Origin of the sequence: Campylobacter coli LMG 9860 (assembly GCF_000254135.1) — a bacterium.
Taxonomy (GTDB): domain Bacteria; phylum Campylobacterota; class Campylobacteria; order Campylobacterales; family Campylobacteraceae; genus Campylobacter_D; species Campylobacter_D coli.
This window is the reverse complement of the sequence record NZ_AINS01000036.1, coordinates 1-55,414: the sequence shown is the minus strand read 5'-3', so window position 1 is coordinate 55,414 and position 55,414 is coordinate 1. Positions and strand designations below refer to the sequence as shown.

The following is a 55,414-nucleotide window of genomic DNA, read 5'->3' as shown; positions in this document are numbered from 1 at the left end:
ATTTGTAAATTTTTACTTAAATATATAATTTAAAAGTATAAATAAAATTCACTCTTTGTAATGAATTTTTTTCTCGTTAATGCGGATAGGCTTGATGAATAGATTAGATTTATGCTAATTTTTTTCATCTTTTCTATCTACAGTAGAATAATTAAAAAAGAATTTTTATACATTAGAAAATATCTTTGGAGCAGAAGTTATTTTTTGGTAACTTAAGAAAAAATATACAATCAAAAGAATGAAAACTCAAATGGGGCTAGTAAATCCAAAAATAACCAAAGGTTTTTAATGTAAAATCTATCCCAACCAAGAATAAAGAAAACTACTAAACTATCAATGTTTTACTTATTCATAATATTTACTTTAATTTATAGTAAGAATAATGGAATAAAAACAAAGACTTAGGCAAGAAAGATGAGCCAATTAAATTCTAAAGTACTAAAAATCAGCGACTATATGACAACAAGAATAAATATCTTTAGAGCTTTAGAACAAGCACTAAACAAAGGTTAAAAGTTTAAATTAGCTAAGCAAAGCTTTAAATGGAGTTTTTTATCCGAGTAAAATAGTTAAAGAAATGAAAAATAATCTTTAGAGAATGACATATGAAAAAAAGTATTTCTTGATACAAATATTTTTATTGATTTTTTGACGAAGCTAAGGTAAATAATAACAAGCTAAGTAACTAATATATTTTAATATCAAACGAAATAAATAGTATTTTCAGAAGATCTGATTTTAATCATTGCTTATTTAGTAGACAAAAACAAGTTACTAGAGTTCTTATGTCTTTTTTTAAAGCACGATAACAAATTCATATTTTGAAATAGTATCGTTTAGTCCAAATATTATTAATATAGCTTGTGATTTTCATTTGTAGAATAAAGGCGATTTTGAAATTATTTGCAATATTTTTGCGCAGAAAAAGAAAATTGCTGTGCAGTTTACATTATGGATAAAAATTCTAATGATGAATATATTAAAAAAATAAAGATAAAATTAAAAAGAGAAGAAACTATAATATTGATTTTTCTCATTATCAATACGAGTTTTTTGAGTTATCGCCTATGCTTATTAAAAAGAATAAATTGCAAAATTTTATATTAAGTCACAATAAAGAGTAATTTTATTATTTATAATAAATGAATTCTAAAAATTATTTTCAAATATTTTTAAAACAAAAAGCAAAGCAATTTATCTTTTGCTTTGCTTTTCAAGATTTTAAATCTTTCTTGGTTAAATTTAGTTTAGCATATTAAAGAATTAGAGTCTCTTAAAAATTAATTAGAATTTATATTTAAAACCTAATTGACCACTTACATAAGTTTCATTCTTACCATCTGTTTTACCGGCTAATATTTGTTTAGCTCCAATGCCTGCATTTAAGCTAAATTGCTCGCTAATATCAATATTGCCACCTATAATGATTTGTCCATAAGTTTTTTTCTTGTCATCACTTTTTACGCTAGGTAATGCTACTCCGTTTAAACTCGCTACAAAATCATCTCCGTTATTCATTACATATTGTTCTATTTTTGGAGTGATAAATAAATATGATTCTTCGCTCATATATTTTCTAATTTCAGTACCTAGCTCCAACGAAAGAGAGTTGTTGCTAGCACTATCAACATTTTTTCCTGCAATTCCATTTTCTTTGTAGCTTGGAGTGTATGCATAGTAGTAATTTGCTCCGGCAAAAGGTTTGACAAATAAGGTATTATCGCTAAAATCAAAAACATACCCCATGTTGGCACTTAAACCAAGAAATTTTCTATTAAAATCAGCACTATTTGTAGTGTTAAATCCTCTATTTGTAATATCTTGATCTGTTGTTGAAATTTGAGCATAAGCTTTAACATTAACTTCTACTTTAGGACTTATATAGATGTTAGAATAAGCACCAAATTGGAAATTATCTGATTTTTGTGTTAAAAGATTATCTTTTATTTCAGCATTTACATAAGTAAAATAAGCACCTATAATAGCATCATCGTTAATTTTTCTATCCATACCTATAGTAGCTCCATATAAAGCACTGCTATCTCCATCTATGATGTTTGTACCACCTATTACATTACCCCAAATGCTGTTTTCATAATTATCTACATAATTTCCTCTATAATCGTTAGCAGCAAATCTCATTTGAGATAATTTTGTAGCATAATTTCCATAAGGATTATTCAACATAGCTACACGAGAACCTATGGATACATCATTTGAAATATTAATAGTTGAGTTTATACCTGATGAAGCTTGATTTATATTTGATATAGATTTAGCTGAATCTTTTATGTCATTTGCTATTTGTTCTCCAGCTTTGTCAAATTTAATACTACCTATTGCATTAAAGTCTTTACCGAGTGCAAGTCCATCTAAAATTTTAGAAACAAAATCTTTATTAGAAGCTGAAACGCTAGAATCGTTTTTAATGTAATCATCGTTAGAGATTATTTGATCTCCAGCATTACTAATCATATCTTGAATTTGTTTTATTTGCTCATCAATTTTTGCGATAGCTTCATCAATTTTTTCTTTATTAGTACCTTCTTCATTTTTGGCACCTTCTAAATCAGTTTTAATTAATTCTAGATATTTTTTATCATTTTCTAGAATCATTTTGTTGTTATCTACATTTTTATTTGCACCACCGCTAATTAAAAGCTTATTATCTTTAGTAGAAAGTTTATATTCAATAAAATCTTTTATATCCATAGCTCTTACAACTTCATAATCAAGCCCTAAGTCTTTGTTGCTCATACCAACAATACTTTCAAAATTTTTACTTATATTTGCACTAGCTTTATTTGAATTTGTTATGTCTTCATTAAATCCTTCGCTTGCACTCATGAAAACATAATTATTTAAAGCTAAGTCTCCAAAACTTGTTGCTCCTATGGAAAAGTTTGAATTTGTGATATTTGCTTTACCATTTATTTGTATGTGGTTTTGACTTTTGTTGCCACCTACGGTAAATAGAGTAGATTGATCTGCTGTAAAATTTCCATTTACTTCAAGAGATCCTTGTAAGCCATATCCATCACCGATTAAAATGGCTGAAGATTTTATATCATCTAAAACACCCTCTGTGGGAGCAGATGAACCTTTTATGTTAAAATCTCCATTTACGATAGATCTTCCATTTGTACTTTGAAATATAACATCTATAGCTTCGGTTTTTTTAGCATTGATAGTATAATTTGTTACATAGGTAGAAATATCTCCATGTGAAATATTTTTAATAGCAAGATCATTAGAGCCTAAATTAATATTTACTGTTGCAAGATCTTCATAGCCTTCTTTTGCTATACTATTAGGTATATCTGTATTGTTGATATTTATGGTTAGATTACCATTGGTATAATCATTTTTTAAAGTAAAATGTTGTCCATCGTTTGTTTCAAAATGATTCTCCATGCTACCATCGCCATCAGCAATAGTAATTTCTTGAGCTAAAGCAGCACTGCTTAATAAAGCACTAATGCTAACACTCATTAAAACTTTACTTGTATGATAAGAAAGTTTCATTTGATTACTCCTTATAAATTTAAATTTAGAAAAGACATTATACCCCCCCCCTCTATAAATTTAGGTTTAAAGTAAATGAGATTTTAAAAATAAAGAAGTATTAAATTTTGTGATATAATATTTGTAATTTTATAATTACAAAAGAGATGACAATGGAACCCTTATTTACAACTCAAATTTTAAAATATAAAGGCAAAGATTTATTTACTTGTGATGATACTTTAGTGCGTGAAATCAAGCTTGAAATTTTTATCAATGATGAAAAAGTAGGCGCTTTAATGGCAACTCCTGTAGATGAGCAAGCTTTGGCGGTGGGGTATTTGATGAGTGAAAATATCATTGCTAAGGTGTCTGATATAGAAAGCATAGAAACTAAAGATGATGGCATGAGTGTGCATATCAAAGCCAAGATTGATAAAGAAAATTTAGCTAAACTCAATGCTGAAGGTGTGGTGATAAGTGGTTGTGGTAGAGCTCATACAGCCAATATTGACCCACAAAGTATAGAAGCAAGTAAAATTACAAGTGAGGCAAAATTTAATAAAGATGAAATTTTAAAACAAATGAGTGAATTTTATACTCAATGCGATCTTTATGAAAAAACAGGTTGCGTGCACACAGCCAAACTTTTTGTCGATAAAGATACCTTTTTTATAGGTGAGGATATAGCCCAGCACAATACCATAGACAAAGCTCTAGGAAAGGCAAGACTTGCGGGAGTAGAGCTTAGCAAATGCTTTTTAATGGTCAGCGGAAGACTAAGTTCTGAAATGGTGGCTAAGGCAGTGATGCACAAAATTCCTGTTCTTGTTTCACGCACAGCTCCTACTTGTTTAGGTGTCATGATAGCAAGAAAATTTGATTTAACACTTTGTGGCTTTGCAAGGGGTGAAAATATCAATATTTATAGTGGAGAAAATAGAATTAATGGATAAAAATAAAAAAATACTAGCTTATATGAAAGAGCTTTTAAATAGCAATGAAAAGCTTGATTGCGGAACGGCTTTTAAAATCGCTAAAAAATTTGATGTAGCTATAGAAGAGATAGGTAAAATAGCAGATATCAATGGAATTCGCATTGATAATTGTGAGCTTGGGCAATTTGGCCATCTTGATTTTGAAAAAGCAAAAATAGAAGTTTTAAGAAAGGTAGAGCCTAGCTTAGATGAAAAGCGTAGAATTTTTTGTAAAGATGCAAGAAATATTGCCAAAGAGGGTTGCGGATTAAAATCAATGCGTTCTGCTTTAAAAGCATATAAAATCGATGTAAAATATTGCCAACTTGGTTGTTTTAAAGAAAAAAAAGGCAAGCAGTTTGTAGTTAGGACTAAGACTTGGATAGAAAATGCAGACGGAGATTTGCTTTTTGGAAAAGGAAAAACCGAGCTTTTAGAACTCATAGGGCAAACAGGAAGTTTGCTTCATGCTTCAAAACTTATGGGGATAAATTATAAAAAAGCTTGGATGCATTTACAAGTTTTACAAAAAAATTCTCAAGAAATTTTAGTAAGTTCAAGACAGGGTCGCTCTAAAGAGTCAGGCACCAAACTTACACCAAGGGCTATGGAACTTATGGAAAATTACGCTACTTTGCAAAAAGATATCGAAGAATATGCCAATAAGCGTTTTAAAGAATTATTTTTTAAGCATAAAAAATAATTGCTAGGTTTGGTTTTGTAATTTTAAATGCAAGTAATTTTAATAAACTTGCATATTTCCTTGATTTAAAGACAAAAAAAGCAAGAAAGTATTATTATTTTGTTTATTAAATGAAGGAGAAATAATGAGAATTGATTGTAGAAATCTCGAGTGTCCTAAGCCTATTGTTGAGACAAAAAAAGCACTCCAAAATCTTCAAAATAATGAAATTTTAGAAATTGTGTTAAATTCTGTTATTTCTAAAAATAATGTTTTGAAATTTTTAACTTCTTTGAATTTGCATGCTGATATTGAAGAAAATAATAATGAATTTTATATAAGAGTAAAAAAACAAGAACTTGATTTTTCCAAAGCTAGTACAGATGAATACAATGTTTTATTTTTAAAGACAGACAAAGTAGGCGATGGCAAATTAGGAGAAAATTTACTTGTAGGTTTTTTAAGTACTTTAAAAAATGTAGAAAATATCCCGAGTAAAATTCTTTGTGTCAATGAAAGTGTTTTTATCAATGTAGATGAGAACCATAGGGCTCATTTAGTAATGAAAGAACTTGAAAAATTAGGTGTTGAGATTATAAGCTGTGGAGCTTGTTTAGAATTTTTTGGAAAGAGCAAGGAGCTTAAGATAGGAAGCATTGGCAATGCTTATGAGATTTTAAATGAGCTTTGTGGCAAGGCAAAAATCATCACTTTATAAGGAAAATATGGAATACAAAAACCAGAATCTAACACACTTTGTAAAAGCAGCAGGTTGAGCAGCGAAATTAAGCCCGGGTGGTCTTAAAACAATTTTAAATTTCATGCAAACAAGCCCAGCTTTACTCAGTGATATCGGCAATAATGAAGACGCAAGTGTTTTTCAAATTAGTCCTGAATTAGCCTTAGTGCAAACGCTTGATTTCATCACACCTATAGTAGATAGTGCTTATCATTTTGGTGCTATTGCTGCAGCCAATGCCTTAAGTGATGTGTTTGCTATGGGTGCAGAGGTGATTAATGCTTTAAATATAGTGGGTTTTGATACTTGCCATCATGAATTAAATGTCTTGCAAGAATTATTACAAGGTGCAAATGACAAGGTTCAAGAATGTGGTGGCATTATCGTGGGTGGACATACTATAGAAAGTGGTGAGCTTTTCTTTGGACTTAGTGTAACAGGAAAGGTACACCCTAAAAAATTTATTGCTAATAATACCGCTAAAAAAGGGGATTTGATTCTTTTAACCAAGCCTCTAGGGACGGGTATTTTAAGTACAGCTTTAAAAGCTCAAATGTTAGAAGAAAAACATTTAGATCGTATGCTTGAAAGCATGATGGGTTTAAATTATAAATCCAGCCAAATTGCACTTCGTTTTGGGGTTAATGCGATGAGTGATGTTACGGGCTTTGGTTTCTTAGGACATTTAAGAGAAATGTTAAATGATAGCATTTCATTTATGATTTTTAAAGATAAACTTCCTTATTTAGAGGGCGTAAAAGAATATTTTGATATGGGTTTGATTCCTGGTGGAGCTTATAAAAATTTAGATTTCATGCAAGAGCTTTATTCTAGTTTAAATGAGGAAGATTTACTGCTTTGTGATCCTCAAACTTCAGGAGGGCTTTTAATTTCTATAGAAGAGAAAAAGGCTTTAGAATGTCTTAAGGCTTTAGAAGATGAAAATATTAAAGCCAAAATTGTTGCCAAAGCAGTAGCTAAACAAGACGATAGATTTTTATTTTCTTAATTTTTGTTACTCATATACTCATAAAAACTTTTTTTAATTCTTTTTTATACATTTTTTTAAATTTAAAATGTTATTTTTACCTTATTTATAATATCATTTCTATTTTAAATATTATTTTATCCTTAGGAGATGTAAAAATGATACAAAAATCCTTAGCTTTAGCTGAAGAATTGCAAGGAAAAATAGAAGCAAACATTTCAAATTCTGAAAAAGAATTCCATGCTAAAATGCAAAAGCTTCTTAATAATCCTGAAAATAAAGTCATGCTGATCGAATTGCTTGACCGTTCTTTTAGATGTAAAGATAAAAGAGCAAGTTTTGAGCTTATCGAACATACTTTAAATAAGTATGGTATAGCAGATTTTTTTAGTGCCTTTGAGAAATTCTTACTCTTTAGCTTTTTAAATTTTGGTAAATTCGCACCTAATTTAAGTGTGCCATTTTTTGTAAAACATTTAAGAGAAGATACTAAAGCTATGGTTTTGGATGCAAATCCTAGTGTTTTAGAACCTCATATGCGCAAAAGAAAAGATCAAGATAATATCACTTTAAATGTGAATTTAATTGGCGAAGAGGTTTTAGGCGAAGCAGAAAGCAAATACCGCATTCAAAAATATGAAGAAGCTTTAAAATCAAGCTATATTACTTATATTTCGATTAAAATCACTACTATTTTTTCACAAATTAATATTATTGACTTTGAATACTCCAAGGATGAAGTGGTTAAAAGACTTGATCATCTTTATGCTTTAGCCTTAGAAGAAGAAAAAAAGCAGGGTGTGAGTAAATTTATCAATCTTGACATGGAAGAATTTAGAGATTTGGAACTAACCGTTGCTGCCTTTATGGAAAGTGTGTCTAAATTTGATATTAAAGCAGGTATTGTTTTACAAGCTTACATACCTGATTCTTATGAGTACCTTAAAAAACTTTTTGCCTTTTCAAAAGAAAGAGTTTTAAAAGGAATGAAGCCCATTAAAATTCGCTTTGTAAAAGGTGCAAACATGGAAAGCGAAGAGACGATTGCAAGTCAAAGAGGATGGGAGCTTCCTACTTTTTATAAAAAAATAGACACAGATAGCAATTATAACAAAATGCTTGATTTTGTTTTAGAGGGAGATAATTATAAATATATCAATGTGGGTATCGCAAGCCACAATATCTTTGAAATCGCTTATGCTTACACACGCATCAGTGAGACGGGAGCTCTTGATTCTTTCACTTTTGAAATGCTTGAAGGTATGAGTTTGCAATGTTCTTATGAATTGTCTAAAATGCATGATTTAATTCTTTATGCACCTGTTTGTGATGAAGCGCATTTTAATAATGCTATTGCTTATCTTGTAAGACGCCTTGATGAAAATACAAGCGAAGATAATTTCATGAGATATTTTTTCAATCTCAAAGTTGGGGATAATAACTGGAATGTGCAAAAAGAACTTTTCTTAAAATCTTTAGAAGGAATTAAAACGCTTGATAATAGCACACACCGCACCCAAGATAGAAACAAAGCTCCAAATATAGTAAGTGCTTATGAAAGTGGAATGTTTAATAACGAAAGCGATACGGATTTTATTTTGCCACAAAATAGAGCATGGGCTAAAGTCATAAGAGCTAAATATGAAAATTTAGAAAATTATGATGTAATGCCTGTAATCGGAGATTTGGAATTTGATAAAAATACTTTAAATATTTTAGAAGTTAAAGATAAAATCAAAGATAGAATGATAGGAAAAGCTTATTTAGCAGGCGAAAATGAAATCAAAAAAGCTCTTGAAGTAGCTAAAAATTCTAATTTTAAAAATACAAGTTTTGATGAAATTCATGCTATTTTAGCTAAGGCTGCAAATTTGATGAGAGAGCGTCGTGGGGATTTGATAGGTTTGGCTGCACTTGAAGTAGGAAAAACTTTCTTAGAAATTGATCCTGAAGTAAGTGAGGCTATTGATTTTACTGAATTTTATCCACATTCTTTAAAGGTTTTAAGAGAGCAAAATAAAAATACTCAATTTAGCCCTAAAGGTATAGGAGTAACCATAGCTCCTTGGAATTTCCCTATAGGTATTTCAGTTGGAACCATAGCAGCACCATTAGCAGCAGGCAATGTCGTAATTTATAAGCCTTCTTCGCTTTCAACTTTAACAGGCTATATGCTTTGTAAATGTTTTTGGGATGCAGGAATTAGCAAAGATGCTTTGATTTTCTTGCCTTCAAAAGGAAGCGATATTTCTAAATATTTACTTGTTGATGAAGCAGTGAAATTCTCTATACTTACAGGTGGAGAAGATACGGCTTATGCTATGCTTAAAGCAAATCCTACCTTACTTTTAAGTGCTGAAACGGGTGGTAAAAATGCTACGATTGTTTCTAAATTTGCAGATCGTGACAGCGCGATTAAAAATATTATCCATTCTGCTTTTAGCAACAGCGGTCAAAAATGCTCGGCTACTTCTTTGCTTGTTTTAGAGGAAGAAGTTTATGAAGATGAAGAATTTAAAAAGACTTTAGTAGATGCAGCTGCTTCTATGGCTGTAGGAAATCCTTTTGAATTTAAAAATAAATTAGGCACATTAGCAGATAAGCCTAGTGCTAAAGTAGAAAAAGCCTTAAATGAACTAGCGCCTTATGAAGAATGGGCTTTAAAACCTCAATTTTTAGAAAACAATCCTTATTTGATGACTCCAGGGATAAAATACGGCACCAAAAAAGGTGATTTCACTCATATGAATGAGCTTTTTGTACCGATTTTAAGTGTAATGAAAGCAAAAGATTTAAAAGAAGCTATAGAGATAGTCAATTCAACAGGCTATGGTCTTACTGCAGGATTTGAGAGCTTAGATGAAAGAGAATGGGAGTATTTTCACACTCATATAGAAGCAGGAAATATCTATATCAATAAACCTACAACAGGAGCTATAGTACTTCGTCAGCCTTTTGGTGGGGTGAAAAAATCTGCTATAGGTTTTGGTAGAAAAGTGGGAATTTATAATTACATAACCCAGTTTTTAGATATAAGCACAAGTGAAGCTGATGAGAATTTGCTCAATAACGAACTTGTTAAAACTTTAGAAAAAATAGATCTTGGCACAAATGAAGAAAATAAAAAAGCTTTAAACAATGCTATTTTGATGGCAAAATCTTATGCGTATCATTACAGAAATGAATTTAGTGTTTCAAAAGATTATGTCAATATACGCGGCGAGGATAATCTCTTTTCTTATACTAAGATTAAAAATTTAGCTTTTAGAGTGTGTGAGAATGATAATTTGCAAGATATTTTAGGAGTTATCATTGCAGCCAATATCTTAAATATCCCATTGAGCGTGAGCTATGAAGAAAACGATAAAATTTCTTTAGTAAAAGAACTTTGCAAAGCTATAAATCTAAACCTTGAAATCACAAATGAAAGCAAAGCTCAATTTGTTTCAAGATTGAAGAATTTTGAGAGAATTCGCTATCATGGAAAAGTGAGTGTGGAAGATGAAATTTATCAAGAAGCGGCAAAAGAAGCTAAGATTATTATCAGAGAAAAACCATTATTAAATGGTCGTTTTGAGCTTTTATTTTATCACAACGAAAAAGCTTTAAGTGTATCTTTCCATCGCTATGGAAATTTAGGCATTAGAGCGTTAAATCATTAAATCAAGGAGTAAAAATGGAAACAGTTCAAATTAATACCCCCATAGCGATAATGTTTGTGGCATATGCTGCTTTAATGCTTTATATAGGTTTTTATTTTTATAGGCAAAATAAAAATACAGAGGATTATTTCCTAGGTGGGCGTTCTTTAGGTCCTGTAGTTTCTGCACTAAGCGCAGGGGCTTCTGATATGAGCGGTTGGCTTTTGATGGGTTTGCCAGGGGCTTTGTATGCAAGTGGACTTATAGAGAGTTATATTGCTATAGGACTTAGTATCGGAGCTTTATTGAATTGGAGTTTTGTAGCAAAAAGACTTAGAATTTATACAAGTGTGATTGCAAATTCTATTACAATACCTGATTATTTCGAAACAAGATTTGATGATGATAAGCATATTTTGCGTATAGTTTGTGCGATTGTCATTTTGATATTTTTTACCTTTTATGTTTCATCAGGACTTGTGGGTGGAGCAAAATTATTTGAAGCAACTTTTGGTATAAGATATGAATATGCGCTTACTACTGGGACGCTTATTATCGTTGCTTATACTTTTTTAGGCGGATATAAAGCAGTTTGTTGGACGGATTTGCTTCAAGGACTTTTAATGATGGGTGCATTGATCGTTGTTCCTGCTGTTATGCTTTATCATTTAGGTGGTTTTGGTGAGGCTATGGCTGTTATAGAAGAAATTAAGCCTAATGCTTTATCCATGGGTGAGGGTATAGGAGCATTAAGCATTGTTTCTGCACTTGCTTGGGGCTTGGGATATTTTGGACAACCTCACATTTTGGTGCGCTTTATGTCTATTCGTTCTACTAAGGATATTCCTGCGGCTACCTTTGTAGGAATTTCTTGGATGGTGATTTCTTTGATAGGTGCTTGCTTTATAGGTCTTTTAGGGATAGCTTATGTGCATAAATTTGAGCTTACTCTTCAAGATCCTGAAAAAATCTTTATTGTAATGTCGCAACTTTTATTTAATCCATGGATAGCAGGTATTTTACTCAGTGCTATTTTGGCTGCTATTATGAGTACTGCAAGTTCACAACTTCTTGTATCAAGCTCTACCATAGCAGAGGATTTTTATAAAAGAATTTTCAACAAAGAAGCATCTAATAAAACTGTGATGAATTTGGGAAGAATAGGCGTTTTACTGGTAGCATTGGTTGCTTTTGTGATTTCAACAGATAAAGAATCAAGTGTTTTAAGTATTGTAGCTTATGCATGGGCAGGATTTGGAGCAAGTTTTGGTTCTGTAATGCTTTTCTCTTTATTTTGGAGCAGAATGACAAGAATAGGAGCGATTTTAGGTATGATAACAGGAGCTGTTATGGTTGTTCTTTGGAAAAATTATTTAGCAGAACTCTTTAATTTCCCTATTTATGAAATAGTTCCAGGCTTTGTAGCTGCTTCAGCAGTGATAATCATTGCAAGCTTACTTACTCAAGTACGCCCAGGAACTAAAGCTGCATATGAAAGAATGTTAAAAGAACTTTAAGATTTTTTAGAAAATGAGGATATTTGTTTAAATATCCTCCAAATTTCCTACTTTTTTATCTCAAAATGAAATTTTTTGCCCCAGCTTTTAAAATTAAAACTAGAGCAAAAGTTTATCAACTCTTTAAATTTGGAGCCAAATTTAAGGCTTTTGGATTAAAAACCGAAGTGTGGGACCATTTTGATCGATTTCAAGAATTTTAAAACCACGATTTTTTGCATCTTGAGGTATAGAATTGATACTTTGTGGACAATCGCAAAGCACTTCTAGGATTTCTCCGCTTTTAAGTTGCGGCAAGGCATCTAGCGTAGCAATAGCAGGATAAGGACAAGCTTCACCTTCTAAATTTAAAGTATAAGTAATTTTCATTTTTTATCCTTTTTGATTTAGTTTTTGAAAGAAGTGTTTTTTATAAAATAAAACACAAGCAAACATTAAAATAAAAAGAGCTAGATTTATGAAAAACCCACCCAAATTTCCAAATTCATTGAGCAAGTTAATTTTTACGCCCTCTTTGAAAGCGCTAGGTAAAAAGTCATAAGTTAGAGCCAAAATCATCGTTCCTACGATGTTTGCAATACCCACTATCATAAAATGACTTTGTCCCTCGCAAGCACGATAAGTCCATCCGCATTCACAACCCCCTGCGAAAACTATACCAAAACCAAATAAAAATGCCCCAATAGCCACAGCAGGAGAGAGTTCGATGAGTTTGCTATTGTGTCCATGTAAGATGAAAGCAAAAGCGATCAAAGAAGCGATTATCATACCGATTAAAGCGCCTTTTATAGCATTTTCCCTACCAAATAAGAATAAATCTCTAAAACAAGCAGTAAAACAAATTTGTCCTCTGGAGATGATAAAACCAAACGCAAAGCCAAAAATGAGTGCTAAAGCTAAAAGACTTTGTTTGCTTTGTGTGCTTATATTGCCATTAACAAGCACAAGATAAAACACCCATATTAAAAATGCTACAAAAAGAATACTACCTAAAACAAAATGAAATTTCGCACGCGAGTTTTGTTTGAGCAAAGGAATGTTTTCTTTATTTGCACATTGTAATTTTGCTTTAGGTTTAAAAAAGGAAGTGTTACAAAGTTTTACACCAAGATAAATTCCCAAAACCATAAAAACACCAAAAAACCAAGTATGCAGTGAAAAATAAGGCAAGCCTGTAAAAAAGTTTGCCAAGTTACACCCAAAGGCAAGTCTTGCGCCATAGCCTGAAAGAATTCCACCTACTATAGCTTGAAAGATTCTTATATTGCTAGCGGGTAAGCGAAATTTGACTTTGTTGGCTAAAAGTGCGGCTACTAAACAACCTATAAACATGCCTATAAGCATGATTCCATCGGTTCTCGTTAAAGGAGTACCATTTAAATTTTGCTTTTGATAATAAGAATATCCATTCAAATCCATACCTAAAAGCTCTAAAAATTCTCCACCCCAACGCGTCATTTCTCCCGTAACAGCCCAAACACCACTAAAAATTCCAAAGTATACTGCACTTAAAATTCCAAGTGTTATCATAGCACGGGAATTATCCCAAAAATTGATTAAATATTTTTGTTTAAAAGAATTCAAAGAAAGATCCTAAAAATGTAATCATCAAACCTTGATGCTAAAAAAAGAGTGAGATTATAACCTAATTTTAAACTAAAGTCAAAAATCAGTGATGCTTTGATAAAATTTGAAAATTTATTTTGTTTTTCATTTAAAAATAGCTATAATTATAACTTTGGAAGATTAGCGTATCTGGTGATCGTCACTGACTTCAAATCAGATGAAAGGGTAGTTGACTATTCTTTGGGGAGTTCGATTCTCTCATCTTCTCGCCGTAAAATTTAAGGAAAATAATGAGTAAAGCAGATATTATTGTTGGAATTCAATGGGGTGATGAAGGTAAAGGCAAAGTAGTAGATAAATTATGTGAAAATTATGACTATGTGTGTCGCAGTGCAGGGGGGCATAATGCAGGACATACCATTTGGGTAAATGGTGTAAGATACGCACTTCATCTTATGCCAAGTGGTGTTTTGCATTCAAGGTGTATTAATGTGATTGGCAATGGAGTTGTGGTATCTCCTGAAGTTTTAATCGCTGAAATGGCTCAATTTGAAAATTTAAAAGGCAGATTGTATATTAGCGATAGAGCACATTTAAATTTAAAGCACCATTCTTTGATAGATATTGCTAAAGAAAAACTCAAAGGTAAAGATGCTATAGGTACGACAGGTAAAGGTATAGGACCTTCTTATGCAGATAAAATTAACCGCACCGGACATAGAGTAGGAGAGCTTTTAGATCCTCAAAGACTTCACAATGCTTTAATGAAAGATTTTGAAGCAAATAAAAATTATTTAGAATTTTTAGGGATTGAAATTCCTGATTCAGATGAATTACTTAGTGATTTAAAACGCTTCAATGAGATTTTAACTCCGTTTATAACCGATACTACAAGAATGCTTTGGAAAGCTTTGGATGAGGATAAAAAAGTGCTTTTAGAAGGCGCTCAGGGCTCTATGCTTGATATTGATCATGGAATTTATCCTTATGTTACAAGCTCAAGTACTATTTCAGCAGGCGCTTTAACAGGACTTGGGTTAAATCCTAAAGAAGCGGGAAATATTATAGGTATTGTAAAAGCTTATACAACGCGTGTGGGAAATGGAGCTTTTCCTACTGAGGATAAGGGTGAAGATGGAGAAAAAATTGCGCAAATTGGAAAAGAAATTGGCGTAAGCACGGGACGTAAAAGACGCTGTGGATGGTTTGATGCAGTTGCTGTAAGATATACAGCAAGACTTAATGGTCTTGATGCTTTATCTTTGATGAAGCTTGATGTTTTAGATGGTTTTGAAAAGATAAAAATTTGTCGTGCTTATGAATATAAGGGCATGGAAATCGACTATATACCAAGCGATTTAGAAAATGTTCAACCTATTTATGAAGAAATAGATGGTTGGGATAAAGTTTTTGGTATAAAAGATTATGATTTATTGCCAGAAAATGCTAAAAAATATATAGCAAGACTTGAAGAGCTTGCAGGGGTTAAGGTAAAGTATATTTCTACTAGCCCTGAAAGAGATGATACTATCATCTTATGAAAAGTAAATATAATTCTGTTGTAAAGGTAAGAAAACAACAACTTGATAAAGCAGAATCAAATCTTAATCAAGCCAAACAAAGACAGCTTGAACATGAAAAAGCTTATGAACTTTCACGCCAAGAGTGTGAAAGTTTAGGCGTATTGCCAAAATCAGGATCTATAGCAGAGTTAAGATCGAATTTAAGTATGGCGCAAGTAGGACGCGAGGCTTTGGCAAGAGCTAGGGAGAAAGTAGAACTTTCTAAAAAAGAAATGAATCATTATCAGTTTTTATATCAAAAAGCACATTTAGATTATGAAAAAATGAAGGTTTTAGAAGCCGAGGAAATTAAACAAAAGCAAAAAGAACTTGCCAAGGCTGAAGAAAAATTTTTAGATGAAATTGCAATCAGTCGTTTTTTCAAAGGAGAAAAAGATGATTAAAAAATTTATATTGTTAGTTTTTATTTCAAGTGTAGTTTTTGGAGCTGAACAAGATTGTGAGCAGTATTTTGAAGCTAGAAAAGCTCAAATTGAATTGCAAACTAGAGAATTTGATGAAGCAAGGCAAGCTTTAGAAGCTTATAAAGCTTCTTTTGAAGCTTTGCAAAAAGAAAGGCTTGAAGTCTTAAATCAAAGAGAAGCTGAAGTAAATGCGACTTTAGCACAGATTGAAAGTTTAAAAGAACAAAATACAAAACTTTTAGAAGAGCAGCAAAAAATTTTAAATTCTATCAATGAAAAAACAGAAGGTAGGATTAAAGAAATTTATTCGCAAATGAAAGATACTGCAATAGCTGATGTTTTAACCCAAATGGATGCTGAAGATGCGAGTAAAATCATGCTATCTTTAGAGTCTAGAAAAATTTCAGGAGTGCTTTCTAAAATGGATCCTGCAAAAGCGAGCGAATTGACCTTATTGCTAAAAAATATGGATAATAATAAAAGCAATTAAAAATTTAATTTTTTAACATTCTTTTACCAAAAATATATTATTATTTCAAAATTATTAGTGAAAAGGCTTGAAAATGCGTATAAAATTGCCACATATACCTTATATTACAAATAAAATAATGTTAGATATTGCACATTCCTCTTTTGTTGAAATTAAAGATAATATTGAAAAGTTAAACCCTTGCATTAAACAAATTTTAGAAGATGATCTTATGAATGAAAGAAAGCTAGATGAAAGAGTTAAAGAGCTTTTAGAACAACAAGAAGATGAAATGGAGCTTATGCAAGTAGATCGTAAAAATATGTTTTGGCTTGTTAAGAAAAAATTAGCTCCTGAATTTGGTGTGATTTTAAATTCTGAAGATAGACACAATCATTTAGCGCATAGAATTTTAGAAGAACTTATAGAAAATGATTATATTAATTTTGTGGTAAGCGAAAATAGAGTGAAAAATTTAATTTTTTCTAGCATAGATGACTATCTTAAAATTTATGAAAAATTAGAAGATGAGGTTTATGAAAAAATAAGTAATTATAAAACAAAACCTATTCCAGGTAGCGAAGAATATGAGCTTATTTTTGAAAAACTTTACCAAGAAGAGCTTAGAAAAAAAGGAATGTTTTAAATTATGAAAGCTTATATTTATATAGAAAATGATATTTTTTTAACTGCTAAGGCTTTTGGCAAGGGTGGAACTTTTTTTGGCGAGCTTGTATTTAATACTTCTTTAACAGGTTATCAAGAGATAATATCTGATCCTTCATATGCAGGACAATTTATCATTTTTTCTATGCCTGAAATAGGCATTGTAGGAACCAATGAAAATGACAACGAAAGTAAAGAAATTTTTGCAAGTGGCGTTTTGATGAGAGAATTAAGCTCTACTTTTTCTAATTTTCGTGCTCAAAAAAGCTTACAAGAATACTTAGAAGAACATGGAAAAATAGGAGTTTATGGACTAGACACTCGCTATTTGGTAAAAATATTAAGAGACAGCGGAAATTTAAGAGCAGTTATCTCAACTGAAATCTCTAGCAAAGAAGAATTAAAAGCAGCTTTGGAAAAATCTGCAAAAATAGATGAGATTAATTTTGTAAAAGAAGTAAGTACTAAAAAATCCTACGCTCACAAACATGGAGTTTGGAATAATGCTACCCAAAGTTACAATAAGGCTAAAAAAAATACAAAAAAAGTTGCTGTTATTGATTATGGTGTGAAAGCAAACATTCTCAATGAGCTTGTGGAAGTGGGTTTAGAAGTAGAAGTTTTTCCTTATAATACCAAAGCAGAAGAACTTATCAAGCTTTATCAAAAAGGTCAAATTCAAGGTGTATTTCTTTCAAATGGACCAGGAGAGCCAAAAATTTTAAAACAAGAAATTGCTGAAATTAAAAAATTAGCCGAGGCTAAAATTCCTATGCTTGGAATTTGTTTAGGGCATCAGCTTTTAAGTAATGCTTTTGGATATGAAACTTATAAAATGAAATTTGGACAACACGGAGCTAATCATCCTGTGATCAACTTAGAAAACAAAAGTGTTGAAATCACTGCTCAAAACCATAATTATAATGTTCCTGAAGAGCTTTGCGAAGTAGCAATTATAACGCATAGAAATCTTTTTGGAGATAATGTCGAGGGTGTAAGGTATAAAGACTATCCTATTATTTCGGTGCAGCACCATCCTGAAAGTTCATCAGGTCCGCACGAAAGTAAATATATTTTTAAAGAATTTATGAATTTAATGTGAATTTCCTTCCTCTAAATTTTGACTTTTTGGCTATATTTAGTGTAGCCTTTTTATCGAGCTTTGGGCATTGCTATTCTATGTGTGGGGGATTTATTTTAGCTTTTATGAATTTAAATTCAACCCACAAAAATTTGTTTTTATTAACTTTTATTTATCAATTATTTAGAATTTTTTCTTATATTTTATTGGGAATAATCTTTGGGATATTTGGAAATTTATTAGCTATAAATGCCAAAATTCAAAGCTTATCCTTTTTTATACTCGGTGTGTTTATGGTAATTTTAGGTTTTTCTTTAATTTTTAGAGGTAAAATCCTTGCTTTTATCGAAAATCGCGCTTTTTTTGAGTATTTTATAAAAAAGATTATTAAAAAATCTATGGGTTTTAAGGGTGTAAAATCGGCAATGATTTTAGGTTTTGCTAATGGGTTTGTTCCTTGTGGTTTGGTGTATTTTTTTCTAGCGAATGCAATGAGTAGGCAAAATGTTACAGAAAGCATTTTGGTTATGCTAGTTTTTGGTCTTTCAACCCTTCCAGCAATGCTTTTTTTTGTCAAAATATCACAATATTTGGGTGTATTTTTGAAAAAAGTATTTAATTATTTATCTTATTTCATTATTGTAGCTTATGGAATAGGTTTAGCTTATATGGGTTTTAAGGCTTTTTAAATGGCAAATTCAGTTGCCGAGCAAGTTTTAAAAGTAATAGAAAAAAAGACAATTTTCTTTAAGATCAATTTGCAAGGTATAATTATCGATGCAAGTGAAAAATTTTGCAAGATAAGTGGTTATAGTAAAAAAGAGTTGATTGGAAAGCATCATTTTATTTTAAAACATCCTGATGTTAAAGAAAGTTATATCAATCAACTTTTAGGAAAACTTTGGCAAAAAGAAGCTTATTCGGTGGTTTTTAAAAATGTCGATAAGCTAGGCAAAACTTTTTATCTTGACGCATTTTTAATTCCTATTGTAGATAATAAGGGTGATTTAAATGAAATTATTGCTTTATCTTATGATATTAGCAATTCTTTTAAATTAAATGAAGAACTTGTATTAAATCATGCGAAATTGCGTGAAATTAGTGTAAATCTTGAAAAGACAGCTAAAGAGCGCAAGGAAGAATTTGCAAAACTAAGCAAAGATTTTGAGTATAAGCTTAAAGTTGCTTTAGAAAAAAATGAGAAAGATACAAAAAAGATTTATAAAGAAATTTTAAATTCTTCTATAGAGCAGATGATTAGCGATATTGCGCATCAGTGGAGACAACCTCTAAATGAGCTTGGTATTGCTATGTTTCAAATGAAACAAAATGTTCAAGATGAGAAGGGTTTTACCGAAATTTATCTACAATCTAAAAGTACGATAAAAAATATGTCAGAAACAATTGATATTTTTAGAACTTTATTTAAAAATAATGAAAACGAAAAAAATCATGTTTCTTTAAGAGAAATTTTAAATAAGGTAATTGGCATTGCTTTTGAAACCATAGAAAAACATCAAGTTAATACTCGAATAATCTCAAAAACAGATTATAGAGTTATAGCGCATGAGAATGGCCTAATGAGAGTTTTTTTAAATTTAATTATAAATTCCATAGAGGCATTTAAGACTCAAAAAGTAAAAAATATTATATTTAGTTTTTCCAAATTTGGAAAAAATTATATTAAAGTCAAGGTTAAGGATAATGCAGGCGGGGTTGATGAAGATATTTTAGACAAAATTTTTCAACCCTATATTACAACTAAACATCCTAGTCAAGGTATAGGAGCGGGACTTTACATCAGCAAGCAAATCGTAGAGAGTTTTGGTGGAAAAATTCAAGTTAAAAATATAAAAGATGGTGCTTGTTTTGAGATATATTTAAAGTTGCAAGAGGGGAATTAAATTATGAAAGAATTGGTTATATTGGTTGTAGAAGATGAAGTAAAAATTAGAGAATCGCTTGTTAATGTTTTATCTTCTTGTTACAGCAAGGTAATAGGTGCACAAAATGGTGATGAGGGTTTAAAGAAATTTAAAAAATTTAAGCCCGATTTGATTATTACAGATATTGCTATGCCTATCATGGATGGGCTTGATATGGCAAAAGAAATTAAAGAAATAGCAAATGATGTTCCTATTGTAGTGCTCAGTGCTTATTCGGAAAAAGAAAGATTGTTGCGTTCTATTGATATAGGTATAGATAAATATTTAATCAAACCTGTAGATGTAGATGAACTTTTTAAAGTTTTGGATTATTTAGTGGGTGAAAAGATAGAAACTAACGCGCTTGTTGATATTTCTAAAGAGTATCAATTCAATAAGACTAAAAGAATATTAATTCATAAAGGACAAGAAATTGTTTTAACCAAAAAAGAGCTTGCTTTTATTTCATTGCTTTTAAAGCAGCCTGGGGTTTTGGTATTGCATGAAGATATTAAGAAGAATGTTTGGATAGGTGAGCATGTTAGCGATACTGCGGTTAGAACTTTTATAAAAAGAGTAAGAGATAAAGTTGGAGAAAAATTTATTAAAAATGTTCCAGGTTTGGGATATAAAATCAATATAGAAAATTAGGACAAAAAATTCTTTAAAATATAAAAAATAACAAATGATTAACAAAAATATTGGCTTTAAGAAAAAATGTATAATTAATAGTCTATAATATAAACTTGTTATCTTAAAAATTTTAAGGAGAAAGTCGATGCACCCAGGTAATGCATTAAATTACGACTATACAGTTGCAAAATACTTTATGTTTGCGACTATATTGTTCGGGATTGTAGGTATGGCTATAGGAACTCTTATAGCTTTTCAAATGGCATATCCTAATCTAAACTATTTAGCAGGCGAATATGCTACTTTTTCAAGACTTAGACCGCTTCATACTTCTGGTGTGATTTTTGGTTTTATGCTTTCAGGGATTTGGGCAACTTGGTATTATATAGGACAGCGCGTTCTTAAAGTAAGTATGGCTGAATCCAAATTTCTAATGGCTATAGGCAAGCTTCATTTTTGGCTTTATATGATTACCATGATTGTAGCTGTAATTTCTTTATTTGCAGGTGTAAGTACCTCTAAAGAGTATGCTGAACTTGAGTGGCCTTTAGATATTCTTGTTGTGCTTATTTGGGTTTTATGGGGTGTAAGCATTTTTGGACTTATTGGAATTCGCCGTGAAAAAACCCTTTATATTTCTCTTTGGTATTACATAGCTACATTTTTAGGTATTGCTATGCTTTATCTTTTTAACAATATGGCAGTTCCAACTTATTTTGTTGCAGAAATGGGTAAATGGTGGCATAGTGTATCTATGTATGCAGGGACAAATGATGCTTTAGTTCAATGGTGGTATGGGCACAATGCGGTTGCTTTTGTATTTACTGTGGGTATTATTGCTCAAATTTATTATTTCTTACCAAAAGAAAGCGGTCAACCGATTTTCTCTTATAAACTTTCTTTATTTGCGTTTTGGGGCTTGATGTTTGTTTATCTTTGGGCAGGTGGACATCACTTGATTTATTCAACTGTGCCTGATTGGATGCAAACTATGGGTTCGGTTTTCTCTATCGTGCTTATCTTACCTTCTTGGGGTTCAGCGATAAATATCTTACTTACTATGAAGGGTGAATGGAGTCAACTTCGTGAAAGTCCTTTGATTAAATTTATGATTTTAGCATCAACTTTCTATATGTTCTCAACACTTGAAGGCCCAATTCTTTCAATTAAATCAGTAAATGCTCTAGCTCACTTTACAGATTGGATTCCAGGACATGTTCATGATGGAACTTTAGGTTGGGTTGGTTTTATGACTATGGCAGCACTTTATCATATGACTCCTAGAATATTTAGAAGAGAGCTTTATAGCAAATCTTTAATGGAAGCACAATTTTGGATTCAAACTACAGGTATAGTGCTTTATTTTGCTTCTATGTGGATAGCAGGTATCACTCAAGGTATGATGTGGAGAGCTACAGATGAATACGGCAACTTGCTTTACAGCTTTATTGACACTGTTGTAGCTATTATACCTTATTATTGGATTAGGGCAATTGGTGGTTTATTATATCTTATAGGATTTTTCATGTTTACTTATAATATTTATAAATCAATTGCTTGTGGAAAAGTGCTTGATAAAGAGCCAAAAAGCGCTTCGCCTATGGCTGCATAAAAAGGAGAGAAAATGTTTAGTTGGTTAGAAAAAAATCCATTCTTTTTTGCTGTCGCTGTTTTTATTGTGATTGCTTATGCTGGGATTATTGAAGTGCTGCCAAATTTTGCAGAAAATGCAAGACCTATAGAAGGAAAGAAGCCTTATACGGTTTTACAGCTTGCAGGACGCCAAATTTATATCAAAGATAGCTGTAATGCTTGTCATTCACAGCTTATTCGTCCTTTTAAATCTGAAACTGATCGTTATGGTATGTATTCTGTCAGTGGCGAATTTGCTTATGATAGACCTTTTCTTTGGGGTTCAAAAAGAACAGGTCCTGATTTAATGCGTGTTGGAAATTATAGAACTACAGACTGGCATGAAAACCATATGTGGGATCCTGTTTCAGTTGTTCCAAATTCTATTATGCCTGCTTATAAGCATATGTTTAAAAACAATGCCGACATGGAAACTGCTTATGCAGAAGCTTTAACTGTTAAAAAAGTGTTTAATGTCCCTTATGATACTGAAAATGGAACCAAGTTAGGTACTTGGGAAGAAGCACAAGCTGAAATAAAAGCCGAAGCACAAGCTATAGTTGATCAAATGAAAAACCAAGAGGTAAAAGATGCTTTTGCTAGGGGCGAGATTAAAGAAATCGTTGCTTTAATCGCTTATTTAAATAGCTTAAAGTAAAAATATGGAACATTTAGTGATTATTTGGAATGTGATTAAAAATTTGGTCACTTTGAATTTATCAGCAGTGCAAAAACATGAATGGGAAATTTTTCAAGGTTATGGATTTTTTCTATTTGTAATGTTTTTATCAATAGTATTGTATTCTTATTGGTATCATCTTTATAGGGCAGAAAAAAAAGGCGAGAGAAATTATGAAAAATATGCAAATCTCGCTTTGAGCGATGATATCGATGATAGTGTTTTAGAAAGTAAAAGGAGTGCTTGATGCAATGGTTAAATTTGCAAGATAATGTTAATTTATTATCTTTCATTGGAGCGATTCTTATTATATTGATTACTCTTGTAGTCGTTGGTAGAATGTTTAAATATATGAAAGAGAAAAAAGGTGAGGCAGAATTAAGTGAGCATAGCTGGGATGGCATAGGAGAATATAAAAATGCGATTCCAATAGGCTGGGCTGTTATATTCTTTCTTACCATAGTATGGGCAGTTTGGTATTTTTTATGGGGATATCCTTTAAATTCTTACTCAAGTATAGGTGAGTACAACGAAGAAGTTAAGGCTTACAATACTAAATTTGAAGAAAAATTCCAAAACTTATCTACTGAAGATAAGGTAGCTATGGGACAAAATATCTTTTTGGTTCAATGCTCTGCTTGTCATGGAATTACTGGTGATGGTATCAATGGAAAAGCTCAAAATTTAAATATTTGGGGTAGCGAAGAGGGTTTAATCGATGCGATTAAACATGGTGCAAAAGGTATGAATTTCCCAGGTGGAGAAATGCCTGCTGCTGCGGATTTGGGAATTGCTGAAGAAGATATTCCTGCGATTGCTGCTTATGTAGCAAAAGAGCTTTCTGCTATCAAGAAAACTTCTAATGAAAATTTGGTTGCTAAAGGAAAAGAGGCTTATGCAACTTGTGCAGCTTGCCATGGTGAAGATGGAAAAGGTCAAGATGGAATTTTCCCTGATCTTACAAAATACGGCTCAGCAGCATTTGTTGTAGATGTTTTACATAGTGGTAAAACAGGCTTTATTGGAGCTATGCCAGCATTTTCTATATTGAATGATACTCAAAAAGAAGCTGTTGGTGAGTATGTAATTTCTCTTTCAAGGGGTGAATAATGGAAAACACTAATAGATGCGTATTTTCTCTTTCAGGTGTTACGGGTATGCTGATTGCTACCGTTTTATTGCTTGCAATTTTAGTAGGTTTAACCATTTGGGGTCTTAAAGCTCAACAAGAAGTAATGCAACAGCCCTACAGCCTTAAAGATATCCAAAATGTTAAAATGCTTGGTTCAAAAGAACAAGATCATAAAAGCATAGGAGGGACAGCGCAATGAGTAAAGTTTTAGAATATTTGATTGTTATTGGCTTAGTTGTGACTGCTGCGATTACTGCATGGTCGGTTTTAACTGCAAACCATCTTCATATAGGATGAGAAAAATACTACAGGATGGCTTATTAGCCATCTTTTTATTTTTTATACCTGTGCAAATTCTTGCCCTTGAGCCTGTAGTTTTTAATGAAAATGTACTTAACCAAAAAGTTGTTGATGAGATTAATCTTATCGGTAAAGAACTTCAAGAAAAAAGCGGAATTTTTGCCGGCGTAGCAATTGGCGATAAGAGCGATTTTCAAACTTTATTAGACTTACATAAGCAACTCCCACAATCTTATGTTTTGCTTGTTTTATCTAAAAATTCTCATAAAGTCGATATCATAGGTTCTAAAGGAGCTTTAACTTTAATCGATAAAGAAGCTGTGCTTAGTCCTTATCCAGGAACAGGATCTATTTTGCCTATTTTAGCGACCAATAAAGGCGATATTTATAATGCGGCTATTTTAAATGGCTATGGAGATATGGTTGATCGTTTAGCACAAGCTAGAGGGATTGAATTGCAACACTCTATGGGCAATGCAAACCGCGATACTATCAATATTTTAAGAATTTTAATCTATGGCTTTATTTGCTTTGCGTTGTTATACTACGCTCAAAGAAGAATGAAAAGGAAGAAAAATGCTTGAAAGTAAAAAAACCTTTTGGCCTTATGGAATTTTAATTTCGATTTTTGCTATTGTGGTTGCTTGTGTGGCAACTATTATAGTGGCAAGCAATTATCCTGTATATGAGGATGATTTTTATTTTGACTCTTACCAAAATGTTGAAAATAATTATAATATTATCCAAAAACAACAAGAGCAATTTGATACCTTGTTTAAGGTTGAATTTCAAAATGATAAGATTGATTTGATTGGTAAAAGAAAGATTGCAAGTTATACAATCAGTGCAGATTCTTATCTAGCGCAATTTAAAATAACAGCCTTAAACGATCAAGCAAATATACAAAATTTAAAGAGTGAAATTTTACTTACAAGACCCCACACAAGAGAATTTGATCAAAAACTTTTAGGGCAAATTCAAGATGGAGTTTTAAGTGTATCCTTGCCTCAGCTTGAAAAAGGTAGATGGCAACTCAAAATCAAACTTAGCACAGATGATGAAATAACAGGCTTTTTTAGCTATGAATTAAATGCTCAATGATACTAAGAATATTTAGTTCCTCAAGAAAGATTAAAGAATATCAAGAAAAAGCAAAGGCCAAAAACGCTTTACTTGATTCTGCTTTTCTTGTATCAGATTTTTTAGATCGAGTATGCGTGGTAAATTCTTTTAAAGCAAGCTCTTATGAGAGCTTGCTTTTAATGCAAGAAGCTTGTTTAAAAAGTAAAGATTTAGAAAAAAAACTAGGTATTTCAGCTGAATTTTTTGCTTTTTTGAAAAATAACGAATACCTTTTTTCTTTTTTTAAAGAATTAAGTTTAGAAAAAAAAAGTATACAAGATCTTAAAAACAATGACTATTACGCAACTTATAATGAGCATTTAGAAATTTTAGACGAGGTTTATACAAATTATCTTCTTTTGCTTAAGCAACACAATTTATACGATGATTTATCCTTAGCTCAAGAATATAAACTTAATTTAGATTTTTTAAACGAATACGAAAGTATATATTATGATTTACAAGGTTTTTTAAGCAAATTTGAAGAGGATTTGTTGTGTGAGATTTCTAAAATCAAAAGCACAATCATAAGCTTTAAAACAAGCAAATTTAATCTTGAATACCTACTAGAACTTGACTTTTTAAAAGATATACACTTGGAACTTGATATGTTTTATGAAGTCAATCTTTCACAAAAAAAGATTTTAAAACAAGAAAAACTTTCAAATCCTAACACTTTAGTCAAGCTAAAGGCTTTTGAGCTTAGGTCTTTACAATGTGCTTTTGTTATGGATGAAATTTCTAATTTTGTCCGAGCAGGAATAGATCCTGAAAAGATAGCTGTTATCACTCCTGATGAAAGTTTTTGTGAGCTTTTAAAACTTTTTGATAAAAACAATATGTTAAATTTTGCTAGTGGAGTAAGCATTAAAGAAAGTTTGTTTTATCAAAAGATCAAAGCCTTATATAATGGAGCAAATTCAGACGCTTTTATCTATAAGATAGATGAGAATTATTTCGAACAAGAAAAAATGATTTTTGATTATCATAATACTTTGTTGCATTATTTAGAACTTCAATTTGAAGATTTTAGAACTCGCTTTGATCAAATTTGTGATTTGCAGTATTTTGAAAATTTAATCCACAGTTTTTTAAAAGATGAAAGTCAAGAGCTTATGAATTTGGTGCAAAAAGAGCTTTGTTTTATAAAGGACTTGCTCAAAAACAAATCCTTAAAGCTTAAAGAACTCATGCAACTTTTTTTCATGCAATTAGATCAAATAAAGCTAAGTTATGTGGGTGGTGGAAAAGTCACTGTTATGGGACTTTTAGAAAGCAGGGGACTTAGTTTTGATGGTGTTGTCATACTTGATTTTAATGAAGATTTTGTTCCTAAAAGAAGTATTAATGAGTTGTTTTTAAACAATGAAGTGCGTAAAAAAGCAGGGCTTATAAGCTATGAAAGAAGAGAGAATTTACAAAGACTTTATTATGAAAATTTGATGAAAAATGCTAAAAAACTTAGCATTAGTTTTGTGGAGAATGAAGAGCAAACTCGATCGCGTTTTTTAGATGAGCTTGATTTTAATTTTTTTGAAGAAAAAACCACACCTTCTAAAGCCTATTTAAATGCTTTAAAACTCGACTATCAAGGCGTAGAGTTAAATTTAAATCCTATAAAAGTACCTGTTTTAAAACACGATATTTTCGAAAAAGAATTATCGTTTAGTCGTTTGAATTTATTTTTATATCAAAAAAGAACTTATTTTTATCGCTATATTTTAGAATTACCTGAAGCTAGAGCCTTAAGCGATGAAAGCAAGGCTAAAAATCAAGGAAATTTTATCCATAAAATGCTCGAGCTTTATTATAAGAATTATTCTAAAAATAATTTTAACCTAAAAATTTTCAATGATTTGTTAGAGCAAGAATATCCAAAATACAGCATTAGCGAACTTGAGCTTGAAATTTTTAAATTAAAATTTATACAATTTGCCGAAAATGAAAAAGAGCATTTTAAATTAGGTTATAAGGTGATTGAGCAAGAAGAGGAACATCATAAAGCTTTAAATATCCAAAATCATACGATCAGGCTTAAGGGTATTGTTGATCGTATTGATAAGCTTGAGGATAAACATTTTATCATTGATTATAAAAGTGGAAAAGTCCCTGAAAAATCCTTTCAGCTAGCTTTTTATAAGGCTTTATGCGATGAAAATGCGGAAGCAAAATTTTATGATTTAAATCAAATGCAATTTGTTGAAGAAAAGGCCAAAAGCTTGGATGAGCTTAAAGAATGTCTAAAAGATTTGCTTGAGCAAAGAGAAGAAGAGATTGAATTTGAAAACGATAAGGATGAGTATTGCCCTTATAAAATCATCTACAAAAAGGATTTTAGATGAAATTTAAGCCTTTTTTAGCCTTAGAAGCAAGCGCAGGAAGCGGTAAAACTTTTGCCTTAAGTGTGCGTTTTGTGGCTCTTATTTTACAAGGAGCAAAAATAAATGAAATTTTAGCTCTAACTTTTACCAAAAAAGCAAGCAACGAAATGAAAAAAAGGATTATCGAAACTTTTTTAAATTTGGAAAAAGAAAGTAAAAAAAGCGAGTGTAAAGAGCTTTGTGAGCTTTTAGGGTGCGAAGAAGACGAGCTGATATTTTTAAGAGATAAGAAAAAACAAGAGTTTTTAAGACAAGAGCTTAAGATAAGCACATTTGATTCTTTTTTTAGTCGAATTTTAAGAGCCTTTGCTTTAAATTTGGGATTAAGTAGTGATTTTGATACAAGTGAAGAAAAGCTCGATGTTAGGGCTGTTTTTTTAAAATTACTCAACCGCCAAGAATTAAAAGATTTAGCTTATTATAAGGTGAGTTTAGAAGATAATCATGATTTTTTTGAAGAGCTTGAGAATTTCTATGAAAATGCGTATTTTAAAGAATGCGTAAGGATTCCTAATCCTTCAAAAGCTTCTATCAATCAAGCCTATGATGATTTAAGGGTTTATTGTTTAAGCTTAGATCATGTCAAAGGATATAAATATTTATGCACGCATTTTAAAGATGAAGTGCTTCAATTAAGCCAATTTGCAAAGTCAGATCTTTTGAATTTAACAGGTGCTCCAAAATACTTGCAAGAATTAGAAGATAGCGATGCTAAATTCAGCCAAAAAAGAAAAGCATTCATCAAAGCTTTAGATGCTTATGCTAAAGAGCTTGAAGAATATAAGATCGCAAATTTAATGAATCTTTTAAGCCATTTTAGCAAGGCTAAAGATATCATCCAAAAAGATAAAAATACTTTAAGCTTTAGCGATATTAGCCGAAGGGTGCTAGATCTTATCAGAAGTGATTTTAAAGATATGATTTATTTTCGCTTGGATGGCTATATTTCTCATTTATTAATCGATGAATTTCAAGATACTAGCGTGGTGCAGTATCAAATTTTAAGACCTTTGATCGCCGAGCTTGTTTCGGGCGAGGGCGTGAAGAAAAATAGAACCTTTTTTTATGTGGGCGATAAAAAACAAAGTATCTATCGTTTTAGAAAAGGCAAAAAAGAACTTTTTGATTTGTTGCAAACTGAATTTAAACAAATTCAAAAAGATCAACTCACGATCAATTACCGCTCTAAACAAATTTTGGTTGATTTTGTCAATAAAACCTTTCAAAGCAAGATTAAAGACTACACCCCTCAACTTTCTTTAGAAAGCAAAAAAGGTGGCTTTGTGCGTGTGATCGAGTCGCAAGAAACAAAGGTGGATAAAGATCAAGCTAAAGAAATTCAAGATAAAACCCTAGAAGCTTTGCTAGAGCAGCTTAAATTTTTAAAAAGTAAAAATATCATTTATGATGATATTTGCATTTTGTGTTGGAAAAATAACGATGCGGATATGATTTTGGATTTTTTACACGAGCAAGATATCCCAGCCTTTACTCAAAGTAATATTTTACTCGAAAATAAAGCCTGCATAAGAGTGCTTTTAGAATACGCTAAATACTGCATTTTTGGCGATAAGTTTTACTTGCATTTTTTAAAAGAAATGTTAGGTTTTGAGCCTTTGAAATTAAAGCTTGATTTGGCAAAAAGTGCTGTGCAAAATGTGCTTTATTTGATCAAAGAATTAAAACTTGATCTTAATGATATGGCTTTGATTCAGTTTATAGAATACGCTAAAAGCAAGGATGATTTTTTAAAGCTTTTGTTTGAGCCTTGCACTTTAAAAATTATGAGTGAGCAAAATAGAGGTATAAATATCATGACTGTGCACAAATCCAAGGGCTTGGAATTTGATCATGTGATTTTACTTGATAGTCTTTCAAAAAACAATCCCAACAATAAAACCATAATGCTTGAGTACGATATCGATCAAGGTTGGGAGCTTCACATAAAAGATAGCTACCGAAAAGCGACTCAAGAGAGCGAATATAAAGCTTTTATAGATAAAATCACAAAAGCAGATTACGAAGATGATATCAATAAGCTTTATGTTGCTTTTACAAGAGCAAAAGACAATCTTATCATCATCAAAAGAAATGCCTCGTTTCAAAGTGGAAATTATCCAAGTTATTTAAACACTATGCTTGATATTGAAATTCAAGAATTAGGCGAGATAGAAATTCAAACCAATGACACCCACTTACCTCAAAAAGAAAGCTTTCAAGCCTTAATGGAATTTGAAAAAATTCCTTTGCAGGATATAGAAAGAAAAGAAAATACAAGCTCGGATGAAATTTATTTTGGAAATGCTTTTCACTTTTTTATGCAGAATTTAAAGCTTCCACAAGGAGAAAATTTTGACATTCTTTGTCAGAAGGTGAGTGGTAAATTTAGACATTTTTTAAATCACGATGATTTTGAAAGGCTTTTTAAAAGGATAAAAAATTTACTTGCTAATGCCCAATTTCAAAAACTCATCGAAAATAAAAAATTGCTCAAAGAGCAAGCTTTGAGTTTTCAAGGTGAGATTAAACAGCTTGATTTGCTTGCTTTAGGCGAGGATGAAGCTATCATTATAGACTATAAAACGGGTTTGAATTTCAACAAGCATAAAGAGCAGGTTTTGCTTTATAAAGAAGCTATAGAGAAGATTTTGGCTAAGAAATCAACTCAAGCTTTTTTAGTTTATGTTTTAGAAGATAAGGTGGAGATAATAGAGATTTAATAGCCTATATCATCAAATTTAGGCTCGATTACAATTTTTCCACTTTTATCTATAAAACCGTATTTTCCATTTAACCCAACTCCTGCCAATCCTTCCCAAAAGCTCCAAATATCATCAAATTCAGGCTTTGCTATAATTTCCCCGTTTTTATCTAAGAAGCTCCACTGTCCATCGATTTTTACCCTTATTAAATCACCGCTTACAAAGATACCAGCAAAACAAGCTTTACCATCTCCATCATCGCATTTTTCTTTATAGATAGTTTGGAGCATTTTACAGTTACTTTCATCATCGTAGTGGCATTTTTCCTCAAGTTTGCTTATATAGACTCTGCTGTATTTTCCACCATAAAAATACTGATATATGCTTAGCGAAGCTATCAAAAAGAAACTCACCATGCTAATTATGATTTTGCTTTTGTGTTTTGCGATAAATTCTTTTCTTTGTTTGAGACTTTTTTCTCTTTCTTCTTGAGCTATTTTTCTTTTCTCTTCTTCTAGTCTTCTTAATTCTTCTTGTTTCCTTCTTTCTTGTTCTAGTTTTTCTTCTGCTTGCGGATCGTATAAATCACTATTTCCACACTCTTTGCAGAATTTAGCTATATCTAAATTTTTTGTATTGCAATGATTATAAATAAGCATTATGCACCCCTTGTTTCTTTGATGATTTCATAAGCTAAATTGATCTTTTTCATCATCTCTTGAGCTATTTTAAAAGTTCAGGTGGAAGTTCTTTGGAGTAGAGATTGTCATAGTGGTACTCTTTGGCTAATTTTCTATAATTTTTCTTGATAGTTTCAAAATCATCCTTAGGATGAGAATTTAAAATTTCATAAGCTTGTTCGAGAGTGATTGTAAATTTGTCTTCTTTTGGTTGTTCTTGCTGTGCTTTTTCATGAGTAAAATTATAAATTTGTTCATATTTTAGCTTTACTTCTCTAAATTTTATAAGGTTTAATCCAAGTCCTACGATGATATTTTCCATAAGAGCATTTTCATTTGCGCTCATTTTTGCATCATAATATATCAAATCAAGCAGTAAACATATGAGAAAATCGATTTCTTTCTCGTAAAATCTTGCACTAGTGCAAAGTTCATGGATGCTTCTGCCTTGATTTTTTTCATACTCAAAAATGCTTGCATAAGTATTTCTAAATCCACTGTATTCTTTAGAATAAAACATCTCTATCTTATCGAGTAAAGAAGATATAAATTTGGATAAATCTTTTGTGATGATTTTATCATCTGCTTTTGCAACTTTTGCCAAAAGCGCTACTATGATAGCGGGATTTTTACTGTAAATATAATCAAGCCTTTGTCTTGCGGGATGATTTAACCCTTTTCCACAAAATATACAAAATTTAGCATCTTCTTCAGGGTTTATCTTAAGACAATTTTTACACTGAAGATACTCTTGAACTTTAAATTTTTAAAGAAAGCAAAATAAAACCTTATTTTTAATATAATAAAAAGTAATTTTAACAAGGATATGCTTAAAATGTAATATTTTATCTGTACTAGCGAGATAAAAATAAAAAGGCTACTAAACTTTAAATATTCTTAAATTAAGTATTATTTAAGTAAAAATAATTATAATCTCATTTTCAAAAAATTTTTGGCAAAGGTAAAAATTATGACAAAGATAACAAAGCCAAACGAAGTTAAACGAGAATGGATTGTTTTAGACGCAGAAGGCAAACGCTTTGGTCGTCTTTTAACTGAAGTAGCAACGATTTTAAGAGGTAAAAATAAACCTTGCTTTACTCCTAATGTTGATTGTGGTGATTATGTGATTATCATCAATGCTTCAAAAGCTGTATTTACAGGTGCAAATAAAGCAGAAGATAAGCTTTATCACAGACATTCAGGATATTTTGGAAGCGTAAAAAGCGAAAAATTCGGACATTTACTTGAAAAAAATCCTGCAAAATTATACAAATTAGCAGTTAGAGGTATGCTTCCTAAAACAAATTTGGGTAGAGCGATGCTTAAAAAATTAAAAATTTATGCGGGTAGTGAGCACCCACACACTGCGCAAATTGCTAAAGAAGGAAAATAATCATGGCAACAACATATGCAACAGGTAAAAGAAAAACTGCTATAGCAAAAGTATGGGTAAAACCAGGTAGCGGTAAAATCAGCGTTAATGGTATCGATTTAAATACTTGGCTTGGTGGACATGAAGCGATCAAGCTTAAAGTAGTTCAGCCTTTACTTGTAACTAAGCAAGAAACTTCAATGGATATCAAAGCAACGACTTTAGGTGGTGGTTATAGTGCTCAAGCAGAAGCTTTAAGACACGGAATTTCAAGAGCTTTAGCGGCTATGGATGCTGATTTTAGAGCTTTATTGAAACCTAAAGGACTTCTTACTAGAGATAGCAGAACTGTTGAGCGTAAAAAATATGGACGCCGCAAAGCAAGAAGAAGCCCACAATTCTCTAAACGTTAATCTTTGGCGGGATTTTCCCGCTTTTTATATTTTATCTCTATTTACTATTTATTTTTTTTATATTTTATGATATAATTGAACTTCGTACTACTTAAGTGAATTTATCTATGAAAGGCTTTTGATGAGAAAGTTATTGCTATGTTTAGGGTTGTCAAGCGTTTTATTTGGTGCAGATAACAATGTAAAATTTGAAATCACTCCTACTTTGAATTACAATTATTTTGAAGGTAATTTAGATATGGATAATCGCTATGCACCAGGGATTAGACTAGGGTATCATTTTGATGATTTTTGGCTTGATCAATTAGAACTAGGTTTAGAACATTACTCGGATGTAAAATATACAAATTCTACTCTTACCACCGATATTACTAGAACTTATTTGAGTGCTATTAAAGGCATTGATTTAGGTGAGAAATTTTATTTTTATGGTTTAGCTGGTGGGGGATATGAGGATTTTTCTAAAGGCGCTTTTGATAATAAAAGTGGAGGATTTGGCCATTATGGAGCAGGTTTAAAATTTCGCCTTAGTGATTCTTTAGCTTTAAGACTTGAAACAAGAGATCAAATTTCTTTCCATGATGCAGATCATAGTTGGGTTTCAACTTTGGGCATTAGTTTTGGTTTTGGCGCTAAGCAAGAAAAAGTTGTAGTGGAGCAAACAAAAGAAGTAGTTAATAAACCTCAAGTTGTAACCCCTGCTCCAGCTCCTGTAGTCTCACAATCAAAATGTCCTGAAGAACCAAGAGAGGGTGCTTTGTTGGATGAGAATGGTTGCGAAAAAACAATTTATTTAGAGGGACATTTTGATTTTGATAAAGTAAATATCAACCCAGCCTTTGAAGAACAAATCAAAGAAATTGCTCAAATTTTAGATGAAAATGTAAGATATGATACTATTTTAGAGGGTCATACTGATAATATAGGTTCTAGATCATACAATCAAAAACTTTCAGAAAGACGCGCTAACAGCGTTGCAAAAGAGCTTGAAAAATTCGGTGTAGATAAAAGTCGTATCCAGACAGTTGGTTATGGTCAAGATAAGCCACGCTCAAGCAATGACACTAAAGAGGGTAGAGCAGATAATAGAAGAGTAGAGGCTAAATTTATTTTAAATTAATGAAAAAGACTATTTTATTTGACTTAGATGGCACTTTGATTGATTCTATTGATGCCATCTTAAATTCTTTCCAAGGAGCTTTTAAAATCCTTGGATTAACTCCAAAAAATAACGAAGAGATTAAAAATCTTATAGGCTATCCTTTAGAGCATATGTTTAAAATTCTTTACCATGAAAAAGCGCATTTGAGTCAAGAATTTGTTCTAGCTTATCGTGAAATTTATTCACAGATTTATTTAGAGCAGACTACTCTTTTGCCTAAAGCAAAAGAAGCTTTAGAATTAGCTTTTGAAATTGCGGACTTAGGTATAGTGACAACTAAGGGTGGAAAATTTACTCCCTTGTTGTTAGAGCATTTAGGAGTGAAAAAATTCTTTAAAACTTTAATAACACTTGAAGATATAACAAATCCAAAACCTCATGCAGAACCCATACTTTTAGCCTTAGAAAAAATGCAAAAAACTAAAGAAAATGCCTATATGATAGGCGATACGATCTTAGATATCCAAGCAGCAATGGCAGCAAATATTACCCCCTTAGCTTTAAGTTGTGGTTATGGAGATGAAGATGAGTTAAAACGCTATTCTATGGTATTTCCAAGTGCCTATAAATCGGTTTTATATATAAAAAATGATTAAACTAACTTCAAGTTTTTGTTAAACGCCTTTTAAGAGAATTTATAGTAAATTGGTGGCCGAAAAATTATAAAAATTATCAATTAATAATAAAAGGAAGGTTTCTATGGGTAAAATTATGAAAACTATGGATGGAAATGAGGCCGCTGCATATGCTGCATACGCCTTTACTGAAGTAGCCGGTATTTATCCTATTACACCCAGCTCTCCTATGGCTGATTATACTGATATGTGGGCAGCTGCGGGTAAAAAAAATCTTTTTGGCGTTCCAGTAAAAATCGTTGAAATGCAAAGTGAGGCAGGTGCAGCAGGTACTGTGCATGGATCACTGCAAACAGGAGCTTTAACCACAACTTATACAGCTTCTCAAGGTTTATTACTAAAAATTCCAAATATGTATAAAATTGCAGGGCAATTACTCCCCTGTGTAATCCATGTGGCAGCGCGTTCTTTAGCAGCGCAAGCTTTATCTATCTTTGGTGATCATCAAGATATTTATGCTGCAAGACAAATTGGTTTTGCTATGCTTTGTTCGCATTCTGTACAAGAAACTATGGATTTAGCTGGAGTTGCACATTTATGTGCGATTAAAGGAAGAGTGCCATTTTTGCATTTCTTTGATGGTTTTAGAACTTCGCATGAAATTCAAAAAGTTGAAGTAATGGATTATGAGCATTTTGATAGATTGTTAGATCGCAAAGCTTTGCTTGAATTTAGAAATAGTGCTTTAAATCCTGAAAACCCTAAAACACGCGGTACAGCACAAAATGATGATATTTATTTTCAAACAAGAGAAGTAAGCAATCGTTTTTATGATGCTTTACCAGATGTTGTAAATGAATATATGCGAGAAATTTCAAAAATCACAGGTAGAGAATATAAGCCATTTACTTATTATGGACACAAAGAACCTGAAAGAATTGTTATAGCTATGGGTTCTGTGACTCAAACCCTTGAAGAGGTTGTTGATCATCTTAATTCTAAGGGTGAAAAAGTAGGGATTGTAAAGGTTTATTTATATCGTCCTTTTAGTTTAAAATATTTCTTTGATGTTATGCCAAAATCTGTGAAAAAAATAGCTGTTTTAGATAGAACTAAAGAGCCAGGAAGTCTTGGAGAGCCTTTATATCTTGATATTAAATCAGCTTTCTATGGCAAAGAAAATGCTCCTATTATCGTAGGAGGAAGATATGGACTTTCTTCTAAAGATGTTGATCCTGCACAAATGATAGCGGTATTTGAAAATCTTAAACTTGATAATCCAAAAGATGGTTTTACAGTGGGTATTATCGATGATGTTACTCATACTTCTTTGCAAACAGGTGGAAAAATTTCACTAGGAGATGAAAGCGCTATAGAATGTTTATTTTATGGGTTAGGTGCAGATGGTACTGTGGGTGCTAATAAAAATTCTATTAAAATCATCGGAGATAAAACAGACTTTTATGCACAAGCGTATTTTGCTTATGATTCTAAAAAATCAGGGGGCTATACAAGAAGCCATTTAAGATTTTCTAAAAAACCAATCCGCTCAACCTATCTTGTTTCAACTCCACATTTCATCGCTTGTTCGGTAGCGGCTTATCTTGAAATTTATGATGTTTTAGCAGGAATCCGAAAAGGAGGAACTTTCCTTTTAAATAGTATTTGGAATGCTGAAGAAACTATAAGACAACTTCCAGATGCAGTTAAGAAGACTTTGGCTGAAAAAGAAGTGAATTTTTATATTATCAATGCTACAAAACTTGCTCGTGATATAGGACTTGGAAATCGCACAAATACTATTATGCAATCTGCCTTTTTCAAACTTGCAAAAATCATTCCTTATGAAGATGCTCAAAAATATATGAAAGAATTAGCTTATAAGTCTTATAGCAAAAAAGGCGATGCTATTGTAGAGATGAATTACAAAGCTATTGATGTAGGAGCAGATGGACTTGTAAAAGTAGAAGTTGATCCAAGTTGGAAAAATTTAGAAATCAAAGAAAAAGAACAAATCAATGCTTACAAGGGTACTGAATTTGTTGAAAAGATCGTTAAACCTATGAATGCAGCAAAAGGAGATGAATTACCTGTATCTACTTTCTTAGGTTATGAAGATGGAAGCTTTGAGCATGGAACGACCGAATACGAAAAACGCGGCGTTGGGGTAATGGTACCAAGATGGATAGAGGCTAATTGTATCCAATGTAATCAATGTGCTTCTGTATGTCCGCACGCGGTTATTAGACCATTTTTAATCAATGATGAAGAAATGGCTAAGGCTCCAAGAGGAGTAAAAGATCACGCTTTAGAAGCTAAGGGTACTAAAGGTGAAAAATTGAGCTTCAAAATTCAGGTTTCTCCACTTGATTGTACGGGCTGTGAGCTTTGTGTGCATGAGTGTCCTACTAAGGAAAAATCTTTGGTTATGGTTCCTCTTCAAGAAGAAATGGATTTTGGTGAGCAAGAAAATGCAGATTATTTATTTAAAGAAATTACTTACAAAGATGATATTTTAAATAAAGAAAGCACCAAAGGGGCTCAGTTTGCTCAACCTTTATTTGAATTCCATGGAGCATGTCCAGGTTGTGGTGAAACTCCTTATATTACTTTGATTACTAGATTATTTGGTGAAAGAATGATTATCGCTAATGCTACGGGATGTAGTTCGATTTATGGAGGTTCAGCTCCTTCTACTCCTTATAGAAAAAGCGTGAAAAATGGACATGGCCCTGCTTGGGGAAATTCACTTTTTGAAGACAATGCTGAGTTTGGTTTGGGCATGAAAATTGCAACTGAAAACACAAGACACCGCATTGAACATATCATGAATGAAAGCATGCAAGAAGTTCCAAATGCTTTATCAGCCCTTTTTAAAGATTGGATTGCAAATAAAGACAATGGTGCAGAATCGGTAGAAATCAAAGATAAGATGATACCTATTTTAGAGCAAAATACTGATATTAAAGCTGTTCAGGATATTTTAAATTTAAAACATTTTTTAAGTAAAAAATCTCATTGGATTTTTGGTGGTGATGGCTGGGCTTATGATATAGGTTATGGCGGGCTTGATCATGTTTTAGCAAGCGGTGAAAATGTAAATATTTTAGTGCTTGATACAGAAGTGTATTCTAATACAGGGGGCCAAAGTTCAAAATCTTCAAGAACAGGTGCAGTTGCGCAATTTGCCGCAGCAGGAAAACCTATACAGAAAAAAGATTTGGGTCAGATTGCTATGACTTATGGTTATATTTTTGTAGCACAAGTTAATTCTACGGCAAATTATAGCCATTTAATCAAAGCTATTATGGCAGCTGAAGCTTATGATGGTCCTTCTTTGATTATATGCTATTCTCCTTGTATCGCTCATGGTATCAAGGGTGGGCTTGGATATTCAGGCGAGCAAGGCGAACTTGCTACAAAATGCGGTTATTGGCCTCTTTATACTTTTGATCCAAGACTAGAAGAACAAGGCAAAAATCCTTTAACTATGGTAGGAAAAGAGCCTGATTGGGATCTTTATGAAAGCTTTTTAATGAATGAGGTGCGTTATAATTCTTTGAAAAAATCAAATCCAGAGCATGCAAAAGAATTATTTGAGCGCAATAAAAAAGATGCACAACGCCGTTATAGACAGCTTAAAAGAATTGCTATGGCTGATTTTAGCGATGAGGTTGAGAGCTGATAAAATATTTTTTAAGTATAACATTGTGCTTTTGCACTTTGTTATCATATGAGGATTTTGAAGAATATTTTAAGATTTTAAACACCAAGCAGAATGTAGAGCTTGGAAATCTTCAAAATCCATTCTTTAATCCTACTTTTGAAAAAATCAAAGACATAAAAATTATTGCTATTATGCTTGATAGAGTAAAGATTGATAATAAATGGTATAAAAAGGGTGATAAGATAGGGGAGGCCGTGATTACTGATATTACTACAAAAGAAATTATTTTAAGATATGATACTTTGGATTTTAAAATAGCGTTTAAAAACAATGATAAGATTAATATTTATTAAAATTCTATTTTTTACCAATCTTATTTATGCCATGGAATGCCAAAAACGCTTATTTGATATAAATATCAATGAAGATCTAAGCATAGAAGAAAGCCTAAAAGAACTTGCTAGTTATTGCTCTTTTAGCGTGGTAATTAAAGATACAATTGCTAAGGAAAAACTAAAAGCCATTCAAAGCAGTATCAATATCCACCAAATGAGTTTAGATGAAATTTTTAAACTTTTTATAGAAGAACAGGATCTAGCTTATAAATTTGATGGCAAGATTTTAAAAATTTCTGCTTTGCAAACTAGAATTTTTAAAATCAACTATATTACTTCAGTTAGAGAAGGACAAAGCATAACCAAGGCTTCGGTGGATTCTAAGCCAAGGCAAAGTGAGTATTATAGCGCTTTTGAAGATAATGAAGATAATATGATTAAAAGTATGGAAAAATTTGACTTTTGGCAAAATATAGAAAAAGAGATTATGATTTTGCTTAGCTCCTCACATGAAAACTATGATATAAAAGCACCTATAGTCAATCCAAATGCTGGGCTTGTTATCGTTACTGGAACGCATTCTCAGCTTCAACGCGTAAAAGCTTATTTACAAAAGCTTGAAAGTCGTCTTAAAAAACAAGTTATTATAGATGTGAGTATACTTGCTGTAAATCTTAATAAAAATCATTCTAGTGGGATCAATTGGCAAAATTTCAATATAGGATTAAATTCTCAAACGAGCGATAATACAAATTCTTTTATGCAAATACAAAATGGTCAAGGTTTTGTTAAAAATTTGGGTTTAAGAGCGAATTTGAATTTTGATTCCATTGTCAATTTTTTATCTCAAAGTGGAAAAACCAGTGTTTTATCTAATCCTAAATTAATGGCTTTAAACAATCAACAAGCCATTATTTCCATAGGCGATACTGTGAATTATCAAGTAAAAGAAAGCTCTAAAGGTACTGAAAATGGCACAACTGTAAGTGAGAGTTATAGTAATTATTCTATTTTCATAGGAATTTTGCTTAATATTTTGCCCGAAATTTCTGATGATGGAAAAATCATGCTTAGGATCAATCCAAGTCTAAGCGACTTTAAATACCCAGAGGACAATAAAAGACAAAAAGAACCCCGCACTATCGCGCCTGATACAATTCAAAAAAAGCTTTCAAGTGTGGTGCAAGTAGAAAATAATCAAACTTTAATTTTGGGCGGACTTATCTCTCATAATCGCTCACAAAATGATAATTCTGTTAATTTTTTATCTAAAATTCCCATTTTGGGTTCTTTATTTAGAAGTGAAGATGAAAATTCCAATATCACAGAAATTGTTTTTATCATCACTCCAAGCATAGTAGACAATACACATATACCTAGTCTTAGGGAGTTAGGATTTAAATACAATGAATAATATAATTGCTTTTAGACAAGAATGTTTTGATCAAATCAATGCCTTATTAAAAAATAAAGCTTTGATTTTACTTTGGGGTAAAAGCGGTAGTGGGAAAAGTGTTTTATTGCAAAGACTTGCGCTATATCATAATGAAGATTTTACCAATGAAATTTTTACAGATGAAAAAGATTTTCATCATTTTATACAAGATAAAAAACGAAAAATTATCATACTAGATGAAGTGGGGATGTATAGTCCTAATGTATTAGAACTAATTCGGATTTATAGCGATGAAATGAGTTTTGTGCTTAGCTCGCATAAAAAAATCAATCTTTTTGAAGAGGAGTATTTTAAAAGTCGTTTTAGTGCTATTTTTTGGCTTCAAAAACCTGATATAAATGAATTAAGCAATTATATCAAAATGAAATTTAATCAAGACTTTCCCCAAAAATCTTTAAAATTTCTTATGAAAATTTATCAAGGAAATTTAAGGTATTTAGACAAGATACTTCAAAGTTTTTGCGAATTAAACACCTATTTAAACAATAAAAAAAGTCAAGATTATATTTTAAGACTAAGCGCATTAGAGCAGGGATTTTTAAAATGAATATAGAAGAAAGAGTGCGCGAGCTTGAGGATAAATATAAAAGATATTTATTGAAAAAATATTTTAAGTTTTTATTTATCTTTGCCATTTTGATAGCATGCATGCTTATAAGCTTTTTTATGGTGCAAGATTTTTACAAACAAAAGGCCTTAGCTTTAGAAGCTTTAGAATATAAAAAAACACTCAATTGGCAAATTACACAAGCGCAAATTGCAAATGAAAAAAATAAAATTTTACAAGAAAGATTATCCAAAGATGAAAGCAAAGATGAGTTAGAAGAGGAGTTGAAAACTCAAATTGATATTTATTCTAAGATTTTAAATATAAGTGATTTAAAAAGGAGTTTTTACCAAAATCCAAGCTATCAAAAAGCTATGAATTTAGCTACTCAGTATTATGAAAACAAAGATTATGAAAAGTCTATTTTTTGGTCTTTAAAAGCCAATGACATCGATAGAAAAAATTCAGACTCATGGGTTTTATTTGCCAAGGCTAAACAAGCTTTAGGAAAAGATGAGGAGGCTAAGCAAGCTTTGGATACTTATGTAAGTTATTATGGCTTGATTGAATTTGATAAGGAAATAGATGATTGAGCGATTTTTATTTGAAGATTATATTAACGGTAAAATCACCCTTGAGCAAATTGATCGTGAGCATAAAATCGATAGTGAAATTTTTCTAAAAGCTTTGGCTAGTGATAAAAATATTTCTTATTCTACTTTAGAGGAACTTGATCTTAGTTTGGGTGAAAAATTTCCATGTAGTTTTCTTTTTAAATTTAAAATCTTGCCCATTTTAAGTAAAGAAAATACACTTCATATAGCAAGCTCCAAACCTTGTTCTTTAGAGCTTTTAGATGAGATTAGAATTTTTTATGAAGTTAAGAATATAGAAGTTTTGATCGCAAGCGAATTTAAGATTATGAAATTTTTATATAAACTTCAAGTTAGAGAAAAACTTAAAAATTTAAGCACCAATCTTAGATTAGAATGGAAAGAAAATAGAAGTCAAGATGAGCAAAGTTGTATCAGTCAAATTTTTGATTTTATACTCGATGAAATTCTTGAATTTAATCCTAGCGATATACATATAGAAGCAAGAGAAAATGATACTTTGATAAGATTTAGAGTAGATGGAATTTTACGCGAATTTGCTTGTCTTGAAAAAGATATTTATGAGGCTTTGGTTTTTCATATTAAATTTTTATCGCAGCTTAATGTTGCAGAATCAAGAAAGGCTCAAGATGGAAATTTTGAGCTTAAAATCAAAGAAAATAGATATGATTTTAGGATTTCATCTTTGCCTTTGCAAAATGGCGAAAGCATTGTGATAAGAATTTTAAAACACAACGAAGAAATTTTGGATTTAGAAAATTTAAATTTGGGCGAAAAAAATCTTACAATTCTAAAAAAAGCCCTATACAACCCTTATGGAATGATTTTACTAACAGGTCCTACAGGAAGTGGAAAAAGTACAAGTTTATATGCTTGTTTAAATGAGCTAAAAAGCATAGAAAAGAAAATAATTTCTGTGGAAGATCCTATAGAATATAAAATGCCTTTAATTCAGCAAATTTTGCTAAATCCAAAAGCAGGACTTGAATTTAATAATGCCCTAAGAGCCATTTTAAGACAAGATCCTGATATTATCATGGTAGGAGAAATCAGAGATGAGGAGAGCCTTGATATAGCGATTAAGGCTTCCTTAACGGGGCACTTGCTTTTAAGTACTTTGCATACAAATAATGCCATTTCTACCATAGATAGATTAATTGACATGAGTGCAAAGCCTTATTTGATCGCTTCTGCTTTAAGGCTTGTCATTGCCCAGCGTTTAGTGCGCAAGCTTTGTCCTAAATGCAAGCAAAAAAGCACTAAGGTTTATGAAATAAAAGGTGATTTTTTTGAAGCTAAAGGCTGCGAGTATTGTCATCATAGTGGATATCAAGGTAGAGAACTCATCAGTGAGTGTTTATATATCGATGAGGAAATAGCTCAAGTTATTAGAGAGGGTGGTTATAAAAATAAAATTCTAGAGCTTGCTAAAGTAAAGGGTTTTCAAAGTATGTTTGAGCAAGGTTTGCAAAAAGCAAAAGAGGGTATAACTAGCATAGATGAGCTTTTAAGGGTACTTAATGAAGCTTTATGAGCTCGAGATTAAAGGCAAAACAAAACAGACAAAGCATTTAAGGGCTAAAAATTTAAACGAAGCTCAAGCAAAAGCTATCGCTAAAAAATGGGAAATTTTAAATATCAAAGAGATACAAAAAGCAAGTTTTAAAAGATTAGATGATGCAAGATTTATCCTTTTCTTTCAAGAATTATCTTTGCTTTGCGAAGTAGGAATCAGCATAAAAGATGCTTTAAAGGAGCTTGATAAAATATATTCTCACAAGATGATTGCCAAGCTTTGCGATAATTTAAATTTAGGACAAAATTTAAGCCTTGCTTTTGAAAATGCAAATTTTGGGCTTACTCATGCGGAATTAGCCCTTATTAAAACTTCCCAAAACACAGGAAAATTAAGTGAAATTTTCATGCAAATTTCAAGATTAAGACAAAATAATGTAGAAAATGAACAAAGAGTCAAAAAAGCTTTAAGATATCCTTTGATTGTTTTTTTAAGTGTGTGCGCGGCTTTTGTTTTACTCATGCTTTTTGTTGTGCCTAATTTTAAAGATTTATTTGAGGATTTAAATTTAGCCTTACCCTTTATAACCGAGCTTATAATTTATATTTATAATTTTTTGGATAAGTATATTTTGCTTGTGTTTTGTTTGATCGCACTTATTTTATTTCTTACTTTATTTTTGTATAGAAAATATTATTTCTTTTCATATTTTTGCGATAGCTTGCTTTTAAAACTTCCTTTGTTGTCTAAATTTATTATTTATCAGCAAAATTATTCTTTTTTTATGATTTTCTCTTTACTTTTAAAAAGCGGCATTTCTCTTTTGGAAGCTTTTAAATTAGCCACTTTGGCCTTAAATAATAAAAAGGTATTATTGTATTATCAAGAAATTAGAACATTTATGGATTCTGGCCTTGAAATAAGTCACGCCTTTAAAAAAGTAGATCTTTTTGATCCTTTGGTTTTTTCTATGTTGAGTATAGCTATGAAAAGTTCTAAGCTTGAGTTTTTGAGCGAGGAGATTGCGAAATATTATAAAAACAAAAGTGAAAATTTAATGGACAAGTTTTTAAGCTTTTTAGAACCTATAATGACTTTATGGGTTGCGATTTTAGTATTGTTTTTAGCACTTGGAATTTTTTTACCTATATGGGAACTTAGCTCAGGAGTAAATTTTTAAGAAAAATAATCCCAAGCAACCTTGATGATAGTAGCACCTACGACGATTAAAAACAAGGTTTTTATAAATTTGCCATTGGTTTTAAGTACTAATTTTGAACCAAGATAGGCCCCTAAAATTTGTCCTACACCCATAAGCAAACCTACTATCCATAAAAGTTCATATTGCCACAAAAAGATAAAAAGAGCAACGACATTGCTGGTGAAATTTAGAATTTTTGTATTAATACTTGCTTTTTTCATATTAAAACCCAGTAGCATTACGCAAGCAAAAATCCAAAATGAACCCGTCCCAGGCCCTAAAAAACCATCATAAAAACCCAAAGTTAAACCACAAATTAAATGAAAAAATTTGATATTTTTTATCTTTGCTTCACTCTCGTGTTTACCCAAACTAGGACGCAAAGCAGTGTATAAAAAAGTCAAAGTTAAGAAAATCAAAATGATAAGTTTTAAATGCTCATCTTTTACAAAAAGCACGCTGTAACTTCCTATGGCTGCGCCTAAGGCTGTGAAAAAAATACCATAAGCAAGATGAGGTAGGGTGGTTGATTTAAAATAAGTTAAAGTCGCTGTAAAAGAGCCAAAGACACTTTGGAGTTTATTGGTTGCCAAAGAAAGATGTGCAGGAATTCCACAGGCTATAAGCGCAGGAAGTGTGATAAGCCCACCTCCACCCACAATAGAATCAATAAATCCTGCAAAAAGAGCTACAAAAAACAATACAAAATAATAAATCGTATCTAGATGTTCAAAGCCCATTTTTACTCCTTTAGTTTGCTAAGTTCTTTATTTTGCCCCAAACGATAAAGCGCAAAGTCATATTTTATAGGATCATTTGCATCCAATCTTTTTAAATTATGCGTGAGTTCTAAAACGCTTTTATAGTCGTATATTTTACGCTTTAGAAGACCTAAAGTCAAGGAAATTTTATGTGTATGTGTATCAAGAGGGATTAAAAGATCTTTGGTGTGAATTTTGGTAAAAAGTCCAAGATCAAGCTCATCTTTTCTAACCATCCATCTTAGATACATATTATAACGCTTAAGAGGTGAAGTAGGGGTATTTTGCCAAATTTTACCAAAGAAAAAATCATAACCATAACTCGAATACGAATTTAAAGTCTTGATTTTTTGCAAAAAAGCTAGGATTGCATCGGTGGTATTTTCTCTTTTTTGATAGGCTGTACTAAAAAGTTCATGGAGTGAAATTTCATTTTTAAGCCTTGCAAAAGTGAGAAAAATTTCTTGTATATCCTTTTCATTTTGAAAACGATATTTTAAATTTTTAAGTTCTTTTTGAATTTGTTTTTGGCTTAAATCAAGCAAAGAAAAATCAAGTTTTTTTAAAAAATTGACTATATTTTTAGCATTCCCATAAGCAAATAAAGCACAAAGTAAAGCGATAAATTCATCATTATGAAATTTAGCAACTTGCAAAGGATCAGGACTTTCAAAAAGAGCTTTGTTGGTATTTTTTTCTTCGACCAAAGAATCAAGTTTGTTTTTAAGTGGAGTAAAATTTTTCACTAGATACCGCTAGAGCTTAGGATTTAAGCCCTAATAAGGTATCTAGCATTTGATCTACTGTGGTTACGATTTTTGCTGCAGCACCATAGCTTGATTGCCATTGTATGAGAGCGGCTAATTCTTCGTTGGTATTTACCCCGCTTTTAGATTGATATTCGCTATAAACGGAGTTATAAAGCGTTTGATTACTCGCATTTACAACATTATTGTTTTCACCATCAGAGCCTATTTTACCCGTAAGCTTGCGGTAATACTCTTCCATAGTAAGATTATCAATTGTTCCATCTTCATTGTAAAAATTCACTTTATCATATTGAAGTTGTATGATTTTATTTGCCATATCATTTCCACTATCAACACCGTTTAGGCTTGCTCTTACTGTGCTTGGATCATTTAAGATAGAATCTTTTACTTTGATATCGCTAGCATTAGTTCCGCTAAAAAATCCTCCTATGCTAAATGCACCGGCAAAATTGGTTCCCTTATCTTCTATGGCTACTTTAAAGCCTGATTTTGCATTGATTTGAAATAAACTATCCCCTGTTTTTGCATCATAGCTAAAACTTGCATTGATATGATCATCAACATCATCATTTGCATTATTGTTGCCATTATCATCTGTGTTAGCAGTGATTTGACGCATGATATCTTCCATAGTGGTATTTACATCAACGGTAATGGTTTTTGTAAGTTTTTTATCGCCCTTATCATCATAAATAACTATATCAAAACTTCCAGGCTGTATGGTTCTATCATAATTTACCAAAGGAATGTCCTCTGTAAGTCCTGGAAGATAATCAGAAGTTACTGAGCTTTTTGCTGAGCTTGCGTAAAGATTATTGGTTTCATTGATCATGGTTTTTGCAAAGGTATTTAAAGAATCCATATAGCCTTGAATGATTCCATCGCTATATTTTCCTTCGCTTTTGCTATAATTTCTTCCGCGTAAGTCAAGTTGAGCTCCAAGTTGTCCACCGTTAATTTTTGCAGTTAGATCGCGAACTTTTTCATCTGGAGTTTCATAATAAATGCTATAAGCTTTATTTTTATCATCATAATCAAGTTTTAAAGGATGAAAATTAACACCATCTACTATACTAAAACCTTCTATGCTGAGATTGTATTGATGTCCTGGATCAGTGATGGTTGTATCAAGGCGATTGTCTTGATTGATTTCATTTTTGCTTGCAACTGCACTAACTAGCTTTGAAAGAGTAAGCTCAAGTTCATCTCTTCTATCCCTAAGTTCATTTGCGTGTTCTGTTGGTAAGGCTTCTTGTCCATAAATTTGTTTATTTATAGTAGCAATTTCTTCGCCAATTCTATTAATCTCATCAACTGTATTTTTAATATCATCATTTACTTTTTTTTGGATTTTATCTAAGGTAGCAAAGGTATTATTTACACTTTCTGTCAAGGTTTGAGAAGCTTTTACAAGGGCTATTTTGGTGGCATTTTCATTGGGGTTAGATGCAAAATCATTCCATGCTTTATTGTAATTTTCTAAGTCTTGTAAAATTCCAGTACTTTGCAAATCAGGAAAGCGTTGAGCGATTTCTTCTAGGGTTGAGGCCATGTATTTTGTGTATTCTAACTGATTTGAAGCACCTTTAAGCTTATAGTATGAGTACTCATCATGCAAGCGGACTATGCTTTCTACGGCTGTTCCTGTTCCAACTTGTACTCCACCTGTTGTAACAAAGCCATTTGTAGTTTGTACCACTCTTTGACGAGTATAAAAGGTTGCATTTGCATTGGAGATGTTATTACTTGTGGTTGCAATTTGTACTTCACTTGCCTTTAAACCAGTAACCCCTGTATATAAAGTTCCAAAAATACCCATCTTTAATCCTTAAACATTGATTTTAAAAATTGACTCTGGAGTAGTCTTTTTATCTCCATAAGCATTATTTGTTCCATCATTCATATCAAACATTTTATTAACCAAGCCATCGAGAAAATCTTTAACAATAAGAACAAATTTCGCGTATTCTTTATTTGTAGTATGAAGAGTTTGTAAGTTCTTTTTAAGTTCATCTAATTTTTGCTTATCTTCTTCATCGAGCAATTCACTCAATCCTTTGGTAGAACTGTTATTAAGCTCAACTAAAGCAGAATCAAGTTTTTTTTTAGCAGCACTAAATTCAGAGATAAGCTTGTTTTTTTCTTCAACACTTGAAGCAACTGTATCGTGTTTTGCAATTTTTATATTTTCTATATCTTCTTGTGTTAATTCTATGAGTTTTGTTAAGATGGCATTGACTTCATCGAGTCTTTGTTTAAGCATTTCATTCTCCTTTTTAACTCAAAAAAAGGAGAATGAAATCAAATTAAAGAATCCGCTATTGCTTGAGCTGTAGCTTTTGTGTCTATTTTATAGCTACCATTTTTAATTTGCTCTGCGATTCTTGCAGCTTTATCATTCTCTGTTTTTTGAGTGTCGTTTGTTTTAGTTTCTTTGTCTGTTTTTGTTGTATTTAAAGTGGTGTTTGCCACATAACTTTGTTGTATAGGATTGATCATTTCTGCCTCCTTTGATCTTATATAAATCCTCTACAAACTATATCGACTAAAAATTAAAAAACTTAACCCCTTTCTTTTAAAAAATCGTATAATAATTTTGAAAATCCCATGCCACCGCTTAAGGCTTTACTCATGGTATCATTATACATAGATGAATAAATTTCATCACTCGCATCTTTTCCAAAAAGTGAATTTTGAGTTTTTAAAGATACATCTAAAACTTGTTTTAGAAAAAAAGCTTCAAAAGCATCGGTTTGCTCTTTTAAAGCTTCATCTTCTTTGGTTTTTGTTATTATCTCATTGTTATTGATCTTAAAGTCAGATTCTAAGATTCTTGCCTTAGCTGCGCGTTCAAGCAAAGCATTATTCATACTATAAGTGCTTAAAAAATTATCTACTTTCATTAGATGATCTCCAAATCTGCATTGATAGCACCCGCTCTTTTTAAATTTTCCATGATAGCAATGATATCATTTGGCGTTGCTCCAAGTTTGTTTAGCATTCTAGCAATGTTTGCAACTGTGCTTTTGGCATTGTTGATTCTTAAGGTATTTGAACTTGGATCTACAAAGCCACCATCTTTCATATCGATCTCATTTTGAGCTGCTGCTGCATTATTGTTTGGATCAATTTTTATGGTAATATCTTTATGGGTGATTAAAACAGGCTCAACCTCAATATCCACTCCTGCAATCACCGTTCCTGTTCTTTCATCGATAATTACCTTACTTTGAGGAGTATAAGCAATATCTTGCTCTAAAACTCTTGCCATAAAATCAACATTAGAAAGATCTTCAGGTTTTTTAAGTTTTACCGTACGAGAATCAATAGCTCTAGCCACATCTTCTTCAAATATAGTATTTAAAATTCTTTCTATATCGCTTGCTGTTTTAAAATCTGCTACTTTTAAGCTTAGGGTTAAATCACTATCTTGGCTAAAATTTTGCGGAATTTCTCTTTCTACATTAGCACCACCCATCACAGTAGCAGCAGTAGAGTGAGAGCCTGCTCCTCCTGGTCTAGCAGTTAATCCTCCTGTTGAGATAGAACCTTGTGCAATAGCATAAATTTCCCCATCGATTCCACGAAGTGCGGTAAGCAAGAGTGTTCCACCTTGCAAAGATTTTGCATCGCCCATAGATGAAACTGTGATATCGAGCTTATCTCCACTTTTTGCAAAGGCTGGAAGTTTAGCTGTTACCATAACTGCTGCTGTGTTTTTTGATTTGATATCGTTAGGATCTACTTTGATATTCATACCCTGCAAAAGATTGGATATGGATTGTAGTGTAAATTTCGAGCTTGTTCCATCTCCGCTACCATTTAATCCTACAACAAGACCATAACCTATGAGCTGATTATCTCTTACGCCTACGGTATTGGCTATATCTTTTATTTGTGTTGCAAAAACACTTGTCATCAAAAGTAAAAAAAATATTAAAACCCTCATCGATTCTTCCTTTAATCTGATAGTTAGAATAAAAGAAGCAATAAGTGTTCCAAGATTAAAATTTATTCTTCTAGAATATTTTTTGATAAAAACTAAGACTAGTTGATCCGAATTTTTTTTCTTTTATTTTGGTAAAATTTGCTATATTATCAGGAGTTTTGATTTTAGAATTATGTTCTAAAACGATACAAAATAAAGCATCTAATTTTAATTTTTCTAAAAAATTATAAATTTTTTCATAAATTCCACTAAAACCCTCCCTTATATCAAAAGGCGGATCAAGATATAAAATAACATCTTCTTTAGAATCTTCTATAAGTTTAGGCAGTATTTCAAAAGTATTAGCATGAATTACTTTTAAGTTTGTATCTATATTTTTAGCATTTTCTAAAGCGATTTTATAAGCGTTTAAATCAAGTTCTATAGCATAAGCTTTAAGAGCGTAATTGCTTAAAGCTTCAGCAGCCATTAAAGCACTTCCTCCAAAAGCTTCGATAAAAATTTTATTTCTTAAATCTGATCTTAAGACATCAAAAACACATTTTTTTACGATACTTTTAGTGCTTCTTGTGGTTTGAAGACTAGGTAAAAGCAGTTTTTTACCCTTATATATGCCACTTTCTATGCTTGTATATAATTTAGGCAAGGTTTTTTTGGTTTTTTCTTTTTTATTGGGCTGGGTAGAGTCGTTAAAATGGATATTTTTCTTACCTTGTAAAAAATCCTTAACGCTTATAAATTCATTATTCATACATTAAAGCTTTAACCAGTTTATCTTTAAGCTCGCTGATAGCAAGATCTATCTTGCTTTGATAGTCTCTTTTAAATTCACTTGCGATTTCATCTATCCTTGCTTCTAGCACTCTTCTTCTTTCATCGGCTAGTTTTTGAGCTGTTGCTTTTAGCGCGCTATCGAATTCATTTAAGGAATTCATGAGAGCTTCTTTGCTAAAAGGCAAACTTAAAAAGGGTGAATTTTTAGCGATGATAAATAAAGGCTTTTGAGTAGAGATTTTTTCATCGCTTATGATAAAATCGCAGTCCTTTTTCATCACTAAATGCTCTTTTAAAAAAAGCTCTAAGGCTTTTTCGATGATCAAATCTTTACATTCTAAAGAAATTTTCATATCAAACTTACTTTCAAGTCATGATTTTGCAAAGAAGGATTTTTAATGCCTTGGATTAAAGAAAGGAATTCAAAATAACTTAAAACATAAAAATCCTTAAATTCTCTTCCACTACTTTGCATAAGTTTTTTCGAGCAAGTGTCAAACATATAAAAATCTTTTGCTTGATTTACCACCATAAAATCAGCACCACTATCGTAAGCATCAAGGATGATATTTGCTGCCATTTTATAGCTAAGTTCAGGGTTTAGTTGAAGTAGTGAAAATCCATTGTTTTTATCGCTATTTTCATAAGAGATAAAATGAGCTTTGATTTTTGATTTTATATCATCTTTGATCTTAAAACCATAACATGCGATATTAAAATCATTAAAATCATATTTAATTTCACCAAGTTCTTTGATTTCATTATCAAAAGCATTGATTTTTGGCAAGTCAAATTCCAAAGCCGCTTCGTTGATAAGTTTTAAATCTATGATTTCTTTTTGTAAATTTTTGATAGTATTTTCTAAATCTTCATTTTTACTTGTAAGATGATAAAAGATGCCTTTTTGCGTATCGCAAATTGTCTTTAAAATTTTTATTTTTTTATCAGGATATTTTTCTATCATTTTTGAAGCCAGATAAAACACTGCATCGCCCATATATTCAGGTAAAAAGTCTAAAATTTCGCTTGAATAATACAAATAATCATATTTTTCATAAAGCTTTTTATCTTCCTCATTTGCAAATGGAGCAAGGTATTTAAATTTTTCTAAAAAATCATCTTTGTTGATAATGAGGTCTTTTACTGATCTTTTGGTGCTTAGTGGCTCTATGATGAGATTAAAATCGTATTTTTTCACCAAGATATCTAAAGGTGTATTTAATGGTAAAAATTCTTTATTGACTACGATATAGCTTTTATCATTTTTTTCAAAATCAAAATAAATATCATCATTTTGCACTTGCAAAAGTAAATCATAAAGAGTGGCAAAATTTTCATAATTATCATAAACATAGGGTTTATAATAAGCCTCATAATCTTTTTGTTTATCAAATCTAAAAATTCTAAGTTCTAAATTTTTCATGCTTTTTCCTTTTGATAAGTAATTATATAAAATTTTTTTAAAATTCACTAGAATTTAAAAGGAAATTTTATAAAATCTTTTCATGAATAAGGAAGATTTTATAATCAAAGCTTTTTTAAATGAAAAAAACGGCGATGATGGTGCTATCGTCGATAAATGGTGCTTGAGTAAGGATTTGTTTTTTGAAAATGTGCATTTTAAAAGAGAATGGCTGACTTTAGAGCAAATTGCTACAAAGGCAATGCTGGTAAATATTTCAGACGCTATTGTGATGAATGCTAAGCCAAAATACGCACTTTTAGGGCTTGCTTTGCCAAATAGCCTAGGTGAAGATGAGATTAAGGCCTTGCAAAAAGGTTTTTTAAAAACGGCTAAAAAATTTAATATCAAAATTATAGGCGGTGATACTATAAGCAATGATAAAATAGACATTAGTCTTACTATCATTTCAAAGATTAACGATAAAGCTGTTTTTAGAAAAGGTTTAAAAAAGGGGCATTTACTTGCTTATACGGGAAAATTAGGACGAAGTTTAAAAGGGCTTGAAATTTTACAAAATGGGGGCACTTTAAAACCAAACCATGTATTTATAAAACCAAAATTAAGGCCTGATTTTTTTTATGAAATCGCACCTTTTATATCTTGCGCTATGGATATTTCAGATGGTTTGAGTAAAGATTTATCAAGACTTTTAGCACAAAATAAATGTGGTATTTCTTGGTTTAAAACACTTGATGATTATGCGCTTTATAGTGGGGAAGAATATGAAATTTTATTTGCATTTGATGAAAAAGAGTATCCAAAGATAGAAAAAATTGCAAAAAAACACGGCGCGAAATTAAATATCTTTGGAAAAGCAGTGAAAGGAAAATATGAATTTAGAGGAAGAGAACACCATTTTTAAGCCTTTATATAGTTTAAAACACAGTCCTATTAATGCGTATTTTAGTAAAAATAGCGATGATTTTGTAGTGCGTGAAAGGCCTTTGTATGAATTTAGTGGCAAGGGCGAACATCTTATCTTGCATATCAATAAAAAAGATTTAAGCACTAATGAAGCTTTAAGAATTTTAAGCGAATTAAGCGGGGTTAAGATGCGTGATTTTGGCTATGCTGGACTTAAAGACAAGCAAGGCTCTACTTTTCAATATCTTTCTATGCCTAAAAAATTCGAGAGTTTTTTGACTAATTTTTCTCATCCTAAGCTTAAAATTTTAGAAACTTTTATTCACGAAAATAAATTAAGAATAGGCCATTTAAAAGGAAATTCTTTTTTTATACGCTTAAAAAAAGTAATGCCAAGCGATGCTTTAAAATTAGAGCAGGCTTTGATAAATTTAGATAAACAGGGGTTTGCAAATTATTTTGGTTATCAACGCTTTGGAAAATTTGGGGACAATTACAAAGAAGGGCTTGAAATTTTACGTGGTAAAAAGATGAAAAATGTCAAAATGAAGGAGTTTTTAATCTCTGCTTTTCAAAGCGAGCTTTTTAATCGTTATTTGAGTAAAAGAGTGGAATTATCGCATTTTGCAAATGATTTTACCGAAAAAGAATTGGCACAAATTTATAGCATCTCCAAAGAAGAAGCTAAAGAACTTAAAAAACAAGAGCAGTTTTTTAAGCTTTTAAAAGGCGAGGTTTTGGGGCATTATCCTTTTGGAAAATGCTTTTTATGCGAGGATTTAAGTGCTGAACTTGAACGTTTTAAGGTAAGAGATATCAGTGCTATGGGACTTTTAATCGGTGCTAAAGCTTATGAGGCTAGTCAAGGACTGGCTTTAAATTTGGAAAATGAAATTTTTAAAGACGCTTTGGAATTTAAAGCTAAAATGCAAGGCTCAAGACGCTTTATGTGGTCGTATTTAGAAGATGTTAAATGGCGTTATGATGAGCAAAAAGCCCATTTTTGCATGGAGTTTTTCTTGCAAAAAGGCTCTTATGCTACCGTGGTTTTAGAAGAGATTTTGCATAAAAATTTGTTTGAATGAAATGATTGCGAGTTAAATTTTAATGTGATTTTTACTTTAAAAATTTATTACAAAAATGATATTTAAATTTTAAATTTAGGTACAATTATATTAATTTAATTTTTAAAATAGGAGTAAAAATGAAAAAAATTTTAACAAGTGCTTTGGCTTTAGGAGCTATGACTTTGATTATAGGTTGTGGCGGTGATGATCGTTTTGTGGAAAATTTAATAAAAACGAATTAAATTCTTTTGTGGAAAAAGGTTTTGAGTTAATTAAAGCAAAAAACAATAATGCTAATATGGATTTTTATTCTCCAGAAACTTTAAAAAATTTCGATGAAAAAAGATACAAATATTTAAAATCAAAAGACTTCCGACTTTATGGCAGTGTTAAAGGTTATCAATATATGATATTTAGTGTCAATAAAGATAAGAGCGATAAAAGGGAATTTTGGGCTTTAATTTGCGAAGATAGCAAAGTGGAAAATTGCAAAATAGAAAATGCTACAGGGCGTGGAGTTTAAAATAAAACAAGCGGGAAAATCCCGCTATCTTTCTAATTCTTTTTTATACCGACATTTTGCGGAAATTACTTATTTTTAAAGCCTGTTACTCTGCTTTTAAAGCAATCAAAACGCCTTCTATCATTTTTTTGATATCTCCATCAAGGATATTATCCACTTGAGAAAAAGCTTCTCCACTGCGATTGTCTTTAACTTGCTGATAAGGGAAAAGCACATAAGAGCGGATTTGATGCCCCCAGCCTATCTCACTTTTTTCACCTGCATTAGCACTATCTTGTTGTTTCATGAGTTCAAGCTCATAAAGGCGGGATTTTAGCATTTTAAAAGCGGTGGCTTTGTTTTTGTGTTGGCTTCTATCGTTTTGACATTGCACGACTATACCGGTTGGAAAATGTGTGATTCTTACGGCTGATTCTGTTTTGTTAACATGTTGTCCACCCGCTCCACTTGCTCTATAATAATCTATTCTTATATCTTTTTCTTCGATTTCTATTTCTATATCATCATCGAGTTCAGGGCTTACCATAACGCTTGAAAAGCTTGTGTGGCGGCGTCCTGCGCTATCAAAAGGAGAGGTTCTTACCAAACGATGAATCCCATTTTCAGCTTTTAAATACCCATAAGCATTTTCACCCTTAACCAAAAAGCTCACATCCTTAAGTCCTGCTTCCTCGCCCTCTTGAAAGTCTAAAGTTTCGACTTTAAAACCTTCTCTTTCGCAAAATCTTAAATACATCCTATAAAGCATGCTTGCCCAGTCATTACTTTCCGTTCCACCCGCACCAGGATGAATGGAAACAATAGCATTTTTGCCATCATTTTCTCCGCTTAAAAGCATGGAAATTTCAAGACTTGTGATGGTATCTTCAAGTTTTGGCGCATCATTAAATAAAGCTTCAAGCGTTTCTGTATCGTTTTCGCTGTTGGCTAGATCGAAAAGTTCGCTTGCGTCATTTAGAGCATTGAAAGCATTTTCGTAGTTTTTTAGTAGATTGGTAATCTTGGTTTTTTCTTTGCCTATGATTCCTGCTTGCTTGACATCATTCCAAAAAGAAGGAGAATTTTCAAGCTCTTCGATCTCTTTAAGCCTTGTTTGGATGTTTTCAGGCTTGATGATAGAGGCTATGTTGCCGACTTTGTTTTTTAAAGTTTTTAAAAGTTCGCTAAATTCGTAATTATCCATAAAATTTCTTTGCTATAATTATATTTTTAAAATCAAAGATTATATCAAAATAAAACTTTAATATAGGAAAAAAATGTCAAAACTTTATCTTATGTCTTTAGGCTGTAATAAAAATTTAGTCGATAGTGAGATTATGCTAGGGCGTCTTAGCGCTTATGAGCTTTGCGATGAGCCAAGTAAAGCTGATGTTTTAA

At 31.5% G+C, this 55,414-nt stretch carries 55 protein-coding genes, 1 tRNA gene and 1 pseudogene; 41 read left to right on the top strand and 16 right to left on the bottom strand.

Annotated features, from left to right (window positions below):
• Window positions 1–1,284: 1,284 nt before the first annotated feature.
• Window positions 1,285–3,525 (bottom strand): autotransporter family protein, encoded by a 2,241-nt coding sequence (locus CCO88_RS05270; RefSeq protein ID WP_004295573.1) that lies wholly within the window; start codon window positions 3,523–3,525, stop codon window positions 1,285–1,287.
• Between the two features lie 152 nt (window positions 3,526–3,677).
• On the opposite strand from CCO88_RS05270, the gene fdhD reads away from it, so the two are divergent.
• The 6 genes from fdhD to putP all read left to right on the top strand — a co-directional run bounded on the left by fdhD (window position 3,678) and on the right by putP (window position 12,048).
• Window positions 3,678–4,460 (top strand): formate dehydrogenase accessory sulfurtransferase FdhD, encoded by a 783-nt coding sequence (fdhD, locus tag CCO88_RS05265; RefSeq protein ID WP_002781196.1) that lies wholly within the window; start codon window positions 3,678–3,680, stop codon window positions 4,458–4,460.
• Window positions 4,453–5,184, top strand: coding sequence for a winged helix-turn-helix domain-containing protein (locus CCO88_RS05260; RefSeq protein ID WP_002779349.1), 732 nt, complete (start codon window positions 4,453–4,455; stop codon window positions 5,182–5,184). The genes fdhD and CCO88_RS05260 overlap by 8 nt, the downstream gene beginning before the upstream one ends.
• Before the next feature lie 124 nt (window positions 5,185–5,308).
• Complete coding sequence (gene yedF / locus CCO88_RS05255) at window positions 5,309–5,881, top strand: sulfurtransferase-like selenium metabolism protein YedF (protein ID WP_002807307.1); 573 nt, start codon at window positions 5,309–5,311, stop codon at window positions 5,879–5,881.
• A gap of 7 nt (window positions 5,882–5,888) precedes the next feature.
• Complete coding sequence (gene selD, locus CCO88_RS05250; protein ID WP_079264565.1) at window positions 5,889–6,911, top strand: selenide, water dikinase SelD; 1,023 nt, start codon at window positions 5,889–5,891, stop codon at window positions 6,909–6,911.
• A 137-nt stretch (window positions 6,912–7,048) separates the two neighbouring features.
• Entirely contained in the window at window positions 7,049–10,552 is a 3,504-nt protein-coding gene (locus CCO88_RS05245) for a proline dehydrogenase family protein (protein WP_004295571.1), read from the top strand.
• A gap of 14 nt (window positions 10,553–10,566) precedes the next feature.
• Window positions 10,567–12,048 carry a sodium/proline symporter PutP gene (gene putP, locus CCO88_RS05240; RefSeq protein ID WP_002779345.1) on the top strand — a complete coding sequence of 494 codons (1,482 nt, stop codon included), beginning with the start codon at window positions 10,567–10,569 and terminating at the stop codon, window positions 12,046–12,048.
• Between the two features lie 141 nt (window positions 12,049–12,189).
• Here the strand turns inward: putP and yedF (CCO88_RS05235) are convergent, their stop codons facing one another.
• Window positions 12,190–12,417 carry a sulfurtransferase-like selenium metabolism protein YedF gene (yedF, locus tag CCO88_RS05235; protein WP_002779343.1) on the bottom strand — a complete coding sequence of 76 codons (228 nt, stop codon included), beginning with the start codon at window positions 12,415–12,417 and terminating at the stop codon, window positions 12,190–12,192.
• Between the two features lie 3 nt (window positions 12,418–12,420).
• Window positions 12,421–13,632: a selenium metabolism membrane protein YedE/FdhT gene (gene yedE, locus CCO88_RS05230; protein WP_004295570.1), complete on the bottom strand. Its 1,212-nt coding sequence runs from the start codon at window positions 13,630–13,632 to the stop codon at window positions 12,421–12,423.
• A gap of 156 nt (window positions 13,633–13,788) precedes the next feature.
• On the opposite strand from yedE, the gene CCO88_RS05225 reads away from it, so the two are divergent.
• From CCO88_RS05225 to CCO88_RS05140, 19 genes are all read left to right on the top strand, one after another.
• Window positions 13,789–13,883: transfer RNA gene (locus tag CCO88_RS05225), tRNA-Sec, on the top strand.
• A gap of 21 nt (window positions 13,884–13,904) precedes the next feature.
• Entirely contained in the window at window positions 13,905–15,155 is a 1,251-nt protein-coding gene (locus CCO88_RS05220; RefSeq protein WP_004295569.1) for an adenylosuccinate synthase, read from the top strand.
• The gene (locus CCO88_RS05215; protein WP_002779340.1) at window positions 15,152–15,580 is read left to right on the top strand and encodes a flagellar export protein FliJ; all 429 of its coding nucleotides are present in this window, start codon (window positions 15,152–15,154) and stop codon (window positions 15,578–15,580) included. Before CCO88_RS05220 ends, CCO88_RS05215 begins: the two co-directional genes overlap by 4 nt.
• Entirely contained in the window at window positions 15,573–16,091 is a 519-nt protein-coding gene (locus CCO88_RS05210; protein WP_002781188.1) for a MotE family protein, read from the top strand. The genes CCO88_RS05215 and CCO88_RS05210 overlap by 8 nt, the downstream gene beginning before the upstream one ends.
• 73 nt (window positions 16,092–16,164) lie before the next feature.
• Window positions 16,165–16,716 carry a DUF507 family protein gene (locus CCO88_RS05205; protein WP_002781187.1) on the top strand — a complete coding sequence of 184 codons (552 nt, stop codon included), beginning with the start codon at window positions 16,165–16,167 and terminating at the stop codon, window positions 16,714–16,716.
• 3 nt (window positions 16,717–16,719) lie between these two features.
• Window positions 16,720–17,838 carry a glutamine-hydrolyzing carbamoyl-phosphate synthase small subunit gene (carA, locus tag CCO88_RS05200; RefSeq protein WP_002781186.1) on the top strand — a complete coding sequence of 373 codons (1,119 nt, stop codon included), beginning with the start codon at window positions 16,720–16,722 and terminating at the stop codon, window positions 17,836–17,838.
• Entirely contained in the window at window positions 17,835–18,506 is a 672-nt protein-coding gene (locus CCO88_RS05195) for a sulfite exporter TauE/SafE family protein (protein ID WP_002781185.1), read from the top strand. Before carA ends, CCO88_RS05195 begins: the two co-directional genes overlap by 4 nt.
• Window positions 18,507–19,721 carry a butyrate sensor histidiine kinase-like phosphatase BumS gene (gene bumS / locus CCO88_RS05190; protein WP_002810815.1) on the top strand — a complete coding sequence of 405 codons (1,215 nt, stop codon included), beginning with the start codon at window positions 18,507–18,509 and terminating at the stop codon, window positions 19,719–19,721.
• 3 nt (window positions 19,722–19,724) lie between these two features.
• Window positions 19,725–20,393 carry a butyrate response regulator transcription factor BumR gene (bumR, locus tag CCO88_RS05185; RefSeq protein ID WP_002810817.1) on the top strand — a complete coding sequence of 223 codons (669 nt, stop codon included), beginning with the start codon at window positions 19,725–19,727 and terminating at the stop codon, window positions 20,391–20,393.
• Window positions 20,394–20,520: 127 nt separating this feature from the next.
• Window positions 20,521–21,987 (top strand): cytochrome-c oxidase, cbb3-type subunit I, encoded by a 1,467-nt coding sequence (gene ccoN, locus CCO88_RS05180; protein ID WP_002781183.1) that lies wholly within the window; start codon window positions 20,521–20,523, stop codon window positions 21,985–21,987.
• A 12-nt stretch (window positions 21,988–21,999) separates the two neighbouring features.
• Window positions 22,000–22,665 (top strand): cytochrome-c oxidase, cbb3-type subunit II, encoded by a 666-nt coding sequence (ccoO, locus tag CCO88_RS05175; protein ID WP_002779332.1) that lies wholly within the window; start codon window positions 22,000–22,002, stop codon window positions 22,663–22,665.
• Window positions 22,666–22,669: 4 nt separating this feature from the next.
• The gene (locus CCO88_RS05170) at window positions 22,670–22,933 is read left to right on the top strand and encodes a cytochrome c oxidase, cbb3-type, CcoQ subunit (protein ID WP_002779331.1); all 264 of its coding nucleotides are present in this window, start codon (window positions 22,670–22,672) and stop codon (window positions 22,931–22,933) included.
• Window positions 22,933–23,796 carry a c-type cytochrome gene (locus CCO88_RS05165; RefSeq protein ID WP_002779330.1) on the top strand — a complete coding sequence of 288 codons (864 nt, stop codon included), beginning with the start codon at window positions 22,933–22,935 and terminating at the stop codon, window positions 23,794–23,796. The genes CCO88_RS05170 and CCO88_RS05165 overlap by 1 nt, the downstream gene beginning before the upstream one ends.
• On the top strand, window positions 23,793–24,017 hold the full coding sequence (locus CCO88_RS05160; protein ID WP_162829289.1) for a DUF4006 family protein: 225 nt from the start codon (window positions 23,793–23,795) through the stop codon (window positions 24,015–24,017). The genes CCO88_RS05165 and CCO88_RS05160 overlap by 4 nt, the downstream gene beginning before the upstream one ends.
• Window positions 24,014–24,115 carry a hypothetical protein gene (locus tag CCO88_RS10325; RefSeq protein ID WP_002779328.1) on the top strand — a complete coding sequence of 34 codons (102 nt, stop codon included), beginning with the start codon at window positions 24,014–24,016 and terminating at the stop codon, window positions 24,113–24,115. The genes CCO88_RS05160 and CCO88_RS10325 overlap by 4 nt, the downstream gene beginning before the upstream one ends.
• The gene (locus CCO88_RS05155; protein WP_002810820.1) at window positions 24,112–24,702 is read left to right on the top strand and encodes an amidohydrolase family protein; all 591 of its coding nucleotides are present in this window, start codon (window positions 24,112–24,114) and stop codon (window positions 24,700–24,702) included. Before CCO88_RS10325 ends, CCO88_RS05155 begins: the two co-directional genes overlap by 4 nt.
• On the top strand, window positions 24,695–25,219 hold the full coding sequence (locus tag CCO88_RS05150) for a FixH family protein (protein WP_002785857.1): 525 nt from the start codon (window positions 24,695–24,697) through the stop codon (window positions 25,217–25,219). Before CCO88_RS05155 ends, CCO88_RS05150 begins: the two co-directional genes overlap by 8 nt.
• Window positions 25,216–27,582, top strand: coding sequence for a PD-(D/E)XK nuclease family protein (locus tag CCO88_RS05145; protein ID WP_002810822.1), 2,367 nt, complete (start codon window positions 25,216–25,218; stop codon window positions 27,580–27,582). The genes CCO88_RS05150 and CCO88_RS05145 overlap by 4 nt, the downstream gene beginning before the upstream one ends.
• On the top strand, window positions 27,579–30,341 hold the full coding sequence (locus tag CCO88_RS05140) for a RecB-like helicase (RefSeq protein ID WP_002799023.1): 2,763 nt from the start codon (window positions 27,579–27,581) through the stop codon (window positions 30,339–30,341). The genes CCO88_RS05145 and CCO88_RS05140 overlap by 4 nt, the downstream gene beginning before the upstream one ends.
• Here CCO88_RS05140 and CCO88_RS05135 read toward each other — a convergent pair.
• Together CCO88_RS05135 and CCO88_RS05130 are read right to left on the bottom strand one after the other, a co-directional pair.
• A complete protein-coding gene (locus CCO88_RS05135; RefSeq protein WP_004295567.1) occupies window positions 30,338–30,982 on the bottom strand; it encodes a WG repeat-containing protein in 645 nt (214 codons plus the stop codon). The two genes, CCO88_RS05140 and CCO88_RS05135, sit on opposite strands and share 4 nt — an antisense overlap.
• Window positions 30,983–31,046: 64 nt before the next feature.
• Window positions 31,047–31,607 carry a co-chaperone DjlA gene (locus CCO88_RS05130; protein WP_004295565.1) on the bottom strand — a complete coding sequence of 187 codons (561 nt, stop codon included), beginning with the start codon at window positions 31,605–31,607 and terminating at the stop codon, window positions 31,047–31,049.
• A gap of 366 nt (window positions 31,608–31,973) precedes the next feature.
• Here CCO88_RS05130 and rplM point away from each other — a divergent pair, with 366 nt between their 5' ends.
• The 11 genes from rplM to CCO88_RS05075 all read left to right on the top strand — a co-directional run bounded on the left by rplM (window position 31,974) and on the right by CCO88_RS05075 (window position 43,843).
• Window positions 31,974–32,399 (top strand): 50S ribosomal protein L13, encoded by a 426-nt coding sequence (gene rplM / locus CCO88_RS05125; RefSeq protein WP_002781168.1) that lies wholly within the window; start codon window positions 31,974–31,976, stop codon window positions 32,397–32,399.
• A gap of 2 nt (window positions 32,400–32,401) precedes the next feature.
• Window positions 32,402–32,791: a 30S ribosomal protein S9 gene (gene rpsI, locus CCO88_RS05120; RefSeq protein WP_002779320.1), complete on the top strand. Its 390-nt coding sequence runs from the start codon at window positions 32,402–32,404 to the stop codon at window positions 32,789–32,791.
• Between the two features lie 121 nt (window positions 32,792–32,912).
• Window positions 32,913–33,911 (top strand): fibronectin-binding outer membrane protein CadF, encoded by a 999-nt coding sequence (gene cadF / locus CCO88_RS05115; RefSeq protein WP_002781166.1) that lies wholly within the window; start codon window positions 32,913–32,915, stop codon window positions 33,909–33,911.
• Complete coding sequence (locus tag CCO88_RS05110) at window positions 33,911–34,549, top strand: HAD family hydrolase (RefSeq protein WP_002781164.1); 639 nt, start codon at window positions 33,911–33,913, stop codon at window positions 34,547–34,549. The genes cadF and CCO88_RS05110 overlap by 1 nt, the downstream gene beginning before the upstream one ends.
• 103 nt (window positions 34,550–34,652) lie before the next feature.
• Window positions 34,653–38,213: a pyruvate:ferredoxin (flavodoxin) oxidoreductase gene (nifJ, locus tag CCO88_RS05105; protein ID WP_004295563.1), complete on the top strand. Its 3,561-nt coding sequence runs from the start codon at window positions 34,653–34,655 to the stop codon at window positions 38,211–38,213.
• A 23-nt stretch (window positions 38,214–38,236) separates the two neighbouring features.
• The gene (locus tag CCO88_RS05100) at window positions 38,237–38,548 is read left to right on the top strand and encodes a hypothetical protein (RefSeq protein ID WP_002779316.1); all 312 of its coding nucleotides are present in this window, start codon (window positions 38,237–38,239) and stop codon (window positions 38,546–38,548) included.
• Entirely contained in the window at window positions 38,526–39,944 is a 1,419-nt protein-coding gene (gene mshL, locus CCO88_RS05095) for a pilus (MSHA type) biogenesis protein MshL (protein ID WP_002779315.1), read from the top strand. Before CCO88_RS05100 ends, mshL begins: the two co-directional genes overlap by 23 nt.
• Window positions 39,937–40,533, top strand: a complete 597-nt coding sequence (locus tag CCO88_RS05090; protein WP_002779314.1) for an nSTAND3 domain-containing NTPase — start codon at window positions 39,937–39,939, stop codon at window positions 40,531–40,533. Before mshL ends, CCO88_RS05090 begins: the two co-directional genes overlap by 8 nt.
• The gene (locus CCO88_RS05085; protein ID WP_002779313.1) at window positions 40,530–41,126 is read left to right on the top strand and encodes a CDC27 family protein; all 597 of its coding nucleotides are present in this window, start codon (window positions 40,530–40,532) and stop codon (window positions 41,124–41,126) included. Before CCO88_RS05090 ends, CCO88_RS05085 begins: the two co-directional genes overlap by 4 nt.
• On the top strand, window positions 41,119–42,681 hold the full coding sequence (locus CCO88_RS05080; RefSeq protein ID WP_002779312.1) for a GspE/PulE family protein: 1,563 nt from the start codon (window positions 41,119–41,121) through the stop codon (window positions 42,679–42,681). Before CCO88_RS05085 ends, CCO88_RS05080 begins: the two co-directional genes overlap by 8 nt.
• Entirely contained in the window at window positions 42,668–43,843 is a 1,176-nt protein-coding gene (locus tag CCO88_RS05075; protein ID WP_002781160.1) for a type II secretion system F family protein, read from the top strand. The genes CCO88_RS05080 and CCO88_RS05075 overlap by 14 nt, the downstream gene beginning before the upstream one ends.
• Here the strand turns inward: CCO88_RS05075 and CCO88_RS05070 are convergent.
• The 10 genes from CCO88_RS05070 to CCO88_RS05025 all read right to left on the bottom strand — a co-directional run bounded on the left by CCO88_RS05070 (window position 43,840) and on the right by CCO88_RS05025 (window position 51,541).
• Window positions 43,840–44,604 carry a TSUP family transporter gene (locus CCO88_RS05070; protein WP_002781157.1) on the bottom strand — a complete coding sequence of 255 codons (765 nt, stop codon included), beginning with the start codon at window positions 44,602–44,604 and terminating at the stop codon, window positions 43,840–43,842. The two genes, CCO88_RS05075 and CCO88_RS05070, sit on opposite strands and share 4 nt — an antisense overlap.
• Window positions 44,605–44,606: 2 nt before the next feature.
• A complete protein-coding gene (locus CCO88_RS05065) occupies window positions 44,607–45,371 on the bottom strand; it encodes a TIGR02757 family protein (RefSeq protein ID WP_002781156.1) in 765 nt (254 codons plus the stop codon).
• Between the two features lie 16 nt (window positions 45,372–45,387).
• Window positions 45,388–47,214, bottom strand: coding sequence for a flagellar hook-associated protein FlgK (gene flgK, locus CCO88_RS05060; protein WP_002781155.1), 1,827 nt, complete (start codon window positions 47,212–47,214; stop codon window positions 45,388–45,390).
• A 9-nt stretch (window positions 47,215–47,223) separates the two neighbouring features.
• Window positions 47,224–47,658 (bottom strand): flagellar protein FlgN, encoded by a 435-nt coding sequence (locus CCO88_RS05055; protein WP_002781154.1) that lies wholly within the window; start codon window positions 47,656–47,658, stop codon window positions 47,224–47,226.
• A 38-nt stretch (window positions 47,659–47,696) separates the two neighbouring features.
• Complete coding sequence (locus CCO88_RS05050) at window positions 47,697–47,894, bottom strand: flagellar biosynthesis anti-sigma factor FlgM (RefSeq protein WP_002781153.1); 198 nt, start codon at window positions 47,892–47,894, stop codon at window positions 47,697–47,699.
• Between the two features lie 62 nt (window positions 47,895–47,956).
• Window positions 47,957–48,298 carry a rod-binding protein gene (locus CCO88_RS05045; protein WP_002781152.1) on the bottom strand — a complete coding sequence of 114 codons (342 nt, stop codon included), beginning with the start codon at window positions 48,296–48,298 and terminating at the stop codon, window positions 47,957–47,959.
• Window positions 48,298–49,344, bottom strand: coding sequence for a flagellar basal body P-ring protein FlgI (locus tag CCO88_RS05040; RefSeq protein ID WP_002831996.1), 1,047 nt, complete (start codon window positions 49,342–49,344; stop codon window positions 48,298–48,300). Before CCO88_RS05040 ends, CCO88_RS05045 begins: the two co-directional genes overlap by 1 nt.
• A gap of 70 nt (window positions 49,345–49,414) precedes the next feature.
• Complete coding sequence (locus tag CCO88_RS05035; protein ID WP_004295559.1) at window positions 49,415–50,095, bottom strand: RsmD family RNA methyltransferase; 681 nt, start codon at window positions 50,093–50,095, stop codon at window positions 49,415–49,417.
• On the bottom strand, window positions 50,088–50,471 hold the full coding sequence (locus CCO88_RS05030; protein ID WP_002779258.1) for a hypothetical protein: 384 nt from the start codon (window positions 50,469–50,471) through the stop codon (window positions 50,088–50,090). Before CCO88_RS05030 ends, CCO88_RS05035 begins: the two co-directional genes overlap by 8 nt.
• On the bottom strand, window positions 50,468–51,541 hold the full coding sequence (locus CCO88_RS05025; protein WP_004295557.1) for an HdrB C-terminal domain-containing protein: 1,074 nt from the start codon (window positions 51,539–51,541) through the stop codon (window positions 50,468–50,470). Before CCO88_RS05025 ends, CCO88_RS05030 begins: the two co-directional genes overlap by 4 nt.
• A gap of 82 nt (window positions 51,542–51,623) precedes the next feature.
• Here CCO88_RS05025 and CCO88_RS05020 point away from each other — a divergent pair, with 82 nt between their 5' ends.
• From CCO88_RS05020 to CCO88_RS05010, 4 genes and pseudogenes are all read left to right on the top strand, one after another.
• Window positions 51,624–52,445, top strand: a complete 822-nt coding sequence (locus CCO88_RS05020) for a thiamine-phosphate kinase (protein ID WP_004295555.1) — start codon at window positions 51,624–51,626, stop codon at window positions 52,443–52,445.
• Complete coding sequence (truD, locus tag CCO88_RS05015; protein WP_004295553.1) at window positions 52,414–53,532, top strand: tRNA pseudouridine(13) synthase TruD; 1,119 nt, start codon at window positions 52,414–52,416, stop codon at window positions 53,530–53,532. Before CCO88_RS05020 ends, truD begins: the two co-directional genes overlap by 32 nt.
• A 119-nt stretch (window positions 53,533–53,651) precedes the next feature.
• Window positions 53,652–53,724, top strand: a pseudogene (locus CCO88_RS11090) (hypothetical protein); the annotation flags it as partial.
• 40 nt (window positions 53,725–53,764) lie between these two features.
• Window positions 53,765–54,037: a hypothetical protein gene (locus CCO88_RS05010; protein WP_002779249.1), complete on the top strand. Its 273-nt coding sequence runs from the start codon at window positions 53,765–53,767 to the stop codon at window positions 54,035–54,037.
• 85 nt (window positions 54,038–54,122) lie between these two features.
• On the opposite strand, the gene prfB is transcribed toward CCO88_RS05010, so the two are convergent.
• On the bottom strand, window positions 54,123–55,220 hold the full coding sequence (gene prfB, locus CCO88_RS05005; RefSeq protein WP_002792057.1) for a peptide chain release factor 2: 1,098 nt from the start codon (window positions 55,218–55,220) through the stop codon (window positions 54,123–54,125).
• 73 nt (window positions 55,221–55,293) lie between these two features.
• Here prfB and CCO88_RS05000 point away from each other — a divergent pair.
• A partial coding sequence (locus CCO88_RS05000) for a tRNA-modifying protein (RefSeq protein WP_002784041.1) occupies window positions 55,294–55,414 on the top strand: 121 nt, incomplete at its 3' end.

Coding starts and splice junctions, on each gene's coding strand:
- CCO88_RS05270 (WP_004295573.1), bottom strand. CDS start 3,525: ATGAAACTTTCTTATCATACAAGTAAAGTTTTAATGAGTGTTAGCATT.
- fdhD (WP_002781196.1), top strand. CDS start 3,678: ATGGAACCCTTATTTACAACTCAAATTTTAAAATATAAAGGCAAAGAT.
- CCO88_RS05260 (WP_002779349.1), top strand. CDS start 4,453: ATGGATAAAAATAAAAAAATACTAGCTTATATGAAAGAGCTTTTAAAT.
- yedF (WP_002807307.1), top strand. CDS start 5,309: ATGAGAATTGATTGTAGAAATCTCGAGTGTCCTAAGCCTATTGTTGAG.
- CCO88_RS05245 (WP_004295571.1), top strand. CDS start 7,049: ATGATACAAAAATCCTTAGCTTTAGCTGAAGAATTGCAAGGAAAAATA.
- putP (WP_002779345.1), top strand. CDS start 10,567: ATGGAAACAGTTCAAATTAATACCCCCATAGCGATAATGTTTGTGGCA.
- yedF (WP_002779343.1), bottom strand. CDS start 12,417: ATGAAAATTACTTATACTTTAAATTTAGAAGGTGAAGCTTGTCCTTAT.
- CCO88_RS05220 (WP_004295569.1), top strand. CDS start 13,905: ATGAGTAAAGCAGATATTATTGTTGGAATTCAATGGGGTGATGAAGGT.
- CCO88_RS05215 (WP_002779340.1), top strand. CDS start 15,152: ATGAAAAGTAAATATAATTCTGTTGTAAAGGTAAGAAAACAACAACTT.
- CCO88_RS05210 (WP_002781188.1), top strand. CDS start 15,573: ATGATTAAAAAATTTATATTGTTAGTTTTTATTTCAAGTGTAGTTTTT.
- CCO88_RS05205 (WP_002781187.1), top strand. CDS start 16,165: ATGCGTATAAAATTGCCACATATACCTTATATTACAAATAAAATAATG.
- carA (WP_002781186.1), top strand. CDS start 16,720: ATGAAAGCTTATATTTATATAGAAAATGATATTTTTTTAACTGCTAAG.
- bumS (WP_002810815.1), top strand. CDS start 18,507: ATGGCAAATTCAGTTGCCGAGCAAGTTTTAAAAGTAATAGAAAAAAAG.
- bumR (WP_002810817.1), top strand. CDS start 19,725: ATGAAAGAATTGGTTATATTGGTTGTAGAAGATGAAGTAAAAATTAGA.
- ccoN (WP_002781183.1), top strand. CDS start 20,521: ATGCACCCAGGTAATGCATTAAATTACGACTATACAGTTGCAAAATAC.
- ccoO (WP_002779332.1), top strand. CDS start 22,000: ATGTTTAGTTGGTTAGAAAAAAATCCATTCTTTTTTGCTGTCGCTGTT.
- CCO88_RS05170 (WP_002779331.1), top strand. CDS start 22,670: ATGGAACATTTAGTGATTATTTGGAATGTGATTAAAAATTTGGTCACT.
- CCO88_RS05165 (WP_002779330.1), top strand. CDS start 22,933: ATGCAATGGTTAAATTTGCAAGATAATGTTAATTTATTATCTTTCATT.
- CCO88_RS10325 (WP_002779328.1), top strand. CDS start 24,014: ATGAGTAAAGTTTTAGAATATTTGATTGTTATTGGCTTAGTTGTGACT.
- CCO88_RS05155 (WP_002810820.1), top strand. CDS start 24,112: ATGAGAAAAATACTACAGGATGGCTTATTAGCCATCTTTTTATTTTTT.
- CCO88_RS05150 (WP_002785857.1), top strand. CDS start 24,695: ATGCTTGAAAGTAAAAAAACCTTTTGGCCTTATGGAATTTTAATTTCG.
- CCO88_RS05145 (WP_002810822.1), top strand. CDS start 25,216: ATGATACTAAGAATATTTAGTTCCTCAAGAAAGATTAAAGAATATCAA.
- CCO88_RS05140 (WP_002799023.1), top strand. CDS start 27,579: ATGAAATTTAAGCCTTTTTTAGCCTTAGAAGCAAGCGCAGGAAGCGGT.
- CCO88_RS05135 (WP_004295567.1), bottom strand. CDS start 30,982: ATGCTTATTTATAATCATTGCAATACAAAAAATTTAGATATAGCTAAA.
- rplM (WP_002781168.1), top strand. CDS start 31,974: ATGACAAAGATAACAAAGCCAAACGAAGTTAAACGAGAATGGATTGTT.
- rpsI (WP_002779320.1), top strand. CDS start 32,402: ATGGCAACAACATATGCAACAGGTAAAAGAAAAACTGCTATAGCAAAA.
- cadF (WP_002781166.1), top strand. CDS start 32,913: ATGAGAAAGTTATTGCTATGTTTAGGGTTGTCAAGCGTTTTATTTGGT.
- CCO88_RS05110 (WP_002781164.1), top strand. CDS start 33,911: ATGAAAAAGACTATTTTATTTGACTTAGATGGCACTTTGATTGATTCT.
- nifJ (WP_004295563.1), top strand. CDS start 34,653: ATGGGTAAAATTATGAAAACTATGGATGGAAATGAGGCCGCTGCATAT.
- mshL (WP_002779315.1), top strand. CDS start 38,526: ATGATAAGATTAATATTTATTAAAATTCTATTTTTTACCAATCTTATT.
- CCO88_RS05090 (WP_002779314.1), top strand. CDS start 39,937: ATGAATAATATAATTGCTTTTAGACAAGAATGTTTTGATCAAATCAAT.
- CCO88_RS05085 (WP_002779313.1), top strand. CDS start 40,530: ATGAATATAGAAGAAAGAGTGCGCGAGCTTGAGGATAAATATAAAAGA.
- CCO88_RS05080 (WP_002779312.1), top strand. CDS start 41,119: ATGATTGAGCGATTTTTATTTGAAGATTATATTAACGGTAAAATCACC.
- CCO88_RS05075 (WP_002781160.1), top strand. CDS start 42,668: ATGAAGCTTTATGAGCTCGAGATTAAAGGCAAAACAAAACAGACAAAG.
- CCO88_RS05070 (WP_002781157.1), bottom strand. CDS start 44,604: ATGGGCTTTGAACATCTAGATACGATTTATTATTTTGTATTGTTTTTT.
- flgK (WP_002781155.1), bottom strand. CDS start 47,214: ATGGGTATTTTTGGAACTTTATATACAGGGGTTACTGGTTTAAAGGCA.
- CCO88_RS05055 (WP_002781154.1), bottom strand. CDS start 47,658: ATGCTTAAACAAAGACTCGATGAAGTCAATGCCATCTTAACAAAACTC.
- CCO88_RS05050 (WP_002781153.1), bottom strand. CDS start 47,894: ATGATCAATCCTATACAACAAAGTTATGTGGCAAACACCACTTTAAAT.
- CCO88_RS05045 (WP_002781152.1), bottom strand. CDS start 48,298: ATGAAAGTAGATAATTTTTTAAGCACTTATAGTATGAATAATGCTTTG.
- CCO88_RS05040 (WP_002831996.1), bottom strand. CDS start 49,344: ATGAGGGTTTTAATATTTTTTTTACTTTTGATGACAAGTGTTTTTGCA.
- CCO88_RS05035 (WP_004295559.1), bottom strand. CDS start 50,095: ATGAATAATGAATTTATAAGCGTTAAGGATTTTTTACAAGGTAAGAAA.
- CCO88_RS05030 (WP_002779258.1), bottom strand. CDS start 50,471: ATGAAAATTTCTTTAGAATGTAAAGATTTGATCATCGAAAAAGCCTTA.
- CCO88_RS05025 (WP_004295557.1), bottom strand. CDS start 51,541: ATGAAAAATTTAGAACTTAGAATTTTTAGATTTGATAAACAAAAAGAT.
- CCO88_RS05020 (WP_004295555.1), top strand. CDS start 51,624: ATGAATAAGGAAGATTTTATAATCAAAGCTTTTTTAAATGAAAAAAAC.
- truD (WP_004295553.1), top strand. CDS start 52,414: ATGAATTTAGAGGAAGAGAACACCATTTTTAAGCCTTTATATAGTTTA.
- prfB (WP_002792057.1), bottom strand. CDS start 55,220: ATGGATAATTACGAATTTAGCGAACTTTTAAAAACTTTAAAAAACAAA.